The organism is Vibrio sp. Y176 (assembly GCF_033438945.1).
The window spans coordinates 173,015-230,685 of the sequence record NZ_JAWOQS010000003.1 but is presented as its reverse complement, the minus strand read 5'-3'; the positions used below and the strand labels follow the sequence as shown (position 1 = coordinate 230,685).

Annotated in this window: 51 protein-coding genes, 2 tRNA genes and 5 pseudogenes (2 of these 58 running past the window's edge); 31 read left to right on the top strand and 27 right to left on the bottom strand. The window is 43.3% G+C overall.

Annotated features, from left to right (window positions below; genetic code table 11):
- From R7O13_RS09400 to R7O13_RS09375, 6 genes are all read right to left on the bottom strand, one after another.
- Positions 1–534 carry the 5' portion of an oligopeptide/dipeptide ABC transporter ATP-binding protein gene (locus tag R7O13_RS09400; protein WP_318303680.1) on the bottom strand. It extends 459 nt beyond the left edge of the window, so the window shows 534 of its 993 coding nt (coding positions 1–534); its start codon is at positions 532–534; its stop codon lies beyond the left edge, outside the window.
- A 9-nt stretch (positions 535–543) separates the two neighbouring features.
- On the bottom strand, positions 544–1,527 hold the full coding sequence (locus tag R7O13_RS09395) for an ABC transporter ATP-binding protein (protein WP_017820901.1): 984 nt from the start codon (positions 1,525–1,527) through the stop codon (positions 544–546).
- A 10-nt stretch (positions 1,528–1,537) separates the two neighbouring features.
- Entirely contained in the window at positions 1,538–2,470 is a 933-nt protein-coding gene (locus tag R7O13_RS09390; protein ID WP_318303676.1) for an ABC transporter permease subunit, read from the bottom strand.
- A 9-nt stretch (positions 2,471–2,479) separates the two neighbouring features.
- Positions 2,480–3,400, bottom strand: a complete 921-nt coding sequence (gene oppB / locus R7O13_RS09385; protein ID WP_005377838.1) for an oligopeptide ABC transporter permease OppB — start codon at positions 3,398–3,400, stop codon at positions 2,480–2,482.
- Positions 3,401–3,545: 145 nt separating this feature from the next.
- The gene (locus tag R7O13_RS09380; RefSeq protein WP_318303674.1) at positions 3,546–5,156 is read right to left on the bottom strand and encodes a peptide ABC transporter substrate-binding protein; all 1,611 of its coding nucleotides are present in this window, start codon (positions 5,154–5,156) and stop codon (positions 3,546–3,548) included.
- A 264-nt stretch (positions 5,157–5,420) separates the two neighbouring features.
- Positions 5,421–6,527, bottom strand: a complete 1,107-nt coding sequence (locus R7O13_RS09375; RefSeq protein ID WP_318303673.1) for a M20/M25/M40 family metallo-hydrolase — start codon at positions 6,525–6,527, stop codon at positions 5,421–5,423.
- 539 nt (positions 6,528–7,066) lie between these two features.
- Between R7O13_RS09375 and hppD the strand changes: the two genes are divergently transcribed.
- From hppD to R7O13_RS09335, 8 genes are all read left to right on the top strand, one after another.
- The gene (gene hppD / locus R7O13_RS09370; protein WP_005377835.1) at positions 7,067–8,140 is read left to right on the top strand and encodes a 4-hydroxyphenylpyruvate dioxygenase; all 1,074 of its coding nucleotides are present in this window, start codon (positions 7,067–7,069) and stop codon (positions 8,138–8,140) included.
- Positions 8,133–9,263 carry a homogentisate 1,2-dioxygenase gene (locus R7O13_RS09365; protein WP_318129983.1) on the top strand — a complete coding sequence of 377 codons (1,131 nt, stop codon included), beginning with the start codon at positions 8,133–8,135 and terminating at the stop codon, positions 9,261–9,263. Before hppD ends, R7O13_RS09365 begins: the two co-directional genes overlap by 8 nt.
- 9 nt (positions 9,264–9,272) lie before the next feature.
- The gene (locus R7O13_RS09360; protein ID WP_318303670.1) at positions 9,273–10,310 is read left to right on the top strand and encodes a fumarylacetoacetate hydrolase family protein; all 1,038 of its coding nucleotides are present in this window, start codon (positions 9,273–9,275) and stop codon (positions 10,308–10,310) included.
- 21 nt (positions 10,311–10,331) lie between these two features.
- Entirely contained in the window at positions 10,332–11,000 is a 669-nt protein-coding gene (gene maiA, locus R7O13_RS09355; protein WP_318303668.1) for a maleylacetoacetate isomerase, read from the top strand.
- A gap of 195 nt (positions 11,001–11,195) precedes the next feature.
- Entirely contained in the window at positions 11,196–11,855 is a 660-nt protein-coding gene (locus R7O13_RS09350; protein WP_005377831.1) for a DUF2726 domain-containing protein, read from the top strand.
- 119 nt (positions 11,856–11,974) lie between these two features.
- The gene (locus R7O13_RS09345; protein ID WP_005377830.1) at positions 11,975–12,313 is read left to right on the top strand and encodes a hypothetical protein; all 339 of its coding nucleotides are present in this window, start codon (positions 11,975–11,977) and stop codon (positions 12,311–12,313) included.
- A 179-nt stretch (positions 12,314–12,492) separates the two neighbouring features.
- Positions 12,493–12,569: transfer RNA gene (locus tag R7O13_RS09340), tRNA-Val, on the top strand.
- Between the two features lie 33 nt (positions 12,570–12,602).
- Positions 12,603–12,679 (top strand) — tRNA-Val (locus R7O13_RS09335).
- Between the two features lie 187 nt (positions 12,680–12,866).
- Here R7O13_RS09335 and R7O13_RS09330 read toward each other — a convergent pair.
- Together R7O13_RS09330 and R7O13_RS09325 are read right to left on the bottom strand one after the other, a co-directional pair.
- Positions 12,867–13,685 (bottom strand): tyrosine-type recombinase/integrase, encoded by an 819-nt coding sequence (locus R7O13_RS09330; RefSeq protein WP_031777369.1) that lies wholly within the window; start codon positions 13,683–13,685, stop codon positions 12,867–12,869.
- Positions 13,686–13,735: 50 nt separating this feature from the next.
- Positions 13,736–14,017 (bottom strand): annotated as a pseudogene (locus tag R7O13_RS09325) (helix-turn-helix domain-containing protein); the annotation flags it as partial.
- A 171-nt stretch (positions 14,018–14,188) separates the two neighbouring features.
- On the opposite strand from R7O13_RS09325, the gene R7O13_RS09320 reads away from it, so the two are divergent.
- The 6 genes from R7O13_RS09320 to R7O13_RS09295 all read left to right on the top strand — a co-directional run bounded on the left by R7O13_RS09320 (position 14,189) and on the right by R7O13_RS09295 (position 19,666).
- A complete protein-coding gene (locus R7O13_RS09320; protein ID WP_262665289.1) occupies positions 14,189–14,404 on the top strand; it encodes a hypothetical protein in 216 nt (71 codons plus the stop codon).
- Between the two features lie 552 nt (positions 14,405–14,956).
- On the top strand, positions 14,957–15,400 hold the full coding sequence (locus R7O13_RS09315) for a hypothetical protein (RefSeq protein ID WP_213964262.1): 444 nt from the start codon (positions 14,957–14,959) through the stop codon (positions 15,398–15,400).
- 167 nt (positions 15,401–15,567) lie between these two features.
- The gene (locus R7O13_RS09310; protein ID WP_213964264.1) at positions 15,568–15,876 is read left to right on the top strand and encodes a hypothetical protein; all 309 of its coding nucleotides are present in this window, start codon (positions 15,568–15,570) and stop codon (positions 15,874–15,876) included.
- A gap of 833 nt (positions 15,877–16,709) precedes the next feature.
- Complete coding sequence (locus R7O13_RS09305) at positions 16,710–17,366, top strand: hypothetical protein (protein ID WP_318303664.1); 657 nt, start codon at positions 16,710–16,712, stop codon at positions 17,364–17,366.
- 987 nt (positions 17,367–18,353) lie between these two features.
- Complete coding sequence (locus R7O13_RS09300) at positions 18,354–18,635, top strand: hypothetical protein (RefSeq protein ID WP_318303662.1); 282 nt, start codon at positions 18,354–18,356, stop codon at positions 18,633–18,635.
- A 623-nt stretch (positions 18,636–19,258) separates the two neighbouring features.
- Positions 19,259–19,666: a hypothetical protein gene (locus R7O13_RS09295; RefSeq protein WP_318303660.1), complete on the top strand. Its 408-nt coding sequence runs from the start codon at positions 19,259–19,261 to the stop codon at positions 19,664–19,666.
- Positions 19,667–19,840: 174 nt separating this feature from the next.
- On the opposite strand, the pseudogene R7O13_RS09290 reads toward R7O13_RS09295, so the two are convergent.
- The 3 genes and pseudogenes from R7O13_RS09290 to R7O13_RS09280 all read right to left on the bottom strand — a co-directional run bounded on the left by R7O13_RS09290 (position 19,841) and on the right by R7O13_RS09280 (position 23,526).
- Positions 19,841–20,817 (bottom strand): annotated as a pseudogene (locus tag R7O13_RS09290) (DDE-type integrase/transposase/recombinase).
- 1,811 nt (positions 20,818–22,628) lie between these two features.
- Positions 22,629–23,198, bottom strand: a complete 570-nt coding sequence (locus tag R7O13_RS09285) for a hypothetical protein (protein WP_213964268.1) — start codon at positions 23,196–23,198, stop codon at positions 22,629–22,631.
- Positions 23,199–23,259: 61 nt separating this feature from the next.
- Complete coding sequence (locus R7O13_RS09280) at positions 23,260–23,526, bottom strand: AHH domain-containing protein (RefSeq protein WP_262665287.1); 267 nt, start codon at positions 23,524–23,526, stop codon at positions 23,260–23,262.
- 653 nt (positions 23,527–24,179) lie between these two features.
- Here R7O13_RS09280 and R7O13_RS09275 point away from each other — a divergent pair.
- The 4 genes from R7O13_RS09275 to R7O13_RS09260 all read left to right on the top strand — a co-directional run bounded on the left by R7O13_RS09275 (position 24,180) and on the right by R7O13_RS09260 (position 26,754).
- A complete protein-coding gene (locus R7O13_RS09275) occupies positions 24,180–24,449 on the top strand; it encodes a YegP family protein (RefSeq protein WP_225452469.1) in 270 nt (89 codons plus the stop codon).
- Between the two features lie 1,000 nt (positions 24,450–25,449).
- Positions 25,450–25,683 (top strand): hypothetical protein, encoded by a 234-nt coding sequence (locus R7O13_RS09270; protein WP_033905186.1) that lies wholly within the window; start codon positions 25,450–25,452, stop codon positions 25,681–25,683.
- A gap of 186 nt (positions 25,684–25,869) precedes the next feature.
- Positions 25,870–26,034 (top strand): hypothetical protein, encoded by a 165-nt coding sequence (locus R7O13_RS09265; protein ID WP_318303656.1) that lies wholly within the window; start codon positions 25,870–25,872, stop codon positions 26,032–26,034.
- A 294-nt stretch (positions 26,035–26,328) separates the two neighbouring features.
- The gene (locus tag R7O13_RS09260; RefSeq protein ID WP_213964271.1) at positions 26,329–26,754 is read left to right on the top strand and encodes a hypothetical protein; all 426 of its coding nucleotides are present in this window, start codon (positions 26,329–26,331) and stop codon (positions 26,752–26,754) included.
- Between the two features lie 356 nt (positions 26,755–27,110).
- Here R7O13_RS09260 and R7O13_RS09255 read toward each other — a convergent pair.
- From R7O13_RS09255 to R7O13_RS09210, 10 genes and pseudogenes are all read right to left on the bottom strand, one after another.
- Positions 27,111–27,777: pseudogene (locus R7O13_RS09255) on the bottom strand (ATP-binding protein).
- Between the two features lie 10 nt (positions 27,778–27,787).
- A pseudogene (gene istA / locus R7O13_RS09250) lies at positions 27,788–29,295 on the bottom strand (IS21 family transposase).
- A 197-nt stretch (positions 29,296–29,492) separates the two neighbouring features.
- A pseudogene (locus R7O13_RS09245) lies at positions 29,493–29,696 on the bottom strand (histone acetyltransferase); the annotation flags it as partial.
- 150 nt (positions 29,697–29,846) lie between these two features.
- Positions 29,847–30,227, bottom strand: coding sequence for a hypothetical protein (locus R7O13_RS09240; protein WP_138939935.1), 381 nt, complete (start codon positions 30,225–30,227; stop codon positions 29,847–29,849).
- A gap of 153 nt (positions 30,228–30,380) precedes the next feature.
- On the bottom strand, positions 30,381–30,785 hold the full coding sequence (locus R7O13_RS09235) for a DUF1801 domain-containing protein (protein ID WP_017633973.1): 405 nt from the start codon (positions 30,783–30,785) through the stop codon (positions 30,381–30,383).
- A gap of 141 nt (positions 30,786–30,926) precedes the next feature.
- The gene (locus R7O13_RS09230; protein WP_005377819.1) at positions 30,927–31,259 is read right to left on the bottom strand and encodes a YnfA family protein; all 333 of its coding nucleotides are present in this window, start codon (positions 31,257–31,259) and stop codon (positions 30,927–30,929) included.
- A 64-nt stretch (positions 31,260–31,323) separates the two neighbouring features.
- Complete coding sequence (locus R7O13_RS09225; protein ID WP_005385757.1) at positions 31,324–31,791, bottom strand: Sbal_3080 family lipoprotein; 468 nt, start codon at positions 31,789–31,791, stop codon at positions 31,324–31,326.
- Between the two features lie 418 nt (positions 31,792–32,209).
- Entirely contained in the window at positions 32,210–32,893 is a 684-nt protein-coding gene (locus R7O13_RS09220) for a DUF4336 domain-containing protein (protein WP_186584308.1), read from the bottom strand.
- Between the two features lie 249 nt (positions 32,894–33,142).
- Positions 33,143–34,618: a Na+/H+ antiporter NhaC family protein gene (locus tag R7O13_RS09215; protein ID WP_054576461.1), complete on the bottom strand. Its 1,476-nt coding sequence runs from the start codon at positions 34,616–34,618 to the stop codon at positions 33,143–33,145.
- Between the two features lie 18 nt (positions 34,619–34,636).
- Positions 34,637–35,980 (bottom strand): glutamine synthetase family protein, encoded by a 1,344-nt coding sequence (locus R7O13_RS09210; RefSeq protein ID WP_005377815.1) that lies wholly within the window; start codon positions 35,978–35,980, stop codon positions 34,637–34,639.
- A gap of 340 nt (positions 35,981–36,320) precedes the next feature.
- Between R7O13_RS09210 and R7O13_RS09205 the strand changes: the two genes are divergently transcribed.
- The 9 genes from R7O13_RS09205 (at position 36,321) to R7O13_RS09165 (ending at position 47,067) form a co-directional block, all read left to right on the top strand.
- Entirely contained in the window at positions 36,321–37,067 is a 747-nt protein-coding gene (locus R7O13_RS09205) for a gamma-glutamyl-gamma-aminobutyrate hydrolase family protein (RefSeq protein WP_169628436.1), read from the top strand.
- Positions 37,068–37,085: 18 nt separating this feature from the next.
- The gene (gene puuR / locus R7O13_RS09200) at positions 37,086–37,643 is read left to right on the top strand and encodes an HTH-type transcriptional regulator PuuR (protein WP_005377813.1); all 558 of its coding nucleotides are present in this window, start codon (positions 37,086–37,088) and stop codon (positions 37,641–37,643) included.
- A 35-nt stretch (positions 37,644–37,678) separates the two neighbouring features.
- On the top strand, positions 37,679–39,163 hold the full coding sequence (locus R7O13_RS09195) for an aldehyde dehydrogenase (RefSeq protein WP_318303651.1): 1,485 nt from the start codon (positions 37,679–37,681) through the stop codon (positions 39,161–39,163).
- Between the two features lie 37 nt (positions 39,164–39,200).
- Positions 39,201–40,478, top strand: a complete 1,278-nt coding sequence (locus R7O13_RS09190) for an FAD-binding oxidoreductase (RefSeq protein WP_318303649.1) — start codon at positions 39,201–39,203, stop codon at positions 40,476–40,478.
- A gap of 17 nt (positions 40,479–40,495) precedes the next feature.
- The gene (gene aguB / locus R7O13_RS09185) at positions 40,496–41,362 is read left to right on the top strand and encodes an N-carbamoylputrescine amidase (protein ID WP_005485617.1); all 867 of its coding nucleotides are present in this window, start codon (positions 40,496–40,498) and stop codon (positions 41,360–41,362) included.
- A gap of 12 nt (positions 41,363–41,374) precedes the next feature.
- Positions 41,375–42,457: an agmatine deiminase gene (gene aguA, locus R7O13_RS09180; protein ID WP_262634177.1), complete on the top strand. Its 1,083-nt coding sequence runs from the start codon at positions 41,375–41,377 to the stop codon at positions 42,455–42,457.
- A gap of 54 nt (positions 42,458–42,511) precedes the next feature.
- Entirely contained in the window at positions 42,512–43,939 is a 1,428-nt protein-coding gene (locus R7O13_RS09175; protein ID WP_262634176.1) for an NAD-dependent succinate-semialdehyde dehydrogenase, read from the top strand.
- 14 nt (positions 43,940–43,953) lie between these two features.
- Positions 43,954–45,225: a 4-aminobutyrate--2-oxoglutarate transaminase gene (gene gabT / locus R7O13_RS09170; RefSeq protein ID WP_206957281.1), complete on the top strand. Its 1,272-nt coding sequence runs from the start codon at positions 43,954–43,956 to the stop codon at positions 45,223–45,225.
- 345 nt (positions 45,226–45,570) lie between these two features.
- Positions 45,571–47,067 carry an EAL domain-containing protein gene (locus R7O13_RS09165; RefSeq protein WP_225495599.1) on the top strand — a complete coding sequence of 499 codons (1,497 nt, stop codon included), beginning with the start codon at positions 45,571–45,573 and terminating at the stop codon, positions 47,065–47,067.
- 132 nt (positions 47,068–47,199) lie between these two features.
- On the opposite strand, the gene R7O13_RS09160 is transcribed toward R7O13_RS09165, so the two are convergent.
- Positions 47,200–48,087 (bottom strand): DMT family transporter, encoded by an 888-nt coding sequence (locus tag R7O13_RS09160; protein ID WP_042522534.1) that lies wholly within the window; start codon positions 48,085–48,087, stop codon positions 47,200–47,202.
- A gap of 110 nt (positions 48,088–48,197) precedes the next feature.
- Here R7O13_RS09160 and R7O13_RS09155 point away from each other — a divergent pair, with 110 nt between their 5' ends.
- From R7O13_RS09155 to R7O13_RS09140, 4 genes are all read left to right on the top strand, one after another.
- Positions 48,198–48,680: a MarR family winged helix-turn-helix transcriptional regulator gene (locus R7O13_RS09155; protein WP_017633984.1), complete on the top strand. Its 483-nt coding sequence runs from the start codon at positions 48,198–48,200 to the stop codon at positions 48,678–48,680.
- A 23-nt stretch (positions 48,681–48,703) separates the two neighbouring features.
- Entirely contained in the window at positions 48,704–49,057 is a 354-nt protein-coding gene (locus R7O13_RS09150; RefSeq protein WP_017633985.1) for an MmcQ/YjbR family DNA-binding protein, read from the top strand.
- Between the two features lie 119 nt (positions 49,058–49,176).
- A complete protein-coding gene (locus R7O13_RS09145) occupies positions 49,177–49,611 on the top strand; it encodes a DUF962 domain-containing protein (RefSeq protein ID WP_005377800.1) in 435 nt (144 codons plus the stop codon).
- Positions 49,612–49,813: 202 nt separating this feature from the next.
- Complete coding sequence (locus R7O13_RS09140) at positions 49,814–50,125, top strand: hypothetical protein (RefSeq protein WP_005377799.1); 312 nt, start codon at positions 49,814–49,816, stop codon at positions 50,123–50,125.
- Between the two features lie 146 nt (positions 50,126–50,271).
- Here R7O13_RS09140 and R7O13_RS09135 read toward each other — a convergent pair whose 3' ends face one another.
- The 5 genes from R7O13_RS09135 to R7O13_RS09115 form a co-directional block, all read right to left on the bottom strand.
- Complete coding sequence (locus tag R7O13_RS09135) at positions 50,272–51,363, bottom strand: sulfate ABC transporter permease (protein ID WP_213866570.1); 1,092 nt, start codon at positions 51,361–51,363, stop codon at positions 50,272–50,274.
- Between the two features lies 1 nt (position 51,364).
- Positions 51,365–51,841 carry a hypothetical protein gene (locus R7O13_RS09130; RefSeq protein ID WP_138939931.1) on the bottom strand — a complete coding sequence of 159 codons (477 nt, stop codon included), beginning with the start codon at positions 51,839–51,841 and terminating at the stop codon, positions 51,365–51,367.
- Between the two features lie 9 nt (positions 51,842–51,850).
- Positions 51,851–55,027, bottom strand: a complete 3,177-nt coding sequence (locus R7O13_RS09125; RefSeq protein WP_080276910.1) for a response regulator — start codon at positions 55,025–55,027, stop codon at positions 51,851–51,853.
- A gap of 156 nt (positions 55,028–55,183) precedes the next feature.
- Positions 55,184–57,340, bottom strand: a complete 2,157-nt coding sequence (locus R7O13_RS09120) for an EAL domain-containing protein (protein WP_318303641.1) — start codon at positions 57,338–57,340, stop codon at positions 55,184–55,186.
- Positions 57,340–57,671, bottom strand: partial view of a phosphate/phosphite/phosphonate ABC transporter substrate-binding protein gene (locus R7O13_RS09115; RefSeq protein ID WP_171344727.1) — the 3' end only. 598 nt of this gene lie beyond the right edge of the window; the window shows 332 of its 930 coding nt (coding positions 599–930); its start codon lies beyond the right edge, outside the window; it ends in the stop codon at positions 57,340–57,342. Before R7O13_RS09115 ends, R7O13_RS09120 begins: the two co-directional genes overlap by 1 nt.

Sequence of the window (57,671 nt, the reverse complement as noted above, 5' to 3'; positions counted from 1 at the left end):
ATCTGGATTGAGAATTAATGCTCTGGCAATGCCCACACGCTGGCATTGACCTCCGGAAAATTCATGTGGATAGCGGTTTCGCTGGCTCGCCAAGAGACCCACTTTATCCATCATAGCGATGACACGCTTTTCTACCTCTGCCCGTTTAAGCTTTGGCTCGTGGGTGAGCAGTGGTTCGGCGATGCATTCTGAGATGGTTAACCTCGGATTCAAACAAGCGGATGGGTCTTGAAACACCATCTGAAATTCTCTGCGTCGAGAGGAAAGCTCTTTTTTACTAAACCCGAGCATGTCTTGACCTTTCCAAGTCAACTCGCCATGTGTAGGTTCAATTAAGCGAAGTAAGGCGCGAGCAAGTGTTGATTTTCCGCAGCCTGATTCCCCCACAATGCCAAGTGTCTCACCTCGGTAAACATCTAAGTCGATACCATTGACCGCTTTCACGATTTTACGTCGACTTGGAATAAGATGACGTGAAAGAGGAAAGTGGACGTTTAAATCACGAGCAGACATGAGGACTTCTTTTTTATTCATAACGCCTCCTTAAGCTTTTATTTGAATGGGAGTGATAACACTGGGTGCTTTAACGTGACAGGCAATGGACTGGCTCGTGTTTAATGGAGAAAACCGTGGGGTTTCGTATTGGCAACGCGTCTCTCGATGCTCGCACCGCTCTTTAAACGGACACCCTTGATGGTTAATCAACGCACTTGGTGGGTTACCTGGGATGGTTGGTAAACGCGGCATATCTTCAGTGATGGAAGGAATCGCCTTTAGCAGGCCTTGAGTGTAGGGGTGCGCAGGTTGAGCGAACAATGTCTCGGTATCTGATTGCTCCATTTTTTGACCACCATACATGACCAATACGCGATCACACATCTCGGCGACGACGCCCATATCGTGAGTGATCAGTAAAATAGCCGTATTGAACTCTTGTTGTAAGTCTCGTAATAGCGTCAAAATTTGAGCTTGAACGGTTACATCTAACGCGGTGGTTGGTTCGTCTGCAATTAACAACTCGGGCTTACACAACAAGGCCATCGCTATCATGATTCGCTGACGCATTCCGCCAGATAATTCGTGAGGGTATTGATTCATCCTAGTTTCGGGAGAGGGAATACGCACCGCATCCAACATGTGAATCGATTCAATTTTTGCTTGTTTTCGGGTCATTCCTTTATGAATCATGAGAACTTCACAAAGCTGTTTGCCAATTTTCATAAATGGGTTGAGTGACGTCATCGGATCTTGAAAGATCATTCCGATTTTCTCTGCACGGATGCGGTTGAGCTGCTTTTTAGACATCGCGAGTAAATCATCACCGTGGAACATTGCGCTTCCAGACACGGCGCCGTTATCCGCGGTTAACCCCATTAATGCGAAAACAGACTGGCTTTTTCCCGAACCTGATTCCCCAACAATCCCAAGAGTTTCGCCCGCTTTAATCGAGTAGGAGAGATTACTGACCGCTTGCACTTGCCCATCTGGCGTATCGAAGCGCACGTTCATGTTTTCAATAGATAGCATGGGTTTGTCCTTATCGGTCTTTCGGGTCAAGAGCATCACGCAAGCCATCGCCGATGAAGTTAAAACAAAAGAGGGTGGCAACTAAAAACAGAGAGGGAAAAAGCAGCATCCACAATGCAACGTCAATCGTTTTTGCGCCTTCGGAAATTAGGATTCCCCAGCTCGTGTCTGGTGGTTGAACACCAAGCCCTAAGAAGCTCAAAAACGATTCGAACATAATGAATCCTGGTACCATTAAGGAGGAATAAACCATCACGATCCCAAGCACATTAGGCAGAACATGGCGTCGGACAATTGTCAATTTAGAAACCCCAATAGAGTGTGCGGCTTCGATGAACTCTCGCTTTTTTAGACCGAAGGTGACACCACGTACAACACGGGCAATGCCCAGCCAAGATACCATTCCGATCACGATAAAAATCAGGTAGATGTTGTTGCCAAAAAGGGTAACAAACAGGATAACCATAAACATAAATGGCACCGAATCGAGCACCTCAATAATGCGCATCATTACGCTATCGACAACGCCGCCAAGATAGCCGGAAATACTTCCCCAAATCGTACCAATAACAACGGCGACTAAGGCGCCAACAAAACCTACCAAAATAGAGAGCCTGCCACCTTGCATCGTGCGAGCGAAGACATCTTGCCCGAGATCATCGGTACCAAAGTAATGGCCACTGCTCAGTGAAGGTTTCCCTAGCTCGTATGGATCGATGAGCACTTCCCAGTCAATTTCATCATGGCCAAAAGCGGCAAGAGAGGGGCCGAAAGTGATGCATAAGGTAATGAAAGCCAAAACATACACTGATGTCATCGCGGCTCTGTTTTTACGAAATCGAGTCCATGCATCCTGCCAAAGACTGCGACCTTCGACGGCTTCAGTATTGTCGACGACTTGATCTTGAAGAGCTTGTGTATCCAGTTTTTTGATCGTTAACATACCGGACTCCTAAACGCGTATACGAGGGTCGATAATCGTATATAGCAAGTCGACCACAAGGTTAAAGAAGATAGTGAGTGAAGCGACAATCAGAGTAATGCCCATTACTAGGCCGTAGTCGCGGTTGAGAGCCCCAGACACAAAGTGTTGTCCCATGCCACCTGTACCAAAGAAAATGTCGATAATTACCGAGCCTGTCACGACAGACACAAACGCAGGGCCGAGCATCGCAACGACGGGAATCAGGGATGGTCGCAAAGCGTGATGGAATAAAATGTAGGTTGTGGACAAACCTTTGGCCTTTGCCGTTCGAATGTATGGTTGGTTGAGTGTTTCAATCATTGCGCCACGCATGACGCGTGCAATACTCGCAATGGAGCCAATCGCTAGGCTGAGCACGGGAAGAACAAGAAAAGCCAGCTTTCCTCCTTCCCAACCACCAGCAGGGAACCAGCCGAGCTGAATAGCGAAGATCATGACTAAAACTGGAGCAAGCACGAAAGCCGGAACTACAACTCCAGTCATCGAAAGTGTCATCAGGCCGTAATCTAGGCGGCTATTTCGGTTCAATGCCGCAATGGTGCCAAGCAACATGCCAAGTGGAACGGAAATGCAAAAGGAGAGTACGCCTAATACTGCTGAAACTGGCCATGATTGTGCGACGAGCTGTGTAACACTGAAGTCTTGATAAACGAAGCTCGGACCGAGATCTCCTTGTATGAAATTACCAATGTAAATCCAAAACTGAGTAAGGAAGGGCTGGTCCAAATGGAATTTTGCTTCGATATTCGCACGTACCACCTCTGGCATAGGCCGTTCCATATCAAATGGCCCCCCTGGTGCAATGTGCATCAGCCAAAATGATACGAGTGCGATGAATAGAAGCGTGGGGATAGCGATAGCTAATCGCTTAACAATGTACCAAATCATGATCCATCATCCTTTGGTCGTCCGAAATCACTTCGAACGGTTATGAATAAAAAAATGGCCTGAGCTCAGGTTGCCTTCTCCACCGAGAGATATGAGGAACGACAAGTAAACATTGAACTTGCCGACTCAGACCGAAAACATGCTTTTAGTGGGCTTTCACATAGACATTCTTGCGGTAGTACGACGACTCAGGGTTTGTCAGTTCGTAGCCGCCCACATAAGGCTTGATGAGGTATTGATCGTTACCCGGACGATAAATAGGAATAATGGCCATGTCTTCAATCAGCATGCTTTCTGCTTGTAAATACAGTTCTGATGGGTTGCTCATGGTCTTTGAGCGAGCCATTAACTCGTCGTATTGCGGGTTGTTATAACGAGAATCGTTGTACTCGCCACTAGAAACGAAGATATCCAACCATGTAGAGGCTTCATTGTAGTCGGCCGTCCAGCCGCCGCGAGTAATGTCGGTCGGCTCTTTAAGTGCGTAGAACACTTTCGGTTCTAGCTGTTTTATCGTGACTTGCGCACCCAATCGGCTTTTCCACATGCTTGCCATGGTGGTTGCCATTTTTACGTCCATCGAGAAAGTTGGTACGGTAAACGTTAACTTAAGCGGATTGCTTTTATCGTATCCAGCTTCTGACAGTAATTGCTGCGCTTTTTCGATACGTTTATGGCGGTTCCAAGTTGCGAACTCAGGAGTGTGAGATTTAAAACCATCTGTTTGAGGTGGCACAAGGGTATACATTGGAACCCCACCGTTTCTCAAAATAGCACTCGTTAACAGTTGACGGTCAATGGCATATGAGAGGGCTTTACGAACCCGCACGTCTTTTGTTGGCCCTTGTTGAGTGTTGAGGTAATAGAATGTGGAGCCAAGAGACGCACTGGTGCTTGCCACTTCTTGTGGGCGTTGTTGAATTAACTTTTTCTTCTGAGCGGCAGGAATGGAAACCGCTTGGTCTATCTCACCAGCTAGGTAGCGGTTTAGCACTACGTTTGCATCACCAATTGGTAGCCAGGTGACTTTTTCCAGCACTACATTGCTTGCGTCCCAATAATGTGGATTTTTAACCATCACCAGTTTTTCGTTAACTTTCCATTCAGAGACAGTAAACGCACCATTTGTAACGATATGCTCAGGCTGGGTCCAACGGTTGCCATGTTTTTCAATGGTCGCTTTATGAACGGGGGCAAGCACTGGATGACTTAATAGTTTCGTAAAGAAGGGAATAGGCTCTTCGAGTGTTACCTGGAACGTTTTTTCATCCAGCGCCTTCACGCCCAAGGACTCGGGTGCGGCGTCGCCTTTCATAATGGCTTGCGAGTTTTCGATATTTGGAATGGCCGCAAACCAAGCGTAGGGTGAAGCAGTGCTTGGATTCAGTAAGCGTTGCCAGCTGTAGACAAAATCTTGTGCAGTGACCGTTTCGCCATTTGACCATTTTGCATCACGTAAGTGGAAGGTATAAACCGTATTGTTGTTATTGACTGACCAAGACTCAGCAACACCAGGAATGGTTTTACCTTGCTTATCTTGAATGACCAGACCTTCAAACAGGTCTCGACCGAGATTGAAAGCGGGCTCTGCGGCTTGCTTGGCTGGGTCAATAGAAGTAACTTCAGCCCCATTGTTTAGCGTAATTTCTTGTGTCTCATCGAGGGTCACACTTACGGGATACGGCGCGGCATAGCTTGATGTTGCCAGTATTGGACTCATCATCGACGCTAATAAAAGCAACTTAGGTAATTTCATCCTTGTCTCACTCTTTTCATCCTGAAAGATGTCAAAAATGTATATTGTATAAATTGTCTACACAATCGAGTTTTAACATTACTGTAACAGGGTGTCAGGTATTGAGCTGTCTGGTCTCAAAAAGTGAGCTAGGGGAATTTCTTTGAAGATCTGATATCAAGTTGGCATGACGGGAAGTAATTTTGCTTCGATACAAATTAAAATCCCCTTCAAGCACAGGCTAGAAGGGGAAGATAGTCAGTCTGCTCTTCAAAAGGCACGACGTTAACTGACTAGGAAATGTTTCACGAACTCAGTGATTTTGACCATATCACTTACCGCGATAAACTCTTCTGTCGTGTGTACTTTTGCCATGCCAGTTGAAAGATTGACCGTTGTGAGACCTTTCTTGTTAAAGTTGTTGGCATCGCTACCGCCGCCAGTGCCTTTTGTGAAGGCGTCAATTCCCAACTCTGAAAACGCTGCTTTTATAGCGTTTACGTGCGGGTGGTTTTCTTCAATAACAAAAGCGTCGTAGGCTCGGCTAGATTCAATGTCGACTTCTGCACCGTGTTTTTCACAGACAGACTCTAATGTTGAGATCATATGATTGACCTGAGCATCTAGTTTATCGCCATTCAGGGAGCGTGCTTCTGCCACGATTTTTAATTCAGGCATAACAATGTTTGTGGCCTGACCGCCATTCACTATACCGATGTTGGCTGTCGTTTCTTCGTCGATGCGAAGCAGCTTCATTTGGTTGATGGCATCTGCCGCCACCATGATCGCACTGATGCCTTCTTCTGGCGCAAGCCCAGCGTGTGCTGGTCGACCTTTGATTTTTGCCATGATCTTTTGCTGGCCTGGGGCTGCGGTCACAATGGTGCCAATAGGGCCACCCGTATCTAACACGATTGCTTCCGTTGAAGTGACGTGTGACATATCGAAGTATTGTGAACCGAATAAACCGCCTTCTTCATACACGGTGAAAGCAAGTTCTAACGTTTTGTGCTCACGGTTTTCCGCTTGAATACAACGAACGGCTTCCATGATGGCAGCAATACCAGATTTATCATCGCCACCGAGAATCGTATTGCCTTTTGAACGGATAATGCCGTCTTCGATGATTGGCTCAATGCCAATACCTGGAGTGACCGTATCCATATGACAGCTCATTAGAATAGAGCCGTCTTTTTTGCCGTCTAAACGGGCGTACACGTTAAAACCGTTAGAAATGTGCTCAGGCACTGGAAGTTTGCGTACGGTAAAGCCTAGCTCGCCTAGCTGTTCTGCCAGTGTTTCTGCAATTTGTTTTTCGTTTTTTGATTCGCTGTCGATACGTACTAGTTGGCAAAAGTGTTCAACTAAGCGTTCTTGATTGATGTGTGTCATTAGATGTCTCTTTTTCTGATCGAGCGTGAAGCCTTGTGGCTCGGCTCGATAGGGAACAGAGCACCACTTATGGCACAGTTACTTTTGAATAAAACTGAGGTGAATCAATAAAGGGGTATCCATGACACGATTCTGACCGATGAGCCTTTCGAACTGTATGAAGCGTCACGAAACATTACTTTCGATGTTTTGTAGGACCAAATGAATGAAGCAGATAGAAATAGGGGGCAATAGGCTTTCTATCCCTCTTTTACTTTTTAAGCTACGTTGCCAAGATAAAATGCCAAAGTAACAACTTATTTACATTTTACATGTTTGCGTAAAGCCGAAAATATCAATCTAATGTATTGAAAATAAGCAGTTTATTTAATGTTTACGAAAGTGGATTCGATGCGCCTCCTGTGTGTAACATATTTTTTACAATTATGCGTAAAAATCGCCAAGGTAAAGATTTCTCCCCACGTATTCCAATTTCTCAAGACCTGCGCCAAGTTAGAAAAATAAGTCCAAACAAAAGCTACTGAGACAAGGAGAAAGTCATGGTTGATGCATATAACCCACTAGGAACAGACGGATTTGAGTTTGTTGAATATACCGCTGCTGACAACAAAGGCATTCAACAGCTTAAAGATCTGTTTATATCGTTAGGTTTTGCGGAGATTGCAAAGCATCGCTCAAAAGAAGCGTGGTTATATCGACAAGGTGACATTAGCTTTATTGTGAATGCGCAGCCGCATAGCCAAGCTGAGGGATTCGCCAAAGTTCACGGTCCGTCGGTTTGTGGCATGGCATTTCGTGTGAAAGACGCCACCGTTGCTCTGGCGCATGCGTTAGAGAATGGCGGTAAAGAATATAAAACGGAAATTGGGCCGATGGAGCTTAGCATTCCTGCTATTTATGGCATCGGTGAAAGCTTGCTTTATTTTGTCGACCGTTATGGAAAGCAGAGTATTTATGATGTCGATTTTCGTTTTTATGATGATGCTGATGAGCGTTTATCAAAAGCGAATGTTGGTCTTTACGAAATCGACCACTTAACGCACAACGTTAAGCAGGGCAACATGGATGTCTGGTCAGGTTTCTATGAGCGCATTGGTAACTTCCGCGAAATTCGTTATTTCGATATCGAAGGTAAGCTGACTGGTCTTGTCAGCCGTGCGATGACCGCACCTTGCGGCAAAATCCGAATTCCTATCAATGAGTCGTCAGATGATAAATCACAGATTGAAGAGTTTATCCGTGAATACAATGGCGAAGGTATTCAACACATCGCATTGACCACTGACGACATCTACGAAACGGTCAAAACCTTGCGTGAGCGAGGCATGGACTTTATGCCAACGCCAGATACTTATTACGAGAAAGTCGATCAGCGTGTTGAAGGCCACGGTGAAGATGTAAGCAAGCTTCGTGATTTGCAGATTCTTATTGATGGTGCACCAACGAAAGATGGCATCTTGCTACAGATCTTTACTCAAACCGTTATCGGCCCTGTGTTCTTCGAAATCATCCAACGTAAAGGCAATGAAGGCTTTGGCGAGGGTAACTTCAAAGCGTTGTTTGAATCGATAGAAGAAGACCAAATTCGCCGAGGAGTATTGAGCGATGCATAAATGGATCACATTCCCTCACCGGGAGGGAGTGTGCTCTAAACAAGCACATGCTGACTTCCCGGAAGAGGCAATTTATGAACGTGAGGCAGGTCGAAGTGGCTTCTTCGGCCCCGCAACACATTTTCATCATCAACATGCCCCAACGGGGTGGTCTGAGTGGGAGGGCGAGCTACGTCCACGAGCGTTTGATTTTAATCTAGTCGAAAAAGCCAGCCATATTACCCCTTGGGCAGTCCCGCATCTATTACACAACGCGAATTGTAAAGTTCGTGTTTGGCGTATGGATGAAAAAATGGACTTTTTGGTGAGAAATGCAGATGGCGACGAACTGCTATTCATCCACCAAGGTACGGCAGATCTCTACTGTGATTATGGTCATTTGAAAGTGAGCGAAGGGGATTATGTCATGATCCCGCGCTCAACGAGCTGGCGTTTAGAACCAAGCGAGCCGATGTTCATTCTGATGATTGAAAACACCGATGCGGCCTATACATTGCCCGAAAAAGGCATGGTTGGAAACCACGCGGTGTTTGATCCAGCGGTTTTAGAAACGCCGTCGATCAACGATCAGTTCCGTGCTCAATATTCTGAGAATCAAACACAGGTTCAGGTGAAACGCCACGATAAAGTCAGTGTTATCACTTACCCATTCAACCCGTTGGATGCGGTTGGCTGGCATGGTGATTTGGCGGTAGTAAAAGTGAACTGGCGTGATATTCGTCCACTTATGTCACATCGTTACCATTTACCGCCTTCTGCACATACTACATTTGTAGGAGCAGGATTTGTGGTGTGTACGTTCGTTCCTCGCCCAATTGAAAGTGATCCTGGAGCGCTCAAAGTACCGTTCTACCACAACAATGACGATTATGACGAAGTCTTGTTCTACCATGCAGGTGACTTCTTCAGCCGTGACAACATTGAAGCAGGCATGGTGACATTCCATCCAGCAGGATTTACGCATGGTCCTCACCCGAAAGCATTCAAAGCAGGGCGAGAGCACAAGAAGACTTTTACCGACGAAGTTGCGGTCATGATCGATACGCGTCACGCACTTCAGTTTTCGGATGAGCTGGAAAAAGTAGAAAACAAAGAATACGTCTATAGCTGGCAAGAGAAGTAAGAGGCAAGGATGAAATTAGCAACCAAGAAAAATGGCACTCGTGACGGTTTGTTGATGGTCGTGAGCAAAGATTTAACGCGCTGCGTACCAGCGACAGAAATTTTCCACCTCATGAACTTAGCACCGACGATGCAGGTAGCGCTTGATAACTGGGATACGCTAGCACCACAACTGGAAGAGCTATACGTTGCACTGAACAATGGCACGGTTGCAGGGTATGAAGAGTTTGAAGCGCACTACTGTGAGTCGCCGCTTCCTCGCGCTTATCAGTGGGCTGATGGCAGCGCTTACGTAAACCACGTTGAGTTGGTTCGAAAAGCTCGCGGCGCTGAAATGCCAGAGAGTTTTTGGACGGACCCGTTGATGTACCAAGGAGGCTCTGATGCCTTTATTGGTCCTTGTGACAACATCGAGTTTGCCAGCGATGAATGGGGTATTGATTTCGAAGGTGAAGTTGCTGTGGTAACTGGTGACGTACCAATGGGCGCGAGTGTTGCAGAGGCTCAGGAGTCGATTCGTTTGATCATGCTGGTGAATGATGTCTCACTGCGTGGTCTAATTCCCGCAGAATTAGCTAAAGGGTTTGGTTTTTTCCAATCTAAACCTTCTTCTGCGTTTTCTCCTGTGGCAGTAACACCTGACGAACTAGGCGATGCGTGGTACGAAAACAAAGTGCATTTACCACTGGTCTCGACCTACAACCACAAGCCGTTTGGTCGCCCAAATGCGGGTATCGATATGACGTTTGATTTTGCAGACTTAATTGTTCATGCGACTAAAACGCGCCCGCTATCTGCTGGGGCAATTATAGGTTCTGGCACGGTATCTAATAAGCAAGGCACCGAACATGGCACTTCGATTGAGGAGGGTGGTGTTGGTTATTCATGTATCGCGGAAGTTCGCATGATTGAAACCATTCGTGATGGTAAGCCGTCGACTAACTTTATGTCGTTTGGAGATTCAATCAGATTGGAAATGTTCGATGCGGATGGCAACAACATATTCGGTTCGATTGACCAACAAGTTAGCCAATATCTCAAGCACTAATAGTGCTGGTTGGGAGACGATATGAGCGATAGCATGATTTTATACGGATACTGGCGATCATCGGCGGCGTATCGTGTGCGTATTTGCTTGAATCTTAAAGAGTTATCGTATGATTCAAAATCGGTACACTTGGTGCGCAATGGTGGCGAACAACATAGTGACGAGTACCATGAGTTAAACGCTTCTGAACTGGTTCCTTTGCTAGTGGATGGGGAGGTTCAGTTAACCCAGTCACTGGCGATCATTCAATACTTAGAAGAACACTACCCGGATGTCACTGTGATCCCCGAGCAAACGCCGCTTCGATACCAAGCGCTAGCTTTGGCTCAGGATATTGCAATGGAGATTCATCCCCTGAATAACTTAAGAGTTCTACAGTATTTAGAGGGGGAGTTAGCTTGCGAGCCAGAGCGCAAAGTCGCTTGGATTCATCACTGGATCCGCAAAGGTTTTACAGCATTAGAAGAGAAACTTCAGAAGCATCGTAAACTAAATGGTGATTGCAAGTTTAGCCTGACAAGCTCGCCATCTATTGTCGATATTTGTCTGGTACCACAATTTTATAACGCACAACGCTTTGGTGTAGATACCTCTCTTTATCCAACCATTAACGCTGTTGTGCAGTCATGCAATCAACTGCCAGCTTTTATTGATGCGATGCCAGAGAATCAGCCAGACGCTAATAGTTGATTCTTAGTATACATAATGTATTAACAAAATTTAAACGAGCCAATCCAAGTGTGTGATTGGCTCGTTTTTATTGGTGAGCAAAATTTTCTGTTTCTCGCTATCGTCGTGGCGCCTCAAAATTGCGAGGTTTTGTTGCTCTGCATAACATTTCCATTTACGCTTTGAGCAACGAGTTGTTTTGGATGCACTTTATTTATGACCAACATTTTTATCATTGTTGTTCTTCTGGTTTTATTCTTCTTTGTTATTCAAAAGTACGTGATTAAGCACGATGACACGCGTGATTATCCTTATCGCTCGAAAGGCCCTCTGCTCAGAGGTCAAGAGGGTGCGTTCTATAATGCGTTAAGAGCGGCGGTCGGGGAGCATGCCGTAGTATTCGCGAAAGTAAACATGTCCAGTTTGGTTACGCCAAAAGAAATCAAAAATAAGAAGCAGTTTTTTGTCGCGAACAATCGTATATCTCGAAGCTATTTTGATTACGTTATTTGTGACCCAAGGACACTAGAGCCGCGCGTTATTGTTGAATTGGATAATGGGCAGGAGCTAAACAAGGGTAAGATAGAAAGACAAAAGTTATTGATTCATGTTTGTAAGACGGCCAACCTGCCTTTAATCGGCGCTTCGATAAAGCACAGTTATCAAGTTGGGCGATTACGTCGTTTGCTTGCGGCACACATTGATTTGATTGAGCCCGATAAAGAAGTGCGCTTTTGCAAAAAATGCGGCAGTCCGATGATCATTAAAACCGCAAGCCAAGGTGAGTTCAAAGGGAGACGTTTCTTTACTTGTAGCCGTCAGCCGAATTGTACATACACCGAAAATTATAACGTTGTGTTTGAGGCGGACGACTAAACACGACAATTAACCTGCAGAAATAAGGGGCTTTGATTAGAGATGATCAAAGCCTTTTTTGTATCAGTCATCAAGGCAGGGCCTATACTTTGAAAAAGAGTGCAGAATAGGGCAGCCATATGCGATACGGATGGATTTTGTCAGCATTGTTCATCGCATCTAATGTTAGTGCGATACCTAATTTGAAACCACTGGAGTGTGAATTGACAGAGACACCCCAAGATCATTTCTTGTTTTACCGAGAGCAAATGGTTTACCACAGTGAGCAGTTTGTCATATTTCAAAACTTCAAAGGCAGGGTGAGCACTCAAGTAGACGTCAAAACAGGAGAGTTGATTCGTACAACCTATATCGGCGAACCATTTAAACCTAAATATCAGATTTTGTTCGGCACTTGCCCTAAGGTATCGCAAACCTTACAGATTTGGATGCTCAGTGAAGTGCCTTACGACAATTAAGTGAGATAATAAAAGTTATATAGATCACACTTTTAAACCCTGCAGGCTCAGTCCTTGTCGATAAAATCATCTGAAAACGCGTGTTGAGTTTACATTTTCGCCAAACGGTTCAAAGTTGGTAAATTTGTGCTTGCACCGTCGTTCGCTTATAGCTAATATCCTCGTCGTTCCAGAGAAATGCGTCCGTAGCTCAGCTGGTTAGAGTATCGCCTTGACATGGCGGGGGTCGGTGGTTCGAGTCCACTCGGACGCACCATTCTGAATTGAATGGTTAGGAAGATAAAAATTTGGGTCCGTAGCTCAGTTGGTTAGAGTACTACCTTGACATGGTAGGGGTCGGCGATTCGAGTTCGCCCGGACCCACCAAATTTTAGAAGAAGCCCACCTTTCTGGTGGGCTTTTTTGTGTCTGTAACTTATTGATATTCAAGTGAAATTCCTTCTTTTGTCCTTTTTTCTCCCCTTGTTATTACTCTGCGTTAGTACTGAGTAAAGTTCGAGGGGGTGGTAAAAAGGTGGTAAAATACAGTAGTTTGTACAGCGCTTGAAATGGGCTATATTGCGACGCTTATGGCTGGTACTTCATGCCATTCTACGTCGTGACTATCAGTGTAAATCTGAGTGGTTCTATCACTGGCATGTGCCATGCGTTGGCGAGGGTTTACACCCATTTCATCGATGAGTTTTGCCGATAGTCTCCGGATTTCATGGAAAGTAGGGCGCTTAGCTTTTTCTACGTTAGAGTACAAACCGAGTTCGTCGCGTACTTTGGAAAATGTTTCGCTGATCATACGACTGGTTACTTGGTAACGGTGGTCACACTGCTTAGCGATATTATTGTTTCTTGCAGGTCTACGATGCACTACGTAAGGGCAATGTAGCTTATCTGTTTTAGATAGCTCTACAACTTCTTTGATAGCGCTTGTCACCGGAATAGCAACATAAGACGTTTTAGCATTCTTAACCTTTGCTCGGTGTATGTACAAGGTACCAAATACCATTTCTCCGTTCTCTGGTTTTGGAGTATCAAACCAGACAATTCCACATGTATCCGGTTTTGGTTTTGGTATACGGTATTTTATTCTATGTAGTTCAGCTACTGCGTGAGTCGATTGAATCGATAACCCCATAGCTACTTTTAAAAATAGTGGGGCCTCTTTTTCAATTGCTTTGAATGCCTCTATATCTAAATCCAAGCGTTCTTTCTTATTATCCGAAGCATTTAGCCGTTTCGGTTTTTTGTTCAACATGAAGTTTTCACCAATTGCGGATTCATCTGCTAGATAGCTAAAGATCTTCTTTAATCGAGAAAGTTTCTTGTTATAAACCTCTTTGGATTTATCACCATAATATGTATTTAGAAAGTCGTTCATGGTTTCTAAGTTAATTGATTTGGAAAGCTTGTCTCCTACAAACTCATTAAGTCGAGCATTATGAGTGCGTCAATAATTTTGAAGTCGTGCTTGGTATACCTTTTGTTGTGCCGTGCCCGGATCAACCGATTTCTAGCTCTCTGTTGCGCTCGAGCAGGTTGATAGGAAGGATTAGGGTGATAGGAGTTGTATAGAGAGTTACGTTTAAATTCTCGGTAGATAGTGCTCTTGTGACGCCCTAGTTCTTTAGCGATGTTGACGACACTAATGCCTTGCTTTCTAAGTGCGGACATCATATACCTTTCATTCTCAGTGAGGTGTGTGTAATTCATGTTTTTTCACTTCTTGGCGGGAGTAAAACTTATGAATAGCACATCTCACAGTTTTAAATTTCAGGGGGTCGCACTTCGTACTTGAATCCAAGCGGTATAACAAGTTACTTCAGAGTGATTCGCAACGCGCTAAGTCGACATGATATTTATAAAAATTATTAAGAGGAAAAGATGAAATTTGATATGTCTGTTAATGATAACTCTGCTTCATTCTTTTATAAGGGGAGTGAAATTTGTATTTTCGTTGATAGTTTTGATAATAAAAACTTTGATGTTAGACTAGGAAATATAAGTGAATCAGAGTTAATTGGCTCAATTTCTGCAAAAAGTGACTCTGAATTGAACTCGAAGCTTGAAGAGCTTTATCGTAGCTTTATGGAGGGGTAAACATGATTTCACGATCTCAAATAGCTGCTCTCGAACGTTCAGTGAATGAGATTTTACGTTGCCATAAATGTCATTTAAGTCATCTAAGCACTTTGTTAAAGATAGAATGAATGACATACGTAATAATCTATTGATAATTATTACTGAGCTTAACTCTATATTTAACAGGTTAACAGTATTACATGTAGAGGTGCTTAAGAAGTTGAGTTACAATGATACTTTTAACATTAGATGTACGGTTTCGCATATAAATATGTGCCTTGCGCTGTTAATAAGATTCACGTTGATGGTGATGAGCATCAACGTGAATATAGTTATTACAGTAATGAGAAAAAAGGACTGGAAGTCAACGGACCCCAAAGAATTTCTTGTTTAATTTAATAGCGCGCTAACAAAGCGTTTAAGAGGGATTTTGCACACGTGGCATTTTTACTATGCGTCGATTTAAGTTATTAAGGTGGTATGCGTCAGCTTCGGCATTGCGTTGCTCACACCTTAACAGGGTGTTAGCTGTAATGCCAGATATTGCCTAATGTAAATTGGAGGAATAACATGAATGGAATCTTACCTGACTTGATTCAAAGCTTTGAAGAATGCTTAAAAATGGTTGGCGGCCAAAACGATCATTACGATGTTGACGCAGCATTGGCGATGACTTTTATTTTGATGCAAAGAAAAGTTTTCAACGAACAAGAGCGCAGTATCTTGTCCATGAAATTATCCAAAAAGTGTTTAAAACGGGAAAATATATTTAATGATGTGAATGAGCAAGCTGAATTTTTAGAAATGGCCAGTTTTTATCCTGAGACAGTAAAATATTTGGTTAATAACGGAGTGTTTAATCTTTCAACTCTTCGTCTTGCGCTAGATAATTTGAATCATGAAGTACGTAAGAGTAGTGGCTATAGCTCTATGGCACAATGCGCGATGCAAACTCAAAGTAAAGCTGATAGTGCAATCATCATTCAAAACTGTATCAATTTGATAGATAGCTAACAAACTGCTTAAGAGTGATTTCGTTTAAGAGTGATTTCCAACGCTTGGCATTTTTACTATGCGTTAATTTTAGTGATTAAGGTGCTTTGCGGTGGTATCGGTGTTGCGTTACTCACCCCTTAATTGGGCGTTAGCAGACAAAAGTAAATCAAGGAAGAGGGTACGTTATGTCTGATAAAGTAATTAAGTCTTCAACAGCTACAATTCAATTCGGTGCGACTAAAGCAGATGGGAAATTAGAACTAACGAAGCCGGATTTAATTTTTATTCCGTACAACGAAAAGTTGGGTTTTGGTCCATATCAATTAAAGCGCCAAGGCATTGCTGCCGTAGCTAAGTGCTTGGGCAAAGGTGGTGGTGTAACTCCAACCAACACGAATGCATTTCGCATAAAGCTAGCCAACAACACGTGTTACGAGTTTATTGTAGCGAAGCCAGAGCAATGGATAGATGCACTCGGTGAAACTTTCAGCTAACAAACTGTTCAAGATGGATTCTCGATTTCATTACAAGGCATTGTTTTATATGTAATATTATCTTGGTGTTACCCTCTAGGGAAACATTGAGAGGAACTGCGAAAATAACTCCTAATTGTGATTTAAATCACTGTTTGTGCTTGTTTTTGTTTCGGATCTTCACCGAGTAGCCTCTAAGATCAAAATGTGCTCAAGAGGAGTAATTCAAGTTTGTGGAATTAATCTCAGGATTTAAGATAGCGCCCAAGTTTTTTAAAGTGGAGTTCAAACTCGTTAATTTGCCTCATTTCCTGCTGGCAATAAGTAAGAAACCCTTACCTGTTGCTTTCCAACTCAAAGCAACTCTTTAGTTGTTGCGTCCGTATATTCGGTTTCTTGATGAAGGAGCTACCCTCTAGCCTTTTATGCTTCATCATCTTGTAAAGTTATTGAATTTATTAATGATTAAGCACTGAGCAATATGGGTTTGTATTCGGTGTGCTCTGTTCCAATGATACTGGGCGCTCAAATAAGCGAGTTGCCATACATCAGTTAATTCATGCTCTACTAAATTAGAAAAACGCAACTCTGAACTGTGCAAAGGCGTGTCAGATGTCGACCACGGCAGACTCACCTTTGCCTCAAAATAAGTTTCACCAAGTTACAATCAACGATGCAACTTTACAAGTTTGCATCAGCTTTTGTAACCTAAAAGTGGATACCCCTATCAGATCTCACTTTTAATATAGTTCTATATGTCAATACATTAGAAGTAAATGACATTTTACAAACGAAACGCCTACTTAATATTATGTAATGATTTGTGTATTGAAATTACCTAAGGACTTTTAGGCATGGACTCTTTAAGCGTCACATCTTCCAGATACACCCATCGGCAACACAATCAAGATCCGTTAAAGTTTCTCATTGTTCTCATGGGTCTAGAACCATATAAAAATGATTTACATCGTGAAAATCAATCGTTAAGCCTTTTATCTGGTATTGTGTTGTACAGACATTTATCGAAGCCCGACCAAAGAAAAGTAACGAGTAGTGTGTTGAATTTAAAAAACAATCGCTTGAAGTCTAAACTCTATGGAATGATAGGCCAAATCGGCGCAAATCCATACTGGTTCTGCTGGTCACTAAGTGATTCTGAGTTAAAAAGTTATTATAATTCAAACAAGAAAATCTCTGACTTACTCAGTAGCCCTGGCTTTGATGTTCCAACGATTTCAGTCGGAGTGTTACCCGCTGGCGCATATTCTGTTTTTAATGAAGGAATGAAAACAACAGTGAACAAAGGTCTAACGAGTATCGTTAGTTCGAATAAGGTGCTAGAGACAGCGAAAAAATTGGGATTAAGAAAGCAACTCGTAGGTGAGTCAGGGCGAATGCTTGGCGCTTTTGTGATAATGATTATTGGTTTTAATGCAATGCAAACCAAAGGCATGAAAGATGCCAGAAAAGAGCTGATCCTCAGAGGTCTAATCAATCCTTCGGAGTTATAATGATTATAGCAATATTGGGTCTTTTCGGTGGGTGCACTTTACTCTTCTTTTACTTGCAAGGACTAAAGACAGAGCTAAGAGAGGGCTCATCCGGTATAGTTAAATTCAACGCTTTTCCATTCAACGTAGCGATGCTGATTGGTGTTATTGTCGGCTGCTTATTCTACATCGTGATGGCTGTAGACAGTTTGGCTGTGGTATCAGCGACGATAGCGATAACATGGTTTATCTTACGTATATTTCGCGATCGAATAATTCGTGCACTCTTAAAGGGCCTATGAACTACTATCTACCCTTTGATGTTTGCTTTAAAAATTAACATCAAAGGCTTTTGATGTGCCCAGCCGGACTGGATATATCAAGAAGCGACTTTTTGATACCAAAAGTTATCCGTATTTCTCTAATTTAAGTGATAGAACTAAGAAAGTTTGGTCCAAAACCTTGCCAGTGTTGGCAGTATTTAGTCAACTTTAGTGTGGAAGGTGTACGAAAGACCAGTGGCGGCTGTTAAAAATAAATTGAAAGGTCTGCAATGTGATATGAACTGATGGATGCTCATCAAATATACAAACCATTTCAGTTTTGCCTGGTGCTAGCTCTGAACTACGTTATGGATGACTAGTGAAAAAGACCTTCCCGCTGAGGTGAGAAAATATCCAGATCGGATTGGTATGGGCGCTTTCCGTCAATAGCTAATTCTACTAATACTCGGCCAAAGAGTGGGGCATATTTGAAAGCGCGCCCAGATTCCATGATAAAAACTATCTGTGCATGGGGGCGTTGGAATTTTACCTATTACCAACTTACCATCGGGGCTCATTGAGTAAAGGACAGGTGCCAGCATCTTCCATTTTTCCTAGGTTAACAGCTTGCGAGTTTAGCAATGATGATAAATGTTCGGAGAGTTCCTTCATCAATCGCTGGTCCATCTTATGGTTAATCTGTGTGGGGTTATAAAAAACATCATAGGTGTAATCCGCATTCATCTTGACACGATTTTCTCGTGATTTTGAAGAGTTTGTAAACTGTTATGCCGATGATATTGTAGAAAAGTGGATTGACTATTTTGTAAAGAAAAAGCATGTAAGTCCAACGACAATTACGAAGAAGGTAAAAATGTCAGAACTATCAGTTGTTAAAGTTACACATGTTACGGGCCATATTTTAGAAATAGAGTTTAGTGATAATCACGTTTCAATCGTTGATTTTGCACCATTCATCTTTAGTGTTGTCCATCCTGATTACGATGTATATAAATACATCTCTTGATTTTTGCAATTTGATTTGCTTGATGGAAATTTAAATTGGGACGATTACACAATGAGCTTTCCTGTTGAACATCTATACGAAAATAAGCTGTAAATCGAGTTCTTAGTATCAAGTTTGAAGTGCGACACTTAGAGTAGCTGCTATTTTTGAGTGTGTTAGAGTGCTTTTTGTTTCAGTGAGGTACGTACAGTGTCAGTAATTCAATTTGTCAAGTTGTGGAAAAACCATCCATACCCAAAATCTCCTTGTGATAGGGCTCATTTTCCTAATCAGTGTGCTATTCGTACGGGTTGCTCTGGAGGAAACAGGTATCGACACTTCAAGTTTTGACCAAAAATATCCTAATAGGCGCTGCTACCCTGGCTTTAAACATAGTCCTAGACACATTTTAGCAGCCCAAGAGTTAGCAAATTGGATCTCTGTTAACCCTAATATATTTGGAAATAAAGAGCTTATTAAAGAGCAAAGAGAAAATCATTAATGGGTCGGAGAGGGATTATCTTTATCAAGAATGGATGGGGTAGTACCGATCACATTGACGTTTGGGATGGCGAGCATATGAAGGGAGGCGCCCCTGATTGGATTAATCTTGGTGATGAAGTTTGGTTTTGGGAGATAAAACAGTGAAACAAACAACTACGCTACTTTTATCGTTTGTTAGTTTTTCTTCCTTAGCATTTAATCTGTCAGTTAACAATGGATCATCTTGTACTTTGTTTGAAGAGTCTACCATTTTTGAAACAAAACTAACTTCTCCATGTAACTGGGCAGTTAATGCTCAAGGTGATTTACAGACACTCAGTGTAAAAGGTAACAAAGTAGCCATTCTTCTAGGTCAACCTATATCTTCTAATCAAGCTGAAAAATGGGGGGTGAGTGTCGAACAGAACTGTTCTCTTGAATCTGTTAGTGTAATGATTGATGAGGTTTCAAAAGTAATCGCGGTCAGTAAGCCGCTTGAAGGGGCATTGTTGTGCCCGGTTCTTCCTATAGATGATGTGTTTTTCGAAAGCTACAATTGGTCTCTCTAGCCGCTATACATAACAAAGCATTTAAGAGTGATTCCCAACGCGTGGCATTTTCACTGTGTGTTGGTTTCGGTGTTTAAGGTGGCATCAGTATTGCGTTGCTCACCCCTTAACAGGGCGTTAGTCGCCAGAAAAAGCTAGCAATCAAAATCATGTTTCTAAGCTTAAATGTGTGATTCATAGAGATGGTTTCACTTTTCTTAGCTGAAGATCGAGCTTGTAATTCTGCTCTTGAGACCTCTCTTTCTTGATCTCGTAGTTCTGAGATACCTCTTCAGACAAAAGGGTTTGATCAGAATCTTAGTAATCCTGTCTATCCGAGTTTAGCCCATTTAACGAGCTGTGGGGCCGTTCCTAGGTGTAGTAGTGTTGCCATTCAGCTAGCAGCAGGTCCAGTTCTTCCAACCCCACATAGACATCTATGGTCGGATAGAACTCACTTTTATCTGTTTTCTGCGAGAGTTCCACTTTACCATTCAAGTGAGGTGAACCAGGCTTATTTGGGCGAAACTTGATCCCATAAATCATGAGTTGTTTCTGGACTTTCTCAGCAAAGAATTCACGCTCTCTGTCCGTCTGAATACGCTGGATAGGAAATGGTATCTCTTCCACGACACAATCGATAAAGTCAACTGTATTTGCTGCTGTGCGCCGAGAGCAGCACCTTAGAACCCGATAGCGAGAGCAGTCATCAATAGCTGTATAATGGCAAATTCCAGGCGCTATTTTACAGGTGTTCATGTGGACTCTATCACCAGGAATTGGGCGCTCATATCTTTGGAAATTTTTTTTCGTCGGTAAGTTACGATGAGTTTGACTGATGCTTCGTATAAAACTTTATGGAGTGTCGCTGTGCTTAGATGTATTTGGTGAAGTCGGATTACTTTCGTTTGTATACGCCGCGCCCCTAAATTGCCTTTCTCACGCATCGTAACGATCAATGCTCTTAGCTCATCATAGAGCTTGGCAACTGGAGATGAATGAGGGCGTCTGCTCTGGCTTTCCAGACCAGCGATTCCATACTGCTTCTATCGCCTAGCCCACTTATGTAATGTTGGTCTGGAAATACTACAGCGTCGACATACGAGGCCTGCATAACCACATTCCTCATACATTTTTGCCCACCGTAGTCTTTGTTGGATTTCTCTGTCCATAGACACCCAGCATAGTTGAAAGAATGTCTATGAATCACACAGTTTAGGATAAAGACTCTAAAATCTGAAGGGGCTGGTTTGTGTACGGATAGCGTCTTGGTTGTAGAGGTTTAAATTAGAGACATCCTTTAAAACATGATAGGGCCAAGCTTTGAAAGTTAACTCTAGTCACTTCGTAATATCTTGTATTTGAGGTTGAAAATCCTCCCCTATGGCTGACCGATAAATTAAATTCTTAGCTAACTCACGCATCACTTTAGTACGCATTGACATAAAATGATTTATTTTGTCTCGGTCGACACTATAAGTAATTAAATGAATCAACCCCATTCTCATGTGTTAACTTCAGTTTCTTGCGGAGTTTCTTAATATACTGTTTATCGTCATCTTTTTTTCCCTTGCAATCTCCTGGCTCAAACACATAATTAATTAGTATATCTTCCAATTGTTGATATTTTAGAGGGTGCTCGTCATTTTTCGGCGACGTGAATTACGCTGAAGCCAGTCCGTAATCACTACTAGTTCTTCATCGGATTGAGTAGTAATCAGAAAGCTAGTTGTAGATAGAATAATCAACATCTTTGGTATATTCTTGGGTTTTTCGTCGTCATTTGTGTTTGGGGTACATAGATAATTTGACTCCCTTCTGGATCATACCCTGCACAATTTCGAGAACCACAGTATAAAAATATCATACTAGTTTCATACTCTTTAGCCCGGAATGTGACTTTGTCATTTCCATTGCTTTTTATAACTGCTATCACATCATTTTCTCTAGTGACTCCTTGTTTTTCATGATTGGATATATGACAATAAAAATGAATGTTGCTAAAAACAATCCTCAAGATACCTTTAAATATGATAGATATTTATCTTCTATTTTCGTTGGATTTTTAGTATTTAACCTAAAGTGCTTTTTGACCTGGCTACTTTTCTGGCTAAAAAAATTTTACGTATAGTTGTACTGATTGATATTCTTAAAATGAATATACAAACACGCATCCAAACGAAAGAAGCTAAAAATCTACAATATTATTTGAGATTTATATAAAACCTCATAAATAATTTGTTGGAAGCTTCGATCTAATAAGTCGCCATCAAGACCTAAGATTCTAAAATATCCATGTTTAAATTCTGTGCTAGCACAGTATAAACATTCAGTAATTAAAGAAGTAGCGCCCGCGCTGTCAGATAACTTCTTATAATTCTCTTTTAAGACTATAATGGAATATTACTTTATGATAATTTTAATAATTAACTTTAACCACGAAGGTCGCTATTTAATTGAAAATGCCAAGCGTTTGAGTCATTCTTAAGTACTTTTATAAAAGCCGACGTATGTTTCCCACCAAGGAAAATACTTTGCTATTGATGTACTCAAAGAAACAGCTATGAGAAATAGCAAACCAAACATAAACATAGGATACATGGTGAAGTTTGTTATAAAACTAAAGTATTTTTGCTCTAGGCCTAGTAGTATTAACTTTGTCTTCTCGTCTGATTTTGCTTTAACTCTTAACTGCCAAGTTTTATGAGGTAAATACTGGGAGCCACTAATCCTTACAAAGAAAATAACGAGTAAAGAAAGAACCCGATTCACCGACGGTGAAGATGTTCCCATATACGTTATTGCCAGAGTAAAAAATAACACCCCGAACCTGTATTGAGGAAGTTAGCCCACAGTTTAAATTGTTCGCTAACTAGTGCAATGTACTCGTTTGTTCATTCTACTTTATCCAATCACGGTTTCCTCATTGTTACTCTTGAGTAATTTAATACATTTCATAGCTGCTACTTGAAATTTAAGTTGGCTAAAACACTCTTAGCAGCTCTTCTTCAAACCGAAGCCCACGCAAGTCATAGTGGTCACATAAGTGTTTAAAAGATTCAGTGGCATACAGTCTTTGACAACCTTCAAGTCGTGATTTAAATAGATATCGCTTCTCGATATCCGATTCTTCGAAATAAAGTATTTCGTAACCATCTTCGATGCCATCAAGATATTTCTTCACGCAAACAGATTCGTCTTCTTGGCCAAAGGAGAGGCAGTTAAAGACATAAACTTGTTCCTCTCCGACAGTTACCAATAGAAACTCACCTTCATTTTCTAAGGTGGGTTTTAATATTTCGTAAGCACGATGGGACAGTACTAGGTATGTCATAGACCACAGCGACACATCAGGGATGTCAGCGTTAGTTCCTAAAACGTCATCGAATGAGGCGGATACATTTTTCCAAATATCTAGTAATGACGTGTTCTGAGAGCGCTGGCGGTGTATGGTCATTAGATGTTGTTTGCCTATGGCACCGAAGAGTTCCGTTGGACCTAATTGCAAAGCCTTGTAATCATGCGGCACCTCTTTCAATTGGTAGACGTTCATTATTCACCATTCCAGTTCGGGTTTTTGCTAGAAATCATACCTTCGGGGTAAGTAGAAGTTTTTAATTTAATTTTGATATTACGAAGACGGTTAATGAACACATCTTTTTAAGAGAGTTATTGCTTAAATTTGTAACTACCCATGCTTCATAGTCATAGCGATGAACTTTCTTATATGCTTCAGCATCTGGAGAACTCCAATATCCTTTGTTTTTCACATTTCTAGGTAACCAAACACCATTGGATGGGTCATTGATTCCAAGACCAAGCGTATGAAGGTTGAGTGTTACAAAGATCATTTCCATTTTTCGGAAATGCCCAGTTCCCATAATAATATGGTGGCTTCATGTCGTTTAGTTTGCTTGGTGTCACCGATACTGGGTAGGTATCTTGCCAAAACACGGGTAGGGTGATGAGGTTCATCCATTAAATCGTCTGACGAAGTCGCTGCGCTTCGCTCTTGATATTCTGTAAGTTATTTTGTAATGATACCGTGCATTTAAGCTACGCCTCAAGGTTTTGAGGTGTTTCAAATCTTCTTGAGAAGCTTTGAAAGATTTAGGGTTGCTCTCATCCAAGTTTGATTATAAAGTTTAATAGTTGAAACCTCATATCGGTGTACAGCTAGTTCAAGTGCAATTGGATTTCGGGACGTAGTGGTACAGAAAGTCATTTGCCTCTAGGTTGCACAACATAATCTCCATTTCCGATTGTGCGTTTATCATATGCACAACTACAGATAGCTTCAACGCTAATTAGTTGATATTGTAATTAGCTCTCAAAAATGTCCTTGGTTGTTTATAACTCTATAGATGGCAGCTACTTGTGAGTGCATTAAGATCTTTGAGAACACACCTACAGAAGCTCGTGTGCATTACTTATTCAACATAATTGAAAGTTTTGAAAAATTGATTATATTTTGTATGATCTGACATGCATCTATCTTTAATGGTTGATTTGTCAATAATATTGCGGGGCGTCTATGTCTGGAAAATTTGAACTTTATAAAGATACAGCGGGAGAATATCGCTTTCGTTTAAAAGCAGGAAATGGACAAAATATCTTAGCTAGTGAGAGCTACACAACAAAACCAAGTTGTGAGAATGGCATTGACTCAGTGAAAAAGAAGGCGCCTGACGATTCAAAATATGAAAGGAAAGAAACAGCGGCTGGCAAATACATGTTCAACCTAAAAGCTGGTAACTATCCAAGGAATCTAAAGCTAGAGGTAAACTTGGCAGAGGTGGTTTAGCTATGCTTGTCATTTTGGGAGCTGTTGCGTTTAATAAGTCTGAATTAAAAAAAGTAAATACAGAGTTAGAAAATCGAAGTGTGCGATTAGTTTCGGGGCTTCATCAATGATTTCAAATATTATTTCTTATGTGCTTGTCACTGTCTTCGCTATATGGTTGTGGAATGATGCTCCAGCTCAACATAGAGATAACCTGTTCTATGTGGCCGTAGTATGTTCTCAAATCGGTTTCTTTATTTATTCTCGAAAGTTAGAGAAACTTAAAAACAGGTTAGACGACTTGGAAAATAAGCACACTCTAGAAACAAAAAACTAACAAGGTATTTAAGAGTGATTTCCAACGCGTGGCATTTTTATGTCATCGTTGGGTTTTGTATTTAAGGCGTATAAATTAGTGTGGTGGTGACGTTGCTCACACCTTAATGCGGCATTAGTGCGGGTTTGGCGTCGAAGGTCATAAGTTTTGGTATTTATCTGTGTTAGCGCTCGTTTTTACACCTTTCAGTTTGTGTCTTTCATGTTCTTTCCGGTGGCACTATATATGGATTGTTCGCTTCGATTTCATCGTTTACGGTTTCTAACTATTAGCCTACTTCTTTGGAGCTTCTTCGTTTTCGCTGTACTTCCTAAGTTAATCTTGCCGTTTTTCGGGTGTTGCCATAAAAGTGCGATGAATGAATCCTTTTCTAATTTGAAGCCAGTGAAAGTAGGGCAGTTCAGTGCATTTTTCTTCTAGTCAATCCTCGTCCATTAATCGAGTTGAAGTTTTGTAGCTGCCCGTCTCACTTCAGTGTTCAAATTCTTTCATATTATGCCACTTTTCAATATTTTGGAGCGTATAAATAGAAGTGGCGCATGTACGAACAAATTGCTTAAGAGTGATTCGTAACGTGTGGCATTTATACTTTACGGTGGCTTATGGTGATTAAGGCGCTGTGCGGTAGCTTATTATTGCGTTACTCACACTTTAGCAAGGCGTTAGCATTCATGGAGAAAAAGAATGTCTCACAAAACAGAAGTTCGTTACTGTTCAGATTGCGGTACGGATACTCATCACGTAGTTGTCTTGGTCAGAAAGCCGAGTGCTTTTAAAGGTGCCAAAAATCAGAAATTTAAGGAATTTATAGCAGGCGCGATTAAAGGCTGGGCTCTTGGAGCATTTGTTGCCTCTATGGATGAGTTTGAGCGTCACCTAGTTTGTGAAAAGTGCGGTAAAAAGACAGTAGAAGGTTAGCTACCTATATAACGTAGAAAATTTATAGTATAACTTGGTGCTGAATGCTAACAAACGCTTTAAGACGGATTCGCAACGCGCTGCATTTTCACTATGCGTTGGTTTTAGTGTTTAAGGTGGTATGCGGCGGCTTCGGTATTGCGTTGCTCACCCCTTAGCAAGGCATTATTGCCCAGAGGAAAAAAAATGAAACATAAACAAAGAGAGCTGTTAGCATATATTGAGTTGGAAAGTGGTACTGTTTTGATTGATATCATCAAACTGACTCGAAACGGTCGCTCTTATTATTTTCAAGGTAAAAGATGGTTACGCAATCAATATGGATTAGGTTGCGATGATTGCACATCATAATCTGGGGATAAGCTAAATATTTCCATTTTGAATCGAAGACATGCTCCTAAGTGGATTGAGGGCACAGTGTTGCGTGTATCTGAAAGGGCAAAAGAACGGTATGAATTTTGGCTATCAAATGGGCGCTGACAGCGTAGCCGTTAGCTCAGTGCAATAACAAACTATTCAAGAGGGATTCGCAACGCGTGGCATTTTCATTATGCGTTGGTTTTAGGGATTAAAGTGGTGTGCGGCGGCTTTCGTATTGCGTTGCTCACACCTTCACAGGGCGTTAGCTTTCTTTGGGAGAATGAAATGAACCAATATTTGATCGAACCAGAAGTTCCTGGAAGCTTGGGTGAAAATACGCTGGCAAATTTCGATTTGCATCCACCGACAATAGAAAAGCTACATTTTCAGTTTGATGGTTGGTTAGGTGATGATTTATTGACTTCATTTCCATGCTTTTTAGTCTCTGAGCGTTTAGCCATGGCCTTACGCTCATCGCAGTTGTCAGGATACAATCTGGAAGTGGCTGAAATATCTATTTCTGACATATTTGAAGAACTGAATCCAGAGTGTACGTTACCTCGTTTTTCGTGGTTCCAAGTCTCTGGAACCATAGATAAAGACGATTTTAGCGTCACAGATACTGGGCTACTCTTAGTTTCTGAAAGGGCACTGGTTTTGTTACAAAAATATCAACTAAAAAATGCTGACGTCGTAGAGTACGAAAGCTAACAAAGCATTTAAGAGGGATTCCCAACGCTCGGCAGTTTCAGTTCAAAGTTTTAGTGCGGTGTTTATGGCACTATATTTCGGGTTAGGCGGTGAGTTGCTCACCACTTAATGCGGCGTTATACGCAGGGTGAATTTTGCTTCTAATCCCTTGCGTCAGAGGCTCCTTCTCTGTGGCTTATCGCTTTGTTTTATATGCATTAGTTCCTCTTAGTTTTGCTAAATCATTAGGTAATGGACTCCAAGCCTCCATGCCAAAATTCTAAATTTGCGAGTGTTTTGCGTATTTCGGTGATAGCGATCGCTTGTTTCGTTTTATCCCGATCACCTGATCCTGCCGTTTCTCTCTCTTCCTATTTTTACTCTAAGTGATCGGATTGCGCCAGTTTTCTCATCGACTCACCTCCTAGTCCTGTTCGATGACTATTATGTACCAGCCGATCCATGAGAGCGTCTGCGACGGTTGCGTTGCCGATCATGTTGTACCACTCTTTTACAGGTAACTGACTAATGACGATTGTGCTGCTGTTTTGGTAATGATCTTCCAGTACTTCCAGAAGATGGCCCACATGCTCTTGAGTCAGTTTTTCCATCCCCCAGTAGTCAAGGTTCAGTAAGGCTTTCTTAGCTTGCGATTGGAGTTGTTTTTGATAGCTGCCATCCAGACGATCTGCGGTCAGATCATCGATAGGTTTTGCCTGCACCTGTTGGGCCTGTGATCAAGATGTTCTGATGCTTGTAAAGATAACTACCCGTCATAAGTTCGCTCATCTGTTGACGATTGAGATTTCGTCCTTCTTTGTAGATGAGTTGGCTTGGCTTCGCATCAACTCTCAGCTTGGCTTGTCGCTTTAGACGTTGGATTTTGGTCTGAGTACGATTCAAGATTTCACTTTCCAGAAGCAGGCTTATTCTTTCCTCGAAGTCCAACTCTGCGTAGGTGCTTAGTTGTTCCTGTTGCTGCTCTAACGATTTTACAGCATGGCTCAAGCGGAAAGTTTTGGTTTGGTCGTTCAGTGAGTTCATATCTTTTCTCCTAATGATAACAGTTCGGGCCACGGACATTGCTATGAACTAGGTTCGGCGTGCTCGCCTTGTCTTTGCTTAGTTGCCCTTCTCGATTATTTTTCAGTAGATTGCTGATGAAGGTGTAGTTCGGTTTTGTCAGCATCAGCGCATCGTTACAGGCTTGCTCTAAGCGCGATTCGCCATGCGCTTTGTTCAGATTGAGCAGCTCAAGGCAGGAGCGATACGACTGCTCTGGATGAGGCTTGGAGTTGAGCATCTTATTGACGGCTTCTCGCGTAGCTGGGCCGATGTTAGCTCCCCCAGTTGAGCAGGCGTCCAAGCGACCACTTCTGATGTTGATGATTACTCGGCATGTGCTCTGGTTGGGTGCTGTTTCCGCGCTCTCTTTGGCTGAGTGGATGCTGGGCGACCAAGTTACCTTGATGGTAGATCTGCACGAGACGGTTGTAGGCTTCCAGTTCGACATGGTGACCTACAAGTTGATGTGGCACGAGTAGTGGTGGCGGCGATATTCGATGTGATAATCAGGCCCGACTTTGGCTCGTTTGGTTTAGGTATACAGGTAACGCTGTATTTTTTGGGGGGGAACGGAGGCTTATCGAGTTTGTCGAACAACGCTTTACGACTTGCACCATACTGTTTCATCTCACGTTGGTTTAAGTCGTTCATAAGCTGACGGATGGCGAGATTCAGTTCCTTGAAGGTATGGAAGGTTTGTGTCGTAGCCGCACCATGATCCAGCGCTCTACTAAGAGTACGGCATTCTCGGCCTTCGCTTTGCCTTTTGGTTTGCAGGGACGAGCTGGCATTACGGCAGTTTGATAGTGATTCGCCAGTTTCTGATAACTCTCGTTAAGCCTTGGCTCATATTGGTTAGCTTTGGTGACCGCGCTGCGCAGATTATCGGGAACCAAGTGTTGTGGTACGCCGCCGAGGTGCTCTAACGCATTGGCGCGCTTCTAACCTGTATGACTTACCTTGGCTTGAGAAGGCTTCAACATAGGTGTAATTGGACGCGCCCAAGGTCGCCACGAACACTTCTGCTTCTCGTACTTCGCCTGTGTCAGGATTGACTACCTGAAGCCGAAGCCCACAGTAATCGATAAACAGCTTGTCACCTGCCACATGGAGCTGACGCATGCTGCGCTTTTGGGTTTTGAACCAACGAGTGAAGTGCTCGCAGAACTGAGTGTAAGCGTAAGCTTGCTCTTGATATTGCTCATGATGTTCCTGCCACAACAACATCTTCGTCATACCTTTACGTCTGAGTTCGACTGCGTATTGAATGAAGTCTGGCATGACTTTATCGCGACTGGCTTTGTTGCCGTGATACAGAGCTTGAGTGAGATCAGCATCGCTACAACTTTCAGGTAGAGGCCAACCAAGTTGGCTTTGTTTAAAGCGAGTAAGGAGTTCCGATATGGTGGAAGGGCCGAGTTTAAGGCAAGAAGCGATGCTGCGATTTGAAAGGCCGCAGTCGTACTTAAGGCGTAATACCTCTCTTATTTTGTTCATTGGATTCCTCTTTTTGCCATTGTCGCTTCCTTACTTACTTACTTGTTTAAGAAGTAAAGAATAGCGAGCTATTGATCTAAAAGAGAAAAGGTAGGAATTCGGGCTTTCCGATCGCGGTTTTCGCTATTCCGATCACCAATTTCGGAGTTAGGTTAAAAGTGATCGGATAATCCCGAAATGACTGATCGGAATGTTCCGAAATATGCAACTTGTGAGCTATTTTCGGATAAAGCGACTGTAAACACGCCCCGTTCTGGGAAATGAGTAATGAACTCTTTTTCTTCTTCAGGTGTGAAAGGCGTATCTAATACAGTGTATAAACCTTCAATAATGATGGGATTGAGGACGTTTGTAATGCCTTCAGCATCACCTAAAGTTACCTGACGTACAATTAAATTCATGCCACTTAGCTCCTATTAAAATTAGGGCTGCTTTGTACATGAGTTGGAGACTTGCGGCAACAAGTAACGTCATTAAGTCGTAAAGAATATACCTATTACACTTAAACGGCGGTTAATAGTGCTGATTGTTACTTTAGTATTTCTGATATATCACTTTTTAAGTGACGGCTTAACTTCTACAGAATATTTCCACATCACGATCCCGTTTTCTACAAGATCATAACTCGCGCTTTGACCCTCGGAGTTGAGCACAAATACCGGCATTTCCATCCTTGACGTAGAGCCATCTTGGTTGCATGACATGGTAGCTTCAAGCTGTATACTATTTTTGCTCGGTTCTGAAAGGGTCCCTAAGTACGTGCAGCCGTCGACAAAACTGGTTTTGCTTTTTCCTTTAGAGGATATTTCAAAAGTCGGAAAAATGAATGTTGATTGAGGCTCTGTTACTACCACATTGACTTGATAGTTCGTCGCTGAAAAAGCATTGAAATGAGCTCCAAGCATAAGTAAGAACAAGATTTTTGATTTCATAAACTCTTCTTTATTTCGATATTACTAGTTTGGTTACGGCGCTATTAACGTGACCACTTAATCTAAAACTTTACTGCGGAAGCATTAAAAAGGATACAAAGGTAGAGTAGTTGAATATGGTTAATCGGCCGTAAATAGTTTTATTAAGCGATCTTACATACCTAAAAGAGGTAAGTTCTTTCGCTTTTGATAGGTTAATGCTAATTCTAAACAGGTCTTGATTGAAGCTTCTGGCAAAGGTGCTGATAAAGATAGAATTATTGCTCGATTACCCTGAAACTCAAGTGAGTCACTATACAGTTCGCGGAATGTGTCGACGAGCTTAGTTTGGCAATTAAAGAACAGATAATAACGACTAGGCGTTTTCTGTTTCCAATCCATCCTTACCGGGCTACCTGTTTTCACACTGTAGCTTGGCTCTCCCCATTTTAGAGATTCTTCAACTTCCCCCAGTTTTAATTCAGAAGCGATAGTTAAGACGATATTTCGTAGCTCTTCTATCCGAATACGCACATGTTTTGGATACTCATCAAATCTTGCCTTCACTGCATGGTTCATTAGTATCTCCTATAAATAGCGCTGTTTTGGGGTGAAGCCCAAGCGTACTTTGGCTATGTAGCAATTACGTCATAATGTTATTAATCAATAAATCTAGCACATAGCCAAAATACTAAGCGTAAGGGTTTCCCTCGGTTACGTTTAGGATGCTCTGGGTGAAAACATGATGATTGACATGCCAAGCATAGCGACAGAAACCCCCACTATGTCCCAGAGCGTTGGTCGAACGCCGTCGATACACCACAACCATAGAATTGCGACAAAAATATAGACACCACCGTAAGCGGCATAAACTCTGCCAGTTGCGGTAGGATGTAAAGATAGAAGCCAAGCAAACATAGCAAGGCATAGCGCTGCTGGTACCAAAAGCCAAACTGACTTATCTTCCTTTAACCAGAGATAAGGTAAGTAGCAGCCTAATATTTCTGCAATGGCGGTTATAAAGAAAAGCCCAATGGTTTTGACTTCAGTCACTTAAACATTCCTATCTTTCTCTACAAATATATGATGCTTGTTAAATGGGCAATTGTTCGGCTCATTACATTTCGCCCAGCTTAATCTTGGATTGAGCCTCACTCACGGTTTGTTTACCGAATAACAGATCCATCATCGAAATGATTCGTTTGTTGTCTTTACCCCATTTATCTGGATTCGCGCTGTTTGGTGCTTTAAATTCAACTTGTCCTACTTTTTCGTTATTTTTGTAGGCTTTGATCTGAGCATCAGCGATAAATGTTCTAAAATCCCAGCTCCAGCGTGATACGTAAGTAAGTGTTAGCTCAGAGCTAACAGGAGGCGTGCCGTCGCTTACGACTGTGCATTTATGGGCGGTATCCAAACACCAGTCTTGCATCGAATCTAAGAAAACATCTCGCGTGGCGTTGTCTTTTACGATGGTGATTTCCTTGCTCTGATTTTCTTTCGAGATTGTTTCTACCGTATACTTTGGTGCCGCACATGCAGCTAATAGAATAGGCAAGCTTAGAATGATGAGTTTTTTGTGCATCTTATGTCTCTTTTTTTTAAATTTATATATTCAAACAACTTCAAGATACTGAGTTCAACGAGAATAACTAACAAGCATGGCAACTGTTATTAACAAAACCTTTAGAGTAGAAGGGTTTGTTTCGGGAGTATGCCAATGTCTCGATGCAAAATAATTAGTAAGAGATTGCTATTGCGTTATGTTAACTCTTGAACTTATGTCCGTATCAATGTCCAGAATTCTTCGCATTGAAGTTTTTGAAGTGCAATTCTAACGGAATTTTAAATTGCTGCATAATGCTCAATTAAGAGGAATAGGGGAGCTTATCGTTAAACATAACGTGTAGTGCTGTAAATTCGTCCCTAAGACTAAGCTAAAAGGGCCTAATGTTTTAAAATAGCTTCTTGTCTATTCTGTTGTGTGAGTTTTCAATGTTGTCTCATACTAGCCACTTAAAAGAGCGCTGTAAGAACTCGTCTGCATTATCAAGGACGATTTCACCGTGAGCCATAACCAATATATTAGGTTTCCAAGACAGCAATTTATTTAAGTGTTTTCGAGCCTCTTGTTTGCTAAACATAAAACTTAGGCGCCAATCCAAAGGCATTTTTCCATTCGGAGCAAGAATACCGGCCCCTTTAGCCACAAACCGCTGCCAGTAGTTAAAGTCCTGGCCAGAAAAATTCTCGACGAGGTCAGTAACAATTAAGGTCTTTGAAAGTCGATGATAAAACACACACTCTTCCATTAATGGAGAGCCAGAAAATAGTTCTTGTTCAACCTCAGAGTTCCAAGCATTACCGCCTTGGTTAAGTGAAGCGTGAAAGTGTATATCACGGCACTTCTTAATGACTTCATCTGTGCCATAAACTTCTGCGCTAGGATAGGCAAATACCCATTCAGATAAGAACAAGTGGTGTAAATGATTAGGAGCGATTAAGTATTTCACTTGGCCTAGATTGTTGATTTGCTCTCTAATCGAATTTGATAACTTAATTGGACTATGAACCCAAAGGCCACCATCAGAAAGCCTAACAATAGTCATACGAGTGGTGTATGGGAGTCCTAAGAATTGGACGGGATCTCCGTCAAATATCCATATCTCATGGGCTAACTTTTTCATGTCTCTCCAACCGTTAACACTGTATTAAGGCGGCATTTTAGTTACTCAAAAGCTGCCTTGCTGCACAATAAACGCTTCGCTAAGCGTAAACCAAAAATATTAGGTTTACCAAACCCTTATTGAGTGCAGTTGTATATCTTTGAGTATTTTTATACTGAACGGGCGTAAAGTAGTTTTAAGAGGATCATTTGACTTGATAGAACAAAACCCCGCTATTTTTGAGCAGGGTTTTGCAATTAGATAAAGGGGCTAACCGATGATGAAGAAGAAAATCGCGGTTGCAACAATACCAATCAACGCATAAGGAAACTGTGTGGTTGCGTGTTGCATTGCTGTACAGCCTGAACCTTGTGCAGATAACACGGTTGAGTCACTAAAGAAACAAGAGTGGCTCCCTGCCGCTGATGCTGAAAGCAGCGCTGCAACGGTTAAGTGTAGAGGCACACCAAGCTGTTCGCCCAAAGGTAGAACAATTGGCATCGCTACTGCAAACGTTCCCCAAGACGATGCCGTTGCAAATACCAACGCGCCCGTAATCATAAAGATAATCGCAGGGAAGTAAGACGCTGACAGGTAAGGGCTGACGGTCTCAATGACATACTGCGTGACGCCCAATGAGTCGTTGACCGATTTCAACATGAAACCACCAATAACGGTCGCAAGCGGCAGTAGCATAACTTTAATGCCATCATAAACAGCTTCGAACATGTCGTTCATCGAGATCAGTTTTTGTGCGCCGTAAAAGCTAATAGTAAAGATTAACGCGACGAAAACACCAGCAAGTAGATCGATACCAAAATACCAACTTGCGGCAACAAGTACGATCATTGGTAACAAGAAGTTGACAAGGCCCATGGTTGGGTTGGTATGTGCAGATACATCGGGACCAAAGTCGACATCTGTTGCACCGTCTGGACGAACTTGACCATTCTTCGCACGCTTTTCTGCCTTTTTCATCGCGCCTAGATCTGGGACCTTTTCCATTGCAACCAGCAAAACAATCACCAGCGTTACCCAGCCGTAAGCCATGTATGGAATAGCTTCAATGTATGCTTTGATACCATCTCCCGCTTCTGCTACTCCGTTTGCTTCTAGCAAAGAACTGAAGAAAATTGCCCAAGTGGAAATTGGTACGAGGATACAGATAGGTGCGGCGGTTGAATCCACAAGATATGAGAGCTTTTCACGCGAGATTTGGTAGCCGTCCGTAACTTTTTTCATTGAGGAAGAAATTGCAATCGCATTCAAATAATCGTCGATAAAGATCAGAATACCTAACGCAAAGGTCATCAGCATCGATTGCTTACGGCTTTTTACTTTCGTGACCAGCATGTCGGAGAAGCTTAAGATACTGCCGCCTTTCTCCAAAATAGCAATTAGGCCGCCCATCAAACCACAAACGAGGATGATCCAGGCGATAGTTTCATCCATCATTACACTCATGGAAATATCAACAATCTGTTCCACCGCTTCAGTTGGGTTAAGCAGAAGAACACCGGCAATAGCGCCGCTAAAGAGGGCTTCCACAGTTCGGTGTGTTGTCAGCGCAAAGACCAATACCAACGCCGTTGGTAAAAGACTCATCCATCCGTAGGCTTCGCCTTCCTCATGGTTCAAACCGATTGTGGTAAAAAAGACAAACGTCGCAACCGAGATTAAAGAAACAATAATGTGTTGAGAGTTGATTTTAAGAGGCGCATCCAGCGCCTTGGTCTGCGTAGTCATAAAGTTCATTTCCTTTGTTTATGCCGAGTGCAACATCCAGTCGATTTCCAATGGAGTAATCGCTCGCTCAAATTCTGCGAGTTCACTCTGTTTGCAAGCTAGATACAAATCGATAAAGTCTCTTGAGATGTATTGAGCTAGCTCACTGTGCTCCAGTCGCTCTAGAGCTTCTGACATACGCAGAGGTAACTCAATTGCATCATCACTGAGAGTCGGTGGACATTGATCTTTGGTGTAGCTTTCACTCGCTAATACTGCGGAAAGTACTACTGCAGCGAGAATGTATGGGTTAACGTCAGCGCCTGCTATACGATGCTCTATACGGCGATTTTTGCTATCGCTGATAGGCACACGCAGCGCAACACCGCGGTGGTTTTCTCCCCAATCGGCTTTGGTTGGGACGTAAGCGCCAGGAACAAAGCGACGGTAAGAGTTAACGTTAGGACAGATTAGGGCCATGGCATCGGATGTTTGTGACAGCATCGCTGCCATGGTTTGATAGAAGAAGGCGCTCGCTTGACCGTCTGATTGGCTAAAGTGGTTGTTACCATCTGTATCAACCAAGCTGAGATGAATGTGCATGCCATTACCCGCTTGCTCACTAAAAGGTTTCGCCATAAATGTGGCGTCAAATCCGTGCTGATGAGCGACCTGGCGAATCAAGCGTTTTGCGATGATGATTTCATCACATGCTCGAAGTACATCTTTAGAATGGTTGAAGTTGATTTCGAACTGCCCTGGTGCCGATTCAGATAGGGCTCCGGAAGTGTTTAAACCTTGTTCTAATGCAATTCGATTAAGGTCGGCCAAGAAATCAGCGTAGTCATCTAGTCCATCAAGGTCGTAAACCTCGGTATCTTTTTCTCGAGTTTTTTTCGTGGGGTTAATTGCCGTTAATGGTTCGCCATTTTCGCCGCGGGTTTTGTCTATTAAATAGAACTCCAGCTCGAGCGCGACACAAGGATATTGGTCTTTAGCATGCAGTGTTTGCAATATAGAAGCGAGAATGTTTCGGATGAACAGTGGGTTAGGGTGCTGCCCGGTTTCATCCATCATACTAAGCAGTAGCTGACCAACTTGTTCTTTTGCCGTCGGCATTAAGGTGCCGCTGATTGGATAGCAGAGATTATCTGGTTCTCCGAGATCTTCTCCCAACCCGGCCGTTTCAACGACGTTACCTTTGGTATCTAGGGTGATGGTCGAAAGGGGGAGGGCAACACCTTTATTCAGTTTTTCTAGAGCATCTATCGGGATGCGTTTTCCTCTTGGGGTGGCATTTATATCGGTAAAGATGAGATCGATAAATTCAATATCGGGCCATTTTTGTTTAAAATTTTGTACTTCCTGTAGATACGATTCCATTTTCTTCTCCAAATAGCCTGACGAGTAGAAATTAGAAATAACCAAATTAACAAATAAATTACAGTACTCTGAGCGAGTTGTTTGTTTTTTAGGTTATTTTTAATTTAAACATGCACTTAAACTGTGTTTTTGATGTTTAACGGCTGGTTCTTATGTCTTTCTGTTAACTATTTTGTAACAGTTGGTTTTGTTTTGTTCAATATAATGAGCATAAATATTCAGTTTTGAAGCCTAAAAAGTGCGTCAGATCACGTTGTGACGATAATAATGGTCATCTGTGTTGATAATTTTGTACATGGTTTGTAGGGTTTGTGTTAAATAAATTGAACATGGACATATCATGGCAGATACACACAAACCCATCATTGGTGTGGTTAGCTGCGCTAAAGAGTTGGGTGGCTATCAGATACAAGCGGTCAACGACTTTTACCTTCGCGCCATAAAGGATTTTGGAGGGCTACCGATTATGTTGGCTCCCGACATGTCGGGCAATGACGTAACCACCATCCTAGACATATGTGATGGTTTTCTTTTTCCTGGCAGCCACTCTAACGTTGCGCCACATCGATACAATGCAACGCACGAAGAGAGCTACAAAGATGAAGCTCGTGATGAGCTCTCATTCACGTTAATTCGTCATGCGGTTGACCAAAACATTCCGTGCCTTGGTATTTGCCGTGGCTTTCAAGAGATGAATGTCGCACTCGGTGGCTCGTTAAACCCAGCCGTTCATGACTCCGGCTTCAATGACCATCGTGAAGCGCCTGTTGAAGATTTCGAACAAAAATACGCGCCAGCACACGCTGTGCTAGTTCAAAAACAGAGCTTATTTGAACAATGGCTGGTGCAAAATCATTGGGAAAACACCACCTTCTTTGAAGTGAACACACTACACAACCAAGGCGTCGATCAGCTTGCTCCTCTCTTACAAGTAGAAGCTAAAGCCCCGGATGGCTTGGTAGAAGCATTTAGTCTTCCTAATCAAAAATTTTTCGTTGGCGTGCAGTGGCACCCAGAATGGGAAGCAAAAACCAATCATTTCTCTCAAATTTTGTTCAATGAATTTATGATGGCTACCTCTCGTTAAACGTTTGGAGCTGTATGAATGGACAATCAAGAGATTGGTAAAAATATTGTTCAGTTACGAAAAAAACATGGATTGTCACAAAGGGAACTAGCCGAGCGCGCTGGTATTACCCACAGTGCAATCTCATCCATTGAAAATGGCAAAGTGAGCCCGTCGGTCAGCTCACTACAAAAAATCGTTAATGTATTTTCTTTATCGTTATCAGAGTTTTTCACTTTTGAACAACCTTCGAACGATGAAGTGAAAGTAGTCATCAAGCCGTCAGATCTTGTGGAAATCGGGAGCGAGACGGTGTCCATGAAACTGGTAACGAATGGCGACAAAGATCAAGTCATCGGATTCTTGATCGAGGAATACGCACCTTATGGAACCACTGGTGCGGCAGAAATCAAACACGAAGGCGAAGAGATTGGCACCGTATTAGAGGGTGAAATCACTCTGGAATATAAAGGGCAATCTCATGTCATAACAGCGGGCGAGTCGTACATTATTGATACGACGAAGCCCCATCGATTTACAAATCACACAGACAAGGCTTGTCGAATGATAAGTGCGCATACGCCAACCACATTTTAGTGGGGGCTTGCCTTGTGTGATCACAAGGAGAGCGTATGAAAACCCAAGAGCAATGGATTGAGCTAAAAAACAATCTAAACATCGAAAACAGGGCGTACATTAACGGTGAATACAGTGCCGCTTTAACAGGGCAAACCATCCCGGTAGTTAACCCAGCAACAGACGAGATATTCACCGAAATCGCCCGTTGCCAAAGTGAAGATGTCGACCTCGCGGTATCATACGCTCGCCAAGCATTTCAATCTGGTATCTGGAGTGAAAGCAGCCCAGCTCATCGCAAAGCAGTGCTTAAACAGTTAGCTGAGCTGATTGAGCAACACCAAGAAGAGTTAGCACTATTAGAAACTCTCGATACTGGTAAACCTATCTCTCACAGCTTCTCTACCGATATTCCTGGCGCAGCAAACTCTTTACGCTGGTACGCCGAAGCGATCGACAAAGTATACGGCGAAGTTGCCCCAACCGAAAAAGATGTACACGCTTTTATTTCTCATCAACCAATTGGTGTGGTTGCTGCGGTTGTACCGTGGAACTTCCCCCTTTGGCTTGCGTGCTGGAAGCTTGGTCCTGCTTTAGCCGCTGGTAACAGCGTGATTCTAAAACCGTCAGAAAAATCTTCTCTCACCGCGATATTTCTAGGTCAACTTGCTTCTCAAGCGGGCTTACCAACAGGCGTTTTCCAAGTCATTACGGGTTTTGGTCATGAAGCTGGCGACGCGCTGGCGAAACACCAAGACGTAGACTGCATCGCCTTCACAGGCTCGACGCGTATTGCAGGCCAACTGATGGTCAGATCGGGTGAGAGCAACCTAAAGCGCGTGTTTGCAGAAGCGGGCGGCAAGAACGCGAACATCGTGTTTGAAGATTGTGATGATTTAGATCGCGCAGCAGCAGAAACCGCCGCAGGGTGTTTCTACAACCAAGGTGAGGTGTGCGTCGCGGCAACCCGCCTGCTTGTTCACGAAAGCATCAAAGATCAGTTCTTAGAAAAAGTTATTCAAGCGTCGAAAGCGTTCACGCCAAAAGACCCAATGGACCCAAGTTCATCCATGGGAGCGCTTATCGATCAAGATCATAAATCAAAAGTGTTGGAATACATCTCGTTAGGTGAATCAGAAGGTGCAAACGTACGTTGTGGCGGCGATGTCGATGGGCAAGGTGCATTTGTTTCCCCAACCATTTTAGACAATGTCGACAACAAGATGCGTGTCGCCCAAGAGGAAATTTTTGGTCCGGTGCTGTGTGTCATTCCATTCAAAGACGAAGCGCAAGCAATCGAGATCGCTAACGATTCGAAGTACGGCTTAGGCGCGGCACTCTGGAGTAGCAATATCAACCGCGTTCATCGCGTAGCAAAACGACTGCAAGCCGGCTCGGTTTGGGTTAACAACTACAACGAAGGTGACATGACGGTTCCATTTGGTGGATTCAAAATGAGCGGAAACGGTCGAGACAAGTCTCTCCACGCGATTGAAAAATTCACCGAAACCAAAACCACTTGGATTCGCCTCCATCCTTAAGCCTGCTGACGATTACGATAAATAAAGGAATAGTTCTATGAACAAGCATACGGATTCGTTCTACGCGCACTCTGTGCCAAACATGCCGGAATACCCACAGTTGCAAAACGACATCGAGTGCGATGTGTGTGTAGTCGGTGCGGGATTTTCTGGTCTTTCTTCTGCACTACACCTTGCAGAAAAAGGTTTTAAAGTCGTTGTGCTAGAAAGCGCAAAAGTGGGCTTTGGAGCAACTGGTCGTAACGGTGGCCAAATCGTTAACAGCTACAGCCGAGATGTTGACGTGATTGAAAGCCGTTACGACCAAAACCAAGCTAAAGCTCTGTGCGATATGATTTTTGAAGGCGGCGATATCATCCGTGGCCTGATCGACAAATACGACATCAACTGTGATTACAAGCAAGGCGGCTTGTTCACGGCACTGAACAGTAAACAACTCAAAGGGCTAGAAGAACATAAGAAGAACTGGGAGCGTTACGGCAACGACCAACTGACTCTGCTTGACGCAGGAGAGGTAGAACAAGCGGTAGGCACTAAAGTATACACTGGCGGCTTACTGGATATGCGCGGTGGTCACATTCACCCGCTTAAACTGGCATTGGGTGAAGCTGCTGCGTTTACGTCTCTAGGTGGTCAAATCTTTGAGCAGTCGGCGGTCGTGTCGATTGACAAAGGGATTAACCCAGTAGTGAAAACGGCGAAAGGCAGCGTGAAGAGCAAGTACGTGGTACTGGCAGGTAACGCCTACCTTGGTGGTTTGGCACCAAACATCAGCAACAAAGCGATCCCGTGCGGCACACAAGTGGTGGCGACTCAGCCTTTGAGTGATGAGCAGTTAAAACAAGTGCTAACCAGTGACTACTGCGTTGAAGACTGTAACTACTTGCTTGACTACTTCCGCTTAACCGCCGACAAGCGTTTGTTATTCGGAGGTGGCGTGGTTTATGGCGCACGTGACCCAGAAAACATTGAAGCATTGATTCGTCCGAAGATGGAGAAAGTCTTCCCACAATTGAAAGGCATCAAGATTGATTACACCTGGACGGGTAACTTCTTGCTGACTTACTCACGCATGCCGCAATTTGGCTCGTTTGCAGACAACATTTACTACCTACAAGGCTACAGCGGTCACGGTGTAACGTGTACTCACCTAGCAGGTAAGTTGCTGGCCGAAGCTCTGACCGGACACGCAGAACGCTTTGACGCGTTTGCTGCACTGAAACATTACTCCTTCCCGGGGGGCCGCTACTTCCAAATTCCGTTTACGGCAATGGGCGCGGCTTACTATAACCTACGTGACAAACTGGCGATTTAAGAGATAAGGAATATCCAATGAGCAAAGTAGTGAAATTTGCAGCCCTTCAACTGACGAAAAGCTGGGATCTGGAAGAAAATCTAGCTAAAGCCAAAAAGGCGATTCGTGAAGCAGCACAAAACGGTGCGAACGTGATTCTTCCTCAAGAGCTGTTCGCCGCGCCTTACTTCTGCAAAAAACAAGAAGCGAAGTATTTCGAGCTCGCAGAAGAGACGGCAAATAGCCACCTTATTCAGGAAATGAGCGCACTGGCGAAAGAACTCGGCGTGGTTATTCCTGTCAGCTACTTTGAAAAAGCGGGCAACACGTTTTTTAACTCGCTAGTGATGATAGATGCCGATGGCACGGTACTAGATAACTACCGCAAGTCACACATTCCTGATGGCCCAGGCTACAGCGAAAAGTACTATTTTAGCCCTGGCGATACCGGTTTCAAAGTGTGGCAAACCAAGTTCGGTAAGTTCGGTGCTGGCATTTGCTGGGACCAATGGTTTCCAGAGCTTGCTCGCAGCTTGGCTCTGCACGGCGCGGAAGCGATTTTTTACCCAACTGCAATCGGTTCTGAGCCTCAAGATCCAACGTTGGATTCACGTGACCACTGGCAACGTACAATGCAAGGTCACTCGGCAGCAAACCTCGTTCCAGTCATCGCGTCAAACCGAGTAGGTACTGAGGTCGATGACGGTATCGAGACCACGTTCTACGGTTCTTCTTTTATCACTGACCACACTGGCGCAAAAATTGCCGAAGCACCACGTGAAGGTGAAACCATCATTTACGCAGAAATTGACCTCGCTGCGACAGCGAAAGCGCGTCACGCATGGGGCTTGTTCCGCGACCGTCGTCCAGACCTTTACACCAGCGTTGGAAAACTAGCTGTTTAAAGAGGCGTTAAAATGAAGTTATCGACAACACCAGCGCAAGATGGCTTCTATTTTCCGGCTGAGTTTCAGCCGGTTAGTGAAGTTTGGCTAGCGTGGCCAGAAAGGAAAGACAACTGGCGTGATGACGCATTACCCGCGCAAGAAACCTTTGCCAGAATCGCGAACTTAATCGCGGAAGTGGCCAAGGTGTGCGTGGCGGTATGCTCGCACAACTTTGACCGAGCGCGTCAAATGCTCCATTCAGACGTACGTTTGGTGGAAATCCCATTTAACGATGCGTGGATGCGCGATATTGGACCGACCGTGCTCGTGAATCAGGCGGGCGAGCGCCGTGGGATTAGTTGGCAATTTAACGCGTGGGGCGGCGAATACAACGGGCTTTACGATAACTGGCAACAAGACGATCTTGTGGCTGGTTCGGTGTGCGACATCATCGGTATAGATTATTACCGCGCTCCGTTTGTACTTGAAGGTGGGGCGATTCACACCGATGGTGAAGGCACGCTTTACACCACAGAAGAGTGCTTACTCAGCCCAGGACGTAATCCGCAGTTGAGCAAAGCGCAAATCGAAGAGCAGTTAAAGGCGTACCTCGGTATCGAAAAAGTCATTTGGTTGCCAAATGGTTTATTCAATGACGAAACAGACGGCCATATCGACAACCTGATGCACGTTATCGCACCGGGTAAAGTGGTACTAAGTTGGACCGACGACCCAAGCGATCCGCAATACGCGTTGTCTCGTCAAGCGGAACAAGTACTGAAATCTCAGCACGATGCGAGAGGGCGCGAGATTGAAATTGTCCGTTTGCCATTACCGGGTCCGTTGCATTACAGCGAGCGCGAAGCCAATGGCATTGACGCCAGTTCAGGAATGAGTCGACAAGCTGGCGAACGCCTAAGTGCCTCTTATGCGAACTTTCTTATCGTCAACGAGCATGTGTTCTTGCCGATGCTGGACGAAGAGACCGACGCTATGGCGATCGATATTTTGCAAAACGCGATGCCGGAGTACCAAATCATCGCGATACCGTCGAGAGAGGTTTTACTTGGCGGAGGGAACATTCACTGCATTACGCAGCAGATCCCTGCTTAAACATAAACTCGCCGCTAGCTTAGCGGCGATGATGAGTTGTCAAAAGGAATGACCATGCAACAGATACAAAACCAAACCCTTGTTTCGTTTATGGTAGCGAACCCACAACAGGGCATTGCAGTGACTAATCCGGCGACCGGAGAACTCCTCGGGTACGCACCAGTCTCAACCGAAAACGACATTTTAAATGGCATTGAACGCGCCAGTGTGGCGCAGAAAGAATGGGCGGCACTGCCAGCAAAAATGCGTGCTGGCATGCTCAATCGTTGGTTCCAACTCCTGTTAGAAAACAAAGCCGACCTTGGCCGCTTAATGACGTTAGAGCAAGGTAAGCCGCTGGCTGAAGCTCAAGGTGAAGTGCTTTACGGCGCGAGCTTTATCGAATGGTTTGCTGAAGAAGCGAAACGTACCTACGGTGAGACGATTCCTGCCCCAAGTGCGGACAAGCGTTTGGTGACCATCAAACAGCCAATTGGTGTCGCCTGTGCGATTACACCGTGGAACTTCCCAATTGCGATGATCACGCGCAAAGCAGGGCCAGCTTTAGCGGCCGGTTGTAGCTTTGTCGTAAAACCATCTGAATCTACGCCGCTGTCTGCGTTTGCGGTCGCAGAGCTTGCCTATCAAGCGGGTATCCCTCGCGATGTGCTGCAAGTGGTTCTGGGTGAAAATTCACGTCAGGTAGGCGCTATTTTCACTTCGCATCCGTTGATTCGTAAGTTGTCTTTCACTGGCTCTACCCAAGTTGGTAGTGTGCTGATGCAGCAAAGCGCGGCGGACATTAAACGTACCTCAATGGAGCTCGGTGGCAACGCGCCGTTTATCGTATTCGATGATGCCGACATTGATGCAGCCGTGGCGGGTGCGATGGCGTCGAAGTTCCGTAACGCAGGCCAAACGTGTGTTTGTGCGAACCGTTTCTATGTACACAGCAAAGTGTATGACGAATTCGTTGCTAAGTTTGACGCTGCGGTTCAGCAGCTCAAAGTTGGTAACGGATTGGAAGAGGGGGTCAACATTGGTCCAGTGATCAGCGAGTCAGCGAAGCAAGGCATTCAAGCGTTGATCGATGGTGCTATCGAGCAAGGCGCGAAGCCGGTTTCAGAACTTAAAAAGCTCGATGGTCTATTTATGCAGCCAGTGGTTCTCAAAGACGTTACTCACGACATGAAGATTGTTTCCGAGGAAATCTTTGGCCCTGTCGCGCCAGTGATTCGTTTTGACAGCGACGAACAGCTGATCGAAATGGCGAACGACACCATCTACGGTCTCGCGTCGTACTTCTACAGCCAAAACATTCACCGTGTTTGGAAAATCGCAGAAGCGCTCGAATACGGCATGGTCGGCATTAACGAAGGTATGATCTCTACTGAAGTGGCTCCTTTCGGTGGTGTTAAGCAGTCCGGTATCGGACGTGAAGGAGCAAAACAAGGTATCGATGAATACATGGACGTGAAATATCTCTGCTTTGGCGGCAACTAATTAAGGACAAAACAATGACAAACCAACAACTACACGAAAGAAGAAGCCAAGTTATCGCTCAAGGCATGGGCGCACTGTACCCACTTTACGTCGAGAAAGCAGAAAACGCTTACGTATGGGATATCGAAGGCAACAAATACATCGACTTTGCAGCGGGTATCGCGGTGACTAACACCGGGCATTCTCACAAGCGCATTAGCGAAGCGGTAAAAGCTCAGTTGGATAACTTTTCGCACACCTGCGCGATGGTTACGCCGTACGCGTCATTCGTTGAGCTGGCTGAAAAGCTGACAGAACTTGCACCAGGTGAGACTAAGAAGAAAGCGATCTTTCTTACTACTGGCGCCGAGGCGGTCGAAAATGCCGTAAAAGTGGCACGCGCTCATACAGGCCGTAGCGGCGTGATAGCGTTTAAAGGCGGCTTTCATGGTCGCACAAACATGACTATGGGGTTAACTGGTAAAGTTGCGCCGTACAAAGCGGGCTTTGGTCCTTTCCCGAACGAAATCTACCACGCGCCGTACCCAAATGCGTTTCACGGCATCAGCGTTGAGCAAAGTTTACAAGCGATCGACGATCTATTTGCTTGTGATATTGAACCATCACGTGTTGCGGCGATCATCTTCGAGCCAGTACAAGGTGAGGGCGGCTTCTACAAAGCACCTGAAGCGTTTGCACAAGGCTTGCGTCAACTGTGTGACAAGCACGGTATCATGCTGATTGCGGATGAGATCCAAACGGGTTTTGCCCGTACCGGTAAAATGTTTGCGACGGAGTACCTAGGCATTGAACCCGATCTAATGACAATGGCGAAAGGCATTGCTGGTGGTTTCCCAATCTCAGCTGTTGTTGGTAAAGCGGATGTAATGGACTCCGCACTGCCTGGTGGTTTAGGTGGTACTTATGCAGGCTCGCCACTCGGTTGTGTTGCTGGTCTTGAAGTGCTGAAAATCATCGAAGAAGAAGATTTGTGTGCTAAAGCGATGGGCATCGGTGAAGTGGTCAATGCACGTATGACCAAACTGCAACAATCTGTGCCTGCTATTGGTGAAATCCGTACTACGGGTGCGATGATGGCGATTGAATTTACTGACCCAGAATCAGGTAAGCCGCTACAAGAGATGACCAAATCGGTGATTTCTAAAGCGCAAGAAAATGGTCTTATCCTGCTTTCTTGTGGGGTAAAAGCGAACGTGATTCGTCTGTTACCTCCACTGACCATCGAATCTGACGTGCTAAATGAAGGCCTAGATAAGTTGGAAAAAGTGATTCTTGAAGTGGCGTAATTCACGCACTTTTAAATAGCAATAACAAATAAAGGAAGCGGTTGGCATCAATCGTTTCCTTTTTGTTTTTTAGCGTATCTGCTGCCTATCTAAAAAGTATTGCTCAAGATCCAAGTTGTCACTTTTATTACGGATGACTTAACAGTTGGGCTCGTTCTTACTTTTCACTTAGTCGCTACTTTGTTCTCCTCGAATGTGGTTTGGTGCTCACATTCTAAATCCCGACATCTGAAAGCCACTTGAGTCTATAATTTTATTGAGCGTCATTCCTCACTTTTTGGACTATAAAAATGAGATAGTATTCATATCCCACTTAGGTTGCTTGACAGATTAGCAGGACGAACTTTGATAACAAAGAATACAAAGTATGCCATTTTACTCGGCTTAGTTCCCATCGCCATATTTGTAGTGGCCTTTCATTCGATAACCAACTTTTACGTCAACTCGGTAAAAGCGTCGAAAATAGATGCTTACGTAGATTATTTAAATCAAAGGTCTGCCTATTTGGACGGAGCAATAGTGAAGCAGATTGCTCAGTTAGATTTTACTTGTAGTGATAGTGATGTAAGAACTTTACGCGACCCACGTTTTTATAACCGTTACATTCGTTTTATTGCGATGACCACAGAAGGCGGAAAAACGTGTTCCACGGTTGGTAGTGAAGTGTCTCGCCCATCTAGTAGTGAACGATTTCAGATGGATGAAAACTTTTTCGCATCACTTATTTTGCCGCAACAGAATGACCAAATAGAGTGGATGGTCATTTATGATAATGAACACGTTGAAGTCTTCTGGGTACTTGATAACAGTTGGGTTAACGAGGTAATAAAAACGCCTTGCAAAGACTGCCTATTTGTAGAGTTTAAGTATGATGAACCAATATTTGGTGATTTAACGATAAGCCGTGGCAAAGCGAATATTGCAGGAGAAGAAAACGCACTCTCAAAAGAGTTTTTCTTTTCAGGAGAGTCTCAAGCCAACATGCTCATCAAGATATACAGCGGTGAAAAACTTAAAAATTATGCTCAGGAAAGAGTACTTTTGTGGGGCGGTCTTGTAAGTGTGCTTGCAGGTCTTGTGACTGCCTTTGCATACATATCTGGTAAAAGCTTGAGAAAATCCATTACAGGTCTAATTGAAAATGGGATTAGTAATGCAGAATTTATTCCTTACTACCAGGCGATTGTCGATAGTCGCGATGGTAAGACAGTAGGATATGAAGCTCTGATTCGATGGTCGCGACGTGATGGAATGGTGCCACCAAATATGTTTATTGGTGCTGCAGAAGAAAGTGGCCTGATTATTCCGATGACGAATCAGCTTATTCGTAAAATCATACAAGACTTAAGTGACTTACCCGAGCATACGTGGGTCAGTATCAATATTGTTTCCTCCCATTTAGAGTCAGGTGTATTAACGAAGTTGCTGTCGGAGTTAAATTGGCCAATCTCGAATAGAATTCATTTTGAATTGACCGAGAGAATACCAGTAAAAGACACTGAGGCCGCGAAAAAAGAGATTTTGTATTTAACGAATAAAGGCTACAAGTTCAAAATTGACGATTTTGGTACCGGATATGGTGGCTTTTCTTACCTACAAGATTTGGGCATCCGGTGTGTAAAAGTGGATAAGATGTTCATTGATCCAATAGGATCTGACGACCAAAAGTTGAAAGTGCTGGACTCAATTGTGTCTGCAGCGAACAAAGCGGAATGTGAGATGATTGCAGAAGGTGTAGAGAGCCAGGCTCAAGTCGAATACCTGGCTCAGCATGCGATTTACCTTATTCAAGGTTATGTTTACGCTAAACCAGAGCCCCTGACTAACCTTGCAAGCGCTTAACAGCCATAACGTCAAAACGTACCGTTTTAAAGGTGTCAGTTGCCTAGGTTAGCGCTGATTTCTGCTGATGGGGTCACACTTGAGGATTCCTAACACTCTCATTACTTCTAGAGTGTTAGGAATTAACGTTACTTAGGAGGAGAGTGCGGCTCTTTTCGCTTTGATCGACGTAATGAGCTGAGGTAGTAATGACATTACGATCATTCCTAGCATTAAGCTGTATTGCAGAGGAGTGAACGTTTCCCCCAATAGCAGTAGGCCCGAAACAATGCCTGCGACTGGGTTTGCAATACCACCAAAGGTAAAATCTACGACCGACATCCGCTGCAATAACCATACATACATGCCATACCCTAATGCGGTGTTCAGAATAATTACCCACAGTAACCCTAGAATATTCGTCATGGATACGTCCTGAACGACCGTAACATATGGCTCTGGATTGTTTATCGCCAGCACACTTGTTGCGATAGACATAATCACGCCACCCAAAATGAGCTGCCATGTTAGCACTGTCCACCAGTGCATTTTTGTACCTAGTGACTTTGTTACGCTACTTCCTATCACGATGCACATAATGGCGGAGATCATCGCAAGTAAGCCCACGGGTTCGAGAGAAATAGAGCTAGGATCAAATAAGAACCAAGCTAAAGCAATCAAAGTTGCGCCGCTTATTGCTTGAATGCCACTAGGCTGACGTTTGTAGACCGCCCAACCAAACAGCATTGCAAAAACGGGGACCGAAACCATACCAACACCAGAGATGGCAGAAGGAAGCGTCAACGCCATGACAAAAATGAGACCAAAGAAGCAAGCGATGTTGATGGTTCCTAAAACAAGCAGCACCTTCCACTCACTTCTTTTTGGAAACGAGGGCTTTATTGCCAGCAACAAAAGACCCGCAGGCAGTGCCCTTAGAGCGCCAAGTAAAACGGGAGGCCAGTCCGGTAGAGTAAACTGAGTAACAGCGTAAGTCGTCCCCCAAAAAAAGGCAGGAATCATCGCAAGTAAAATGTTCATGTTAAATATCTTTATGTAGAGATAATTAAATGTAACGATATCGGCAAGGTGGCTTTTTGTAAAGTATCTTTATGTTAAAATAAAAAATATATGATGTTTGGAGAGAAATAATGGATGCAATTGATAGAGTGGTAGAGCAGTGGGCTAGGGAGAAGCCAGACCTCGACACTGAACCGATGGCAATAATGGGTCGACTAATGCGAATTGCAAAACACATGGAATCTAGGGTCGCCGAGCTACATAAGAAGTACGACCTGAAAATGGGTGAATTTGATGTGTTAGCGACACTGCGTCGAGCTGGTTCACCATATTGTCTTACTCCCTCAGCGTTAATAGAGTCGATGATGCTCACTTCGGGTGCGATGACTAATCGCTTAGATAAACTTGAGAAGAAAGGGTTTATTACCAGAACCCATAGTAAAGAAGACCGACGTAGCGTCACCGTTGAACTAACAGAGCAAGGCTTAACCTTAATTGACAAGCTAATTTTGGAGCATGTAGACGTTCAGCAATCGTTATTGCATGGTTTAGAAGGCAATGAAAAAGAGCAGGTTAACCAGGCGTTAAAATTGCTATTGCCACAATTTGAGTGAGAACGCAGAAGGAGGTAGGGGATATGAAAAGCAAAGAACTAGAACAATACTTAAGTACCTTCATGTGTGCAGAAAGCGATTTCCCATTTGGGCCTGAAGCGCTTGTTTACAAAATCAAAGGCAAGATGTTTGCCATCATTGCAGAGAGAAACGGTCGGGAGTATGTCAGCGTAAAAGTAAAACCAGAAGATGGAGAAGTCTTAACGTCGCAGTTTACGGACATTATCCCAGGTTATCACTTAAATAAGCGTCATTGGATAACGGTTTATTTTAACGGTGATGTCGAGGATGGGTTGATTCAAGACTTGTGTGAACGCTCTTATGCTCTTGTCGTTGCCAAGCTGCCGAAAGCACAACGAGCGTTGCTTGGTGAGTAATCGGCAACGCACTGGCCTCTGTTGTTTTGTCGCTCGTTGCTCGTAGCCTTTACGGAAAAATTCGCACCTTTTTCATCCTCGGGCTATATAAGAATAAGAAGGTGGAAAAGGGGAATGATATGCGAGCATTATCTGAATGGCTAAAAGAATACGGGGAGAGTCACCAAAACCCTATCAACCAAAAGATTCACACAATCGCAGTTCCAGGTATTTACCTTTCTGTGGTTGGACTTATTTGGTCGATTCCCCAGATTTCATTATTAGGCTTCGAACTTAATTGGGTTTGGGTAGCGGTGATCCCCACTTGGGTTTTCTATTTTCGTTTGTCTCTGAGTGTATTCATGATGATGATCGGCTACACATTAGCGTGCATTGGCCTTATTTGGTCGCTAGAGGTATTGATGTTGCCCGTTCTGCATATTTCTATGCTCTTGTTTGGCGTATTGTGGATATTGCAATTTATCGGTCACAAGATTGAAGGTAAAAAACCGTCGTTTTTTGAGGATTTACAGTTTCTACTCATCGGCCCGATTTGGGTGTTCAGAAAACACTAGCGATAAGCAAAATCAGGCATCATCCGAATTACACAAGACATATAACGTTCAGAGATTTTGTAGCTCTTACTACAGAATACCTCTCCTTCTTATTGCCACGACAAGCATTCACTTTAGATACGCACTATGATTAAAGAGGTGCCAACGCACTTTACGCTATCGAGATACTTAAACTTACGGCAAGTTTACTTTAGGGGGATGAATGTACGACCGACAATATAAATATGCCTATTGGAGAGAAGAGCGTAAAAAAGGCAAATGGCACTATATATTAAAGTCCTTCTTTATGATTTGTTGTGCATTACTGCTTGGTAAAGTCATCGGTTTGTTCATTTTTGGAGAGCTGCATTCTTTAAGCGACATTTGGGAACAACTCCCTGCGGATGTTTTTATTATGATGCTCGTGGGCTTCCCAATTAGTGTCCTTGGTTGGTACCACGAAGAGTCAAAGTTTTTCCGGGCACTGCGACGCAAAGAAAAGCGGTTAAAAGGCAATCAAAACAAACCGAAATAGAGTAACCTTTGTCTCTGTTTGGATTGCCACTTACCTATCTGATCGATTCTATCCCTTCCAGTCGTTTAGCGTTTAGTTACGTGTTGCAAAAAGCCTTCTTAATACAACAGCCCCCAGTGTTGTGGAAATTGGTACTGTAAGAAACATTAAAAAACGAAGTTGAGCATTAGCGTATAAAGGCTCGCACTGTCATCCTTTGGGGCTGATGAAAACGCGCCAGAGCTATTATTGTAGGCGTTGAACCTTTGCCATTCTGCGTTCAGGGAAACGTTGTAATCTAGGTCGTATCTCAACCCGAGTAAGAAACTGTCTCCACTTTTTTTATCCCGATTATTAAACTGCTGACCGTAAACAATATAAGGAGTCAGCTTGTTTACATTATAACTTGTTGTCGCGTACCAAGATGAGGAAAGATTGCTGGTCTGTCCTTCTGCCATAATCACAATGTTATCGAGCTCGTATCTTAACCCTAGAGAAAACAGATCGATCGTGTTGTTTTTTTCTGTTTCAACTAGACGGTCAATGATTGTGGTTCCGCCACCGGGAGTGGATTGCTCAATGTTAGAGAGCGTCGTTGTTTGATCATAATCGCCGTGGAGGTAGGAAAAATTCCAACGATAACTCTCTCCGCTTAGCGTTAAGTTCATCCCTGCAGTGTTGTTTGACTCAATTTCCAATTCAGTACGTTCATTGATGGTTACGTCACTATTGTCTTTAAACCCGACAAACGGCATGGCGGTAAGTACGACTTGCTCATTGAGGTCATGAATCCAGCGTGCAGATAGGCCGTTATAAGCCGTGATACCTAGAATGCTGTCATATACTTCATTCGGTGGGCGGGCTTGGGTAAAAGCGTGGCCGACATAGTTGTACTCAGACATCAAAAACAGTGGCAGTCTTAAGCGTCCTCCTCGTATTTCTATGTCTTTATAGGTATAAGCCAAATACGCCCACTCGAGCTGAGGCGAGCTCCAATGGTCTTGCGGGCGCTTTACGACTTGTGCGGATGCCCGAAATGCCTTGTGAAAATAATCGAGCTGCATGCCGAAAGTGGTATCGCAATCGAAACAAGATTCATCGCCAATAAAGCGGTTAACTAGTACCGTAGTTGGGTTATCGGATTTTGCCCACGACGTAGAGCCAAAACCACTTAAAGAAAGTTGTTCTGTTAGCTCAATCGTGGCTGAGCTCGGAAAGGTCGCGATACTCAGCGATAACATGGTTAAATATTTTTTCATATCAATTCTCCGAGCTAACCACACATAAAACATGAGCATTACTAGGGACGCTCGATGTTGGGGCATAACCAATTCTATTCGGCTTCTCTTGCATCCATGCTATGAGGTCATCAATGCTGGAGCGTGCAATCACTTTTGGCGGTCTAGCTTTACCTGAAAAAGACAAGCTTGCCCAATGCGCGTTCATTTGCGCTAAATTTTTGTTGAGAAGATAACGATAGAACTCAGCTCTTTCTGCTGATGTCGCAGGCCAGTCAGAGAGTTCAATTCGCTGGCCTTGTAAAAGTTGCGTCTTCCCTCTGTACAACTTTCGCGCTTTATTGACAGTGAGCGGAGAGAATTCGTCATTAAATGAGAAAACGGCGTAGCTCTCTGCAGCGAGAGCTTGGCAATTTAATGAAAGAAGGGCAATCAGAATGAACAGATAGCGTTTTATGTAACGCAAAGGAAAAGCAACGCGAGAATGATTTCTACTCATAGAATCCACCTACATTGCTTGTTCAATTTGATACAACAGTTTTTCTTTGCGCACAGGCTTTGGTACGTAGGCATCCATTCCTGAATCAAAGCAGCGTTGAATATCATCATCAACGACGCTTGCTGTTAATGCGATAATGGGCGTCTTAGCTAATCCTTTACTCGCTTCATAAGCTCTAATTTGCCTAGAAGCTTCAAACCCATCCATTATGGGCATCATGCAATCCATCAAAATAACATCAAACTTTCCATCTTTTTGGAACATTTCGACTGCAATTTGTCCGTTTTCTGCGACTTCGAATTGATAGCCTGCTTTAGATAGCAATAGAGAAGCCACTTTCTGGTTCACTCTATTATCTTCGACAAGCAAGATGCGTTCGGAGCGAATAGGCGTTACCGTTGCTTCTGGTTGCTCAGAACTTGCAGGTAGTTCATGAGTTTTATCGGGGGTGGTGTTCTCTTGGTGTGGTTCAGCAGGCGTCGTGTTGGAAACACGTAACCCAATTGCCTTATCTAACTTCTCTTTAAGCAACCCTGCTTTAAACGGTTTGGGCACATAGTCATCCATTCCAACGTCAAAGCATTTTTGTATATCGTCATCGACCACACTTGCCGTTAGAGCAATAATCGGAATTCTGAAAGCGCGTTTTTCTTTTACTTCTATTTGACGAATTATTTGGGTGGCTTCAAATCCATCCATTACGGGCATCATGCAGTCCATTAAAATTAGGCTGTATTGATTCTGTTGAAATTTCTCAACCGCTTCTTGTCCGTTTACAGCGACATCAAAGTCGAAGCCAGCTTTTGTGACGTGTAGCCCCGCGATTTTTTGATTGACCGTATTGTCATCAACAACCAAAATTTTCGGCAGAGATTTAACATGTTGCGCTGAAGTGCTCTCTTGTTGTGCGTGCGAGAAATTTGCCGCACAACTTTCAAGTGCTTTAATTAAGCGCTGCCCTAGTAGTGGCTGAGTGACCAAGGCGCTGATACTGTTTCTAAAGTCGAATTGTGGGCTATGAAGGTGCTTGATGAGGCAGACACGAATGTTTCGTTTACAAAGGCTTTCTATCTCATCGATATGCATCGCCGCTGCATTTGGTGATGCTTCTACATGAATAACGATAACGCGCTCGTTATCAATCCACGTTGGCAACGCACTTAAGGTATCTACTGACTGCGTTATATTGATGTTGAAAAAACTTAACTCGTTACGCAGTTTTTGTTCTAGTTGAGTACTGCTGCATACAATCCATATATCGTTGTGATTCAGAGCGTGATAAGCGTTAAACTCTTGCGTCACAACAGGAGCAGTTAGTTCAAAGAAGAAGCGACTGCCTTTACCTTTCTCGGATTCAAGTTGAATTTCTCCACCCATTAGCTCAACTAATTGCGTGCTAATGGCAAGCCCAAGTCCAGTTCCCCCAAATTGTCGGGTAGTAGAGTTATCCTCTTGGGCAAATGGAGCAAATATTTTCTTTTGCTGCTGGGCATCAATACCAATCCCAGAATCTTTAACGGAAAACTCGATGACCGCTTCACCATTTTTAATTTCGCGGGTGATGACCGATAGCTCTACACTGCCTTGTTCGGTAAATTTTACCGCGTTAGACATGAAGTTCATGACAACTTGGCGTATACGATGGTCATCCAACATTACGTGGTAAGGCGTGTTACGGCTAATGTTGACTTGCACATCGATGCCTTTTTCCTTTGCTTTCGGTGAAATGATAGAAGCAATGTCATAGATAGACTCTCGAACACAAGTTGAATGTGGGCTAATGAGCAACATCCCAGATTCAATTTTTGAGAAGTCTAGAACGTCATTAATTAAACTCAAAAGCAGTTGGGAGGAGGTTTCAATCGTGTCGACGTAATCGCGTTGTGTGGCAGTCAGGGAAGTATCGGATAAGACTTCAGAGATACCAATAACGCCATTTAGCGGCGTGCGGATCTCGTGGGACATGTTGGCCAAAAAGCTACTTTTGGCTTTACTCGCCTTAATTGCATCATCTTTTGCTTGTTCTGCATCTTCTTTAGCTTGTGTGAGCTTTAGTCTGGACAACATCCGCTCATCACTAAGCTTTTTTACCTCTCGAGCAAACTTACTCAGCTCGTCTTTACCCTTTATTAGTTGAGCAAGAGGTGAATTTTCAGTGTTACTTTGTTCATTGCTTTCGTTACTGAGAAATTTGAGGACTAGATTCAAGTTTCCAGTAACTTTTCGCACCAATCTTAGCGTTAAACTTACGACCAACAGCGTTAAAAGGCTCATCATTGCGATAAAGGTAAAGCGGTGCTGTGTCGTCGTGTTGATTGTCTTTGATATATCATCACTCAGCTGTTGTTCCATTTTGTCGTCAACACTTTGTAATAACGATAAGCGTTTGTTGAGTGCAGATAACCCCGCATCAATCTCATCCGGGGTTAATGATTTGAGTTGAGCTGGTTGCAATAAATAAGCACGAAACTCTTGGCTTTTGATAAAGACTTCACCCGTAAACGTCTCAATGAGCAGATCTACTTGTTGTTGATTGGCATTTAGCGTCACAAAACGCTCTAGAAATAGTTGTTGGTTCTGGATTAAAGATTGGATAGAAGCCTGTGTTGTGAGGTCATACTCGTTATTTTCCTCTGAAGATCGAATCAAATATTCGCTTAATCTATGCTCTTCAGTAGACCAAAACATCAACCATTCAAGTTGCATCAAAGAAGAAAGGTGAGTGTTTGTTTCATAACTCACATTTCTAAAATAGACTTTGTCTAAGCTCATGAGGATTTCTTTGAACGTATCAGCTCGCCACTCTGCCGCATCTAACTTTTCTTCTTGATTTTGCGAAGAGAGCATCGAGAGGGTTGCTTCCTCAAAGCTTGTCAACTGGTTTAGTATCTCAGCGTTTTCACCGAATACTGGTGCAGCGGTGTCGCGTAACAATTGAGATATCTGCTGAGTTTTTAGTTGCTTATCTATTACATCAGGGTTATTCGGTAGGTGATAAAGCGAAGATACGCGGTCTATGTAGACAGAGAATAACTGTGCTTTTTGTAGTTCCTGAGCCTGGATAGAAAGGCTTTGTACATGTTTACCCGCGAGGACAAGCAACAATAAAATTGGCAGCAAAACCAACCCAAATAGCTTTTGTTTTACCGACAGGTTGTTCCAAGAAAAGATTCCTACCACGCGCATTTCCATATCCAATAAGTTGATATGAAAAGTGTAGTTTATTTATCTCAGATGTTAGATTTTAAGAGAAAATTCATATTAATGAGGTGGGGGAAGTGTGACCGATATTGCATTACGAGTACTAACGCGCTAAGCGGCAATAGTTAACAAAACGGCGTTCTAAGCAAAGTGATTGACGCTTTGAGCGCCACTCCCTCGTTGGTATTCAAATGCAATCAATTCCTCAGCAGGTACAGGCCTACCTAAGAAAAAGCCTTGTACGACGTCACAGTGGAGAGACTCCATTCGTGTGAGTTGAGTTTGAGTTTCTACGCCTTCGGCTACTACTTTCATTCTTAGGTTGTGAGCCATGGATACAATCGCGCGAACTAATGAATCGTCTTGATCGCTTTTTCGGATTTGAGCGATAAATGAACGATCAATCTTGAGCCCGTCAAAAGCCATATGTTGTAGGTAGGCAAGGGCTGAATACCCCGTACCAAAGTCATCTAGCCAAACTTCCACTCCGATACTTTGTAGTTTTTTAAGCACATATTGAGCTTTCTCTGTATCATCAATAAAAAGTGACTCTGTCACTTCAACATGAATGGTTTGAGGGGCGACATCATGTAGTCGTAAATACTTAGAAAATAATTGACTTAAATCTTGGCGATAGATTTGTCTTGGGGACAAGTTTAATGCGATGTGAAAATCAGTACCGAAATGTTCTGCCCAAATTGCCCGCTGAGCAACTGCCGTCTCAATGATATGTTCTCCAAGCTCCAATATTAAATCACTTTGCTCTGCGATCGGGATAAACGATTCTGGACTGATATAGCCTTTCTCGGGATGATTCCACCTAACCAATGCTTCGACCCCAATTAGGCGATAGGTTTTTAGATCAAATTGTGGTTGATACCACAGCTCGAATTGAGACAAGTCACGTACTGAACGACGCAGTTCTCGTTCTATGTATAAACGTTGTTTAATCGTTTCATCAAACGTGGAATCGTATATCGTCATAATGTCTTTACCGCGTCTTTTAGATTCCTGCGCCGCAAGAGAGGAAAGCTGTAAAAGAGACTCAGCGTTTGAACCAAATTCTGGATACACAGCAATTCCGAGGCTTGCCGTAATTTGAATATCGTTCTCTTCCAAACTAAAGGGAGAGAGTAGTTGGCGATGAATAGCGTGCGCTTTTTCTGTAGCTTCATGACTGTCCGAGCACGGAAAGGCCAGTACAAATTCATCCGCACCTACTCGACTTACGATGGTAGAAAGGCGGTAAAGCGGCTTAAAATAACTCGGCAAACGGCTTTGAAGCTCTGAAGCAAGATGGCCGAGCAATTTATCCCCAATGTTATGTCCGTAGTTATCGTTAATGTGCTTAAAGTCATCCAAGTCAATAAACACAACCGCGAGTGAGGGGGATTTGTGGTCAGTTATTTGCGTTTGAATATCAATGAGTAACTTTTCTCGGTTTGGCAGGGAAGTCAGAATATCGTGGTACGCCATGAACTCAACTCGGCTGGTGTATCGGTTCACTTTGTTTGACATTTTGTTGTACGCCGAAATAAGTTCTCCCACTTCATCTTTGCTTTGTATGTCGGTGACTGGCAGCGCTTGGGTATTTGACTCTGAAAATTGATCTTTTAGTTGCTTGAGTGGCTTAGTTAACGACCGCCCCAAAGCATAAGCGATGATGCTACCGAATAGTACGGATATCCCACTGATCGTTAGCAGCAAGTTAAACATCTTCTGTTTATCGTTTGAGGTAATCGCTTGGACTTGTTCAATGTTCTGTTCTTTCTCTTCCAGTAGATGTATCAAGTTAAGCTCAAGATACACCGCCCCAAGAGTAATGTTTGATTGCTGAATCGGCGCTGCGATCTCCAACTGATGCTTGGAAAAGGAAACGAGAGTTCTAGATTCTTCTATTGCTTTCAAAATAAAAGGAGAGCGGTAATGAGGTTGGGCAAACATCCTTAGCTGAGTAGTGCCGTCGTGAAAGATTAGCCCTTCATTGTCAACAACATGTATTTTCGAGACATCTGGCTGGCTCAATGTTGCCTTAATTTGCTCATACGCTTGACTGATATTGTCTGTATAGAGTGGATCAAAAAGCTGTTTTGATAATAGCTCTGCATAAACCAACCCTTTTTGCTTAACGTAAGATTCTGTTTTTTCTTGAGAGTTGTTCGTGATTTGTTGAGTTAAGCTATTTGAATACGCATCGTAACCGTGCATGTATAACGCAAGGTTTATCACCACAACAAACAAGACAACGAACATTGTCGAGCAAATGTATTTGGTTTCGAGTGAGAGCTTTTTAAACATCAATCCACCTTCGGTAACAAGTGAACTGACTTGCGAACTGTACTTAAGGAGGCTCGCATTTCTGGAGTAAGCGCGCTGAATTTTTTGGTGTTCTGAAACTTTTTAAGTGCGAGAGAGCCTTCGTGAGTTGTATCCATATCAAGCAGTATTGACGTGATTTTACGCTGTTGCTCTAGGCTCATGCTTGGAGAAGCGAGAATCAAATCCCTGGGTATTTCAACAGAACGAGAAAAAATCGCTAGTTTGTCTTTCATGTTCTCTGGCAAATCTTTGGGATTGTTCCAGTTGAAGTTACTGAATGCTCCTGCTGCAACTCTCTGTTTATATACCC

Bases quoted from the DNA above. Each gene is read 5' to 3' on its own strand.
- oppB (WP_005377838.1), bottom strand. From the start codon at position 3,400: ATGATTTGGTACATTGTTAAGCGATTAGCTATCGCTATCCCCACGCTT.
- R7O13_RS09375 (WP_318303673.1), bottom strand. From the start codon at position 6,527: ATGACACACATCAATCAAGAACGCTTAGTTGAACACTTTTGCCAACTA.
- R7O13_RS09205 (WP_169628436.1), top strand. From the start codon at position 36,321: ATGGCAGATACACACAAACCCATCATTGGTGTGGTTAGCTGCGCTAAA.
- R7O13_RS09270 (WP_033905186.1), top strand. From the start codon at position 25,450: ATGTCTCACAAAACAGAAGTTCGTTACTGTTCAGATTGCGGTACGGAT.
- R7O13_RS09240 (WP_138939935.1), bottom strand. From the start codon at position 30,227: ATGAAATCAAAAATCTTGTTCTTACTTATGCTTGGAGCTCATTTCAAT.
- R7O13_RS09150 (WP_017633985.1), top strand. From the start codon at position 48,704: ATGAAAAGCAAAGAACTAGAACAATACTTAAGTACCTTCATGTGTGCA.
- R7O13_RS09310 (WP_213964264.1), top strand. From the start codon at position 15,568: ATGTCTGATAAAGTAATTAAGTCTTCAACAGCTACAATTCAATTCGGT.
- R7O13_RS09365 (WP_318129983.1), top strand. From the start codon at position 8,133: ATGCATAAATGGATCACATTCCCTCACCGGGAGGGAGTGTGCTCTAAA.
- R7O13_RS09395 (WP_017820901.1), bottom strand. From the start codon at position 1,527: ATGCTATCTATTGAAAACATGAACGTGCGCTTCGATACGCCAGATGGG.
- R7O13_RS09155 (WP_017633984.1), top strand. From the start codon at position 48,198: ATGGATGCAATTGATAGAGTGGTAGAGCAGTGGGCTAGGGAGAAGCCA.
- R7O13_RS09220 (WP_186584308.1), bottom strand. From the start codon at position 32,893: ATGAAAAAGTTAGCCCATGAGATATGGATATTTGACGGAGATCCCGTC.
- R7O13_RS09145 (WP_005377800.1), top strand. From the start codon at position 49,177: ATGCGAGCATTATCTGAATGGCTAAAAGAATACGGGGAGAGTCACCAA.
- R7O13_RS09265 (WP_318303656.1), top strand. From the start codon at position 25,870: ATGAAACATAAACAAAGAGAGCTGTTAGCATATATTGAGTTGGAAAGT.
- R7O13_RS09210 (WP_005377815.1), bottom strand. From the start codon at position 35,980: ATGGAATCGTATCTACAGGAAGTACAAAATTTTAAACAAAAATGGCCC.
- R7O13_RS09380 (WP_318303674.1), bottom strand. From the start codon at position 5,156: ATGAAATTACCTAAGTTGCTTTTATTAGCGTCGATGATGAGTCCAATA.
- R7O13_RS09360 (WP_318303670.1), top strand. From the start codon at position 9,273: ATGAAATTAGCAACCAAGAAAAATGGCACTCGTGACGGTTTGTTGATG.
- aguA (WP_262634177.1), top strand. From the start codon at position 41,375: ATGAAGTTATCGACAACACCAGCGCAAGATGGCTTCTATTTTCCGGCT.
- R7O13_RS09135 (WP_213866570.1), bottom strand. From the start codon at position 51,363: ATGAAAAAATATTTAACCATGTTATCGCTGAGTATCGCGACCTTTCCG.
- R7O13_RS09215 (WP_054576461.1), bottom strand. From the start codon at position 34,618: ATGACTACGCAGACCAAGGCGCTGGATGCGCCTCTTAAAATCAACTCT.
- R7O13_RS09285 (WP_213964268.1), bottom strand. From the start codon at position 23,198: ATGAACGTCTACCAATTGAAAGAGGTGCCGCATGATTACAAGGCTTTG.
- R7O13_RS09260 (WP_213964271.1), top strand. From the start codon at position 26,329: ATGAACCAATATTTGATCGAACCAGAAGTTCCTGGAAGCTTGGGTGAA.
- R7O13_RS09235 (WP_017633973.1), bottom strand. From the start codon at position 30,785: ATGAACCATGCAGTGAAGGCAAGATTTGATGAGTATCCAAAACATGTG.
- aguB (WP_005485617.1), top strand. From the start codon at position 40,496: ATGAGCAAAGTAGTGAAATTTGCAGCCCTTCAACTGACGAAAAGCTGG.
- R7O13_RS09140 (WP_005377799.1), top strand. From the start codon at position 49,814: ATGTACGACCGACAATATAAATATGCCTATTGGAGAGAAGAGCGTAAA.
- R7O13_RS09225 (WP_005385757.1), bottom strand. From the start codon at position 31,791: ATGCACAAAAAACTCATCATTCTAAGCTTGCCTATTCTATTAGCTGCA.
- R7O13_RS09175 (WP_262634176.1), top strand. From the start codon at position 42,512: ATGCAACAGATACAAAACCAAACCCTTGTTTCGTTTATGGTAGCGAAC.
- R7O13_RS09125 (WP_080276910.1), bottom strand. From the start codon at position 55,027: ATGCGCGTGGTAGGAATCTTTTCTTGGAACAACCTGTCGGTAAAACAA.
- gabT (WP_206957281.1), top strand. From the start codon at position 43,954: ATGACAAACCAACAACTACACGAAAGAAGAAGCCAAGTTATCGCTCAA.
- puuR (WP_005377813.1), top strand. From the start codon at position 37,086: ATGGACAATCAAGAGATTGGTAAAAATATTGTTCAGTTACGAAAAAAA.
- maiA (WP_318303668.1), top strand. From the start codon at position 10,332: ATGAGCGATAGCATGATTTTATACGGATACTGGCGATCATCGGCGGCG.
- R7O13_RS09320 (WP_262665289.1), top strand. From the start codon at position 14,189: ATGAAATTTGATATGTCTGTTAATGATAACTCTGCTTCATTCTTTTAT.
- R7O13_RS09120 (WP_318303641.1), bottom strand. From the start codon at position 57,340: ATGTTTAAAAAGCTCTCACTCGAAACCAAATACATTTGCTCGACAATG.
- R7O13_RS09160 (WP_042522534.1), bottom strand. From the start codon at position 48,087: ATGAACATTTTACTTGCGATGATTCCTGCCTTTTTTTGGGGGACGACT.
- R7O13_RS09195 (WP_318303651.1), top strand. From the start codon at position 37,679: ATGAAAACCCAAGAGCAATGGATTGAGCTAAAAAACAATCTAAACATC.
- R7O13_RS09350 (WP_005377831.1), top strand. From the start codon at position 11,196: ATGACCAACATTTTTATCATTGTTGTTCTTCTGGTTTTATTCTTCTTT.
- R7O13_RS09275 (WP_225452469.1), top strand. From the start codon at position 24,180: ATGTCTGGAAAATTTGAACTTTATAAAGATACAGCGGGAGAATATCGC.
- R7O13_RS09280 (WP_262665287.1), bottom strand. From the start codon at position 23,526: ATGGGAACTGGGCATTTCCGAAAAATGGAAATGATCTTTGTAACACTC.
- hppD (WP_005377835.1), top strand. From the start codon at position 7,067: ATGGTTGATGCATATAACCCACTAGGAACAGACGGATTTGAGTTTGTT.
- R7O13_RS09345 (WP_005377830.1), top strand. From the start codon at position 11,975: ATGCGATACGGATGGATTTTGTCAGCATTGTTCATCGCATCTAATGTT.
- R7O13_RS09390 (WP_318303676.1), bottom strand. From the start codon at position 2,470: ATGTTAACGATCAAAAAACTGGATACACAAGCTCTTCAAGATCAAGTC.
- R7O13_RS09305 (WP_318303664.1), top strand. From the start codon at position 16,710: ATGGACTCTTTAAGCGTCACATCTTCCAGATACACCCATCGGCAACAC.
- R7O13_RS09130 (WP_138939931.1), bottom strand. From the start codon at position 51,841: ATGAGTAGAAATCATTCTCGCGTTGCTTTTCCTTTGCGTTACATAAAA.
- R7O13_RS09315 (WP_213964262.1), top strand. From the start codon at position 14,957: ATGAATGGAATCTTACCTGACTTGATTCAAAGCTTTGAAGAATGCTTA.
- R7O13_RS09190 (WP_318303649.1), top strand. From the start codon at position 39,201: ATGAACAAGCATACGGATTCGTTCTACGCGCACTCTGTGCCAAACATG.
- R7O13_RS09330 (WP_031777369.1), bottom strand. From the start codon at position 13,685: ATGAACGACTTTCTAAATACATATTATGGTGATAAATCCAAAGAGGTT.